Raw genomic sequence first — 55,626 nt, 5'->3', positions numbered from 1 at the left:
ACCTGAAAGTCCGACAGCACCTCCAGCAAGAACGCCTCGAACGCCTCGTCGGCCCGGTCGATCTCGTCGATCAGCAAGACCGGCGGCCGATCGCCGTCGGTCCGGAGCGCGCGCAACAGCGGCCGTTCGAGGAGATACTCCTCGCCGAACACCGACGAGCCTCGCGAGCCGTCGCTCGGCGAGCCCGAGCGGCCCGCGACCGACCCCTCCTCGCCCTGCACGGCGAGCAGTTGCTTGGTGTAGTTCCACTCGTAGAGGGCGTTCTCGGCGGTCAGTCCCTCGTAGCACTGCAGGCGGATCAGCTCGGTGTCGAACCCCGCCGCGAGAGTCTTGCCGAGTTCGGTCTTGCCGCTCCCTGGCGGTCCCTCGACCAACAGCGGTTGGCCGAGCTGGAGCGCGAGCGAGACGGTCGTCACGGTGCGGTCGTCAGCGACGTAGTCGGTCCGCTCGAACCGCTCGCGGAGGTCGGCCTCGGTCACCGAGTCGAAGGCTCGGGCGGCCGTCCGATCGCTCACGCGTTCACCTCCCGGTCGAGGTACGACGAGGGGTCGGACTCGAACGAGTCCGCACACCCCCGACAGCAGAAGTGGTACGTCCGCCCGTCGTGGTCGACCGACGCCGCGGTCGCCGCCGGATCGACCGTCATCCCGCAGACTGGGTCGACCGCGGTCTCCTCGGCCGACTCGGTCGGCGGGGCGTCGGCCTCGTCGTCACCGGCCGCCGGGTCGTCGGCCGCGTTCGACGGGGCGGCCTCTCCCTCGGCCGGGCTCGCCTGCGAACGCACGTCGACGATCTCCGCGAGCAGGCTCGCGGCGAGTTCGGCCGGCGTGCGGGCGCCGATGTCGACGCCCGCGGGGTTCGTGACCGCCTCGCGGACCGTCTCGGGGTCGCGGTCGAGCAGGCCGGCCGCCCGCTCGATCTCCTCGTCGGCGCGCTCGTCGCTCGCGATCAGCCCGACGTACGGCGCGTCGGCCGCGACGCCGGCCGCGATGGCCCGGGCGTCGTACTTGCCCATCGAGGCCGCGACGACGAGGGGCGCTCGCCCGGCGGCGTCGGCGATCTCGTCGGGCTCGACGGTCCCCAACACCTCGGTGCGATCTGGCACGTCGGCGACGTCCCCGTCCGCGGCGACGAGCGTCACGTCGACCGCGAGTTCGTCGGCGAGCCGCGCGAGCGATCGGGCGACCGGCGAGTCGCCGACCACTATCAGCTCGGTCCGGGGCGCCACGGGTTCGAGGTAGATTTCGAGCACGCCCTCGCTGTGACACCGCATCGGGAACGCCTCGAGGCCCGGACGGTCGATCGACTCCGGATCGGGGGCGATCCCGATCAGCCGCGGGGCGCCCGCCTCGATGGTCTCGCGGCCCTCCCGGGCCACCACCGACTGGGCGCAGGCCGCCCCGCCGACCCAGCCGTGGAGTTCGCCGTCGGGGGTCACCACCGCGCGGTCGCCGACGTTCGAGGACACCGGCGGCTCGCGCCGGACCACCGTGGCGCGGGCGTACGGCTCCCGGCGGCGCTGTAGTTCGTCTTCGAGCGTCGATACGTCGCCGTCGTCGATCACGCTCCGGTCGGTCGCGTCGGGCGCTCGGCCGTGTGGCGTCTCGTCGTGTGACATCGTGGTGTAGTTTCACAGGGGTTCGCGCGGGGCGTCGGTCGCCCCGCCGTCGGTGCGTCGGCGTCGTCGATCAGTCGTCGGCGTGCTCGCCGTCCTCGACGCTGAACTCGACGTTCCGGGCGGGCTGGTGGCTCAACCCGACCTCGTCGAGCTTCTCCCAGACCACGTCGGGTGTCATCGGCATCTCGACGTGGCTGACCCCGGCCTCGGACATCGCGTCGACGACCGCGTTGACGATGGCCGGCGGCGAGCCGACCGTCGGCGACTCGCCGACGCCCTTCGCCCCGATCGGGTGGTGGGGCGAGGGCGTGACGGTGTGGCCCGTCTCGAAGTTCGGGATCTCGTTTGCGGTCGGAAGCAGGTAGTTCATGAAGTCGCCGCCGGTGACGTTGCCGTTGTCGTCGTAGGTGACGTGCTCCATCATCGCGGTGCCGATCCCCTGTGCGAGTCCGCCGTGGATCTGGCCCTCGATGATCATGGGGTTGATGCGGTTGCCACAGTCGTCGACCGCGACGAACTTCTCGAAGTCGACCTCGCCGGTCTCCCGATCGATCTCGACGACGACGATGTACGACCCGAACGGGTAGGTCATCTCGGGCGGGTCGTAGTAGTTCGTCGCCTCCAGTCCGGGCTCCTCGCCGCCGGGGTGGTTCATGTAGGCGCCGGCCGCGATCTCCGTGATGGTGATCGAGCGGTCGGGCGCGCCGGCGACGTGGAACTCGCCGGACTCGCGGTCCCACTCGATGTCTTCTTCGGCGGCCTCCAGTTCGTTGGCCGCGATGGACTTGGCCTTGTCCCGGACTTTGCGGGCGGCGACGGCCGCCGCCGCGCCCGCGACCGGAGTCGACCGCGAGCCGTACGTGCCCAGCCCGTAGGGTTCGGTGTCTGTGTCGCCGTGCTCGACCGTGATGTCGTCGACGTCCATCCCGAGTTCCTCGGCGACGATCTGGGCGAACGTCGTCTCGTGGCCCTGTCCCTGCGTCTGGACGCCCACGCGGAGGACGGCGTTGCCGGTCGGGTTCACCCGGAGGTCCGCGGAGTCGAACATCTCGATGCCCGCGATGTCACACTGCTTGCCCGGTCCCGCGCCGACGACCTCGGTGAACGAGGAGATGCCGATTCCGATCAGTTTGTCGGCGTCCTCTTCGAGGCGGCGCTGTTGTTCCTCGCGGTAGTGCTCGTAGTCGGCCATCTCGAGGGCCTTGTCGAGGGCCTTCTCGTAGTCGCCCGAGTCGTAGTTCCACCCGGTCGCAGACTCGTAGGGGAACGCCTCGGACGGAATGAAGTTCTTCCGCCGGATCTCGGCCGGATCGACGTCGAGTTCGTCGGCGAGCACCTTCACCATGCGCTCGATGAGGTACACCGCCTCCGTGACCCGGAACGAACACCGATAGGCGACCCCGCCGGGCGCCGTGTTGGTGAACGCCGCCGTCAGCGATCCGTGGGCCGCCTCGATGTCGTACGAGCCGGTGAAGATGTTGAAGAACCCCGCGGGGAACTTCGAGGGCTGGGCCGCGGCGTTGTACGCGCCGTGGTTGGCGAGCACGTCGACTTTCACGCCCTTGATCTCGCCGTCCTCGGTGGCCGCGAGTTCGCCCGTCATGTCGTAGTCGCGGGCGAACCCGGTGGTCTGGATGTTCTCCGAGCGCTCCTCGACCCACTTGACGGGCTCTTCGAGCACGTACGACGCCGCGGCGGCGACGACGTACCCGGGGTAGATCGGCACCTTGTTGCCGAACCCGCCCCCGACGTCCGGGCTCACGATCCGGACCTTGTGCTCGGGGATGCCCGACACCTGCGAGAACAGGGTCCGGTGGGCGTGGGGCGCCTGGGAGGTCATGTGGACGGTCATCTTGTCCTTGCCGGGGTCCCAGTCGGCGACAGCCCCGCAGGTCTCGATCGGCGCGGGGTGGAGCCGCTGGTAGAGCATGTCCTCCTCGACGGTGACGTCGGCTTCCTCGAACACCCGGTCGGTCTCCTCCTTGTCGCCGGTCTCCCAGTCGAAGATGTGGTTGTCCTCCTGATCGTCCAGTTCGTCCCGGACGAGCGGGGCGTCGTCTTCGAGCGCCTCCTCGGCGTCGACGACGGGGTCTAGCACGTCGTACTCGACTTCGACCTTCTGGGCGCCGTCCTTCGCGGCGTAGCGGTCCTCGGCGATCACCGCCGCGACCTCCTGGGACTGGAACTTCACCTTCTCGTTGACCAGCACGTCCTGAGTGTCGTCCATCAGCGTCGGCATCGTCGCCAGGTCGTGGGCCAGCAGGTCCTCGGCGGTCAGTACCGCGACGACCTCGTCCATCGCCTCGGCCCGCGAGCCGTCGATCTCCTCGACTCTGGCGTGGGCGTGCGGGCTCCGGACGATCTCGCAGTGGAGCATGCCGGGCTTTTTGATGTCGTCGACGTAGTCGCCCCGGCCGGTGATGAACCGCTTGTCCTCCTTGCGGTTTACCTCCTCGCCCATGCCGCCGCGGCCGTGCCCGCAGTGTTTCTCGGGCTCGGGCCCGTCGTCTTCGGGGTGCTGGTACTCGGTGTCGGCGTCGGGCGCGCGTTCGCGATCGGAGCTCACGTCTCCTCACCTCCGAGGTACTCGCGCTCGAACTGATCGCCTGCGTGGTCCCCGCCGGACGCGTCGGGACCGCCACAGCAGTCTTCGAGCCCGCAGAACGTGTCGGCCTCGCCGCCGTCGGCGGCCGAACGCTCGCCGTCGGCGGCCGCGACCGCCCCGCCGTCGGTGGCGGCCCGGGCGTCGAGTTCGTCTGCGGCGTACTCGATCGAGCGCACGATGTTCTGATAGCCCGTACACCGACAGAGGTTGCCGCTGATCGCCTCCCGGATCTCGTCTTCTTCCGGCTCGGGGTTCTCGTCCAACAGCGCCTTGCCGGCCATCAGCATCCCCGGCGTACAGTACCCACACTGTAGGCCGTGTTCCTCCCTGAAGCCTTCCTGAAGCGGGTGGAGGTCGTCGTCGGCCGCGGGCAGGTCCTCCATCCCCTCGACGGTGAGGATCTCGGCGCCGTCGGCCTGCGTCGCGAACATGAGACAGGACTTGATCGGTTCGCCGTCTTTCAACACCGTACAGGCGCCGCAGTTACCGGTGTCGCAACCGATGTGGGTGCCCGTCAGGTCCAGGTCCTCGCGGATCGCGTGGACCAGCAGTCGTCGGGGCTCGACCTCGACGGTGTGTTCGGTACCGTTGACCGTCAGCGTGATCTCGGTTTCGTCAGTCATTGTGTCACCTTCCGTCTGACCGCGCCGGCTCGCTCCGCGGCGTCGCCGAGCGCGCGCTGTGCGAGCACGTCTACCATCCGTTCTTTGTAGTCGGCCCCGCCGTGCTCGTCGGACTCGGGATTCGACGCTTCTGCGGCGAGCTCGCCGGCGGTCTCGAACAGGTCGGCGCTCGGGCGCTCGCCTTCGAGGTGTTGCTCGGCGTCGGTCGCCCGCGCGTTCGTGATGTCGACCGCCGTCATGCCGATCCCGGCGGTCTCGATCCGACCGTCGTCGTCGAGCACGAGCCGGGCGCCGACCCCGGCCATCGCGTAGTCGCCGGTCTTTCGCTTGAGCTTGTGATACGCGCTCCCCTCGCGGGGCTCGGGCGTCGGGACCCGGACCTCGGTGATCAGTTCGTCCTCGCCGAGGGTCGTGTCGTACGGCAGGAGAAAGAACTCGTCGGCCGGGATGACGCGCTCGCCGTCCGGGCCCTCCGCGACGATCTCGCCCTCGTGGGCGAGCAGGACGCTTCCCCAGTCGCCTTTGGGGTCGGCTTGGGCGACCGACCCCGCCACCGTCCCGCGATTCCTGATCTGCGGGTCGGCGACGAGCGGCGCCGTGTCGGCGAAGCTCCCGTACCGCTCGTCGATCAGGTCCGAGTCCTCGACGTCGGCGTGACGAGCCAGCGCCCCGAGCTTCAGATAGCCGTCCTCCTCCCGGAGGTAGTCGAGCGAGTCGATGCCGTTGATGTCGACGACGACGTCGGGGTTCGCCAGCCGGAACCGGAGCATCGGCACGAGGCTCTGGCCGCCGGCGAGGATCGTCGGATCGTCGAGGCTCTCGAGCAGGCTCGTCGCCTCGTTGGTCGTCGTCGGCTCGTAGTGTTCGAACGGTGCGGATTTCATCAGAACATCCCCCGAATCCTGTCGGTGACGCCGGAGTCGGTCTCCTCGACGTCGGTCATCTCCGACTCGATGGCGCCGAAGAAGTTGTTCACGATCTTGTCGGCGACCGGATTGATGACCCGACCGCCGAGCTGGGCGATCCGCCCGGAGATGTCGGCCTCGGTCCACCACTCGATCCGGGAGCCGTCGCCGTCTTCGAGCTCGTGGATTCGCATCCCCGAGTCCATGCTGAAACCGCTGCTGCTGGCCGATCCCGAGCCCGTGGCGGTCATCTCGAACGTCTCGTCGTCGCGGTCTTCGATAGTGACCGTCGTCTCGAACTTCGGTTTCACGCTCCCGACGCCGACCTGCATCAGCGCCGCGTAGTCCCGGCCGGCCTCGAACGCCCGGTCGGCGACGGCGTCGGCGTCCGCCTCGGGGAGAGTCTCGACGCCCTCCTCGGCCTCGTAGCTGTCCCACTCGAAGTCGTCGTCCATCGGCGTGATGTACTGACACCCCTTCAGCGCGTCCCGGACCGCGATCGGGTCCGAGAGGACGACCCACGCCTTGTCCGGCGGTACGTCTTCGAGCTCGAACTCGCCCTCGAACTCCATCAGCGATCGCCTCCGTTCGGTCGCGTCGATCGGTCGCTCGACACCGTCATCTTTTATACCCCGCCACTATGAGCATACTATTACCACGCCATATGCTATGCCGTACCACCGTAATAAAGTTACTGAAAAACGAGGATAGATACCCGACGGGACCGCGACTGGAGGGGACGAAGCGTGACTGACGGCCACGATCACGGCGAGATGCGCACTTGGGAGGCGGGCGCGGCGGCGGTCGCCGATCTCCGGGAACGACGACTCGATCGCCGCGGGATCGAGACGGTCGGCCTCGCCGAGATCGCCGGACGGGACCTCGCCGAACCGATCGACGCGCCCGCGGACGTGCCGGCTCGGAGTCACGCGACGATGGACGGCTACGCGTTCGACGCCGCGGAGGAGTACCCGTACGACCTCGTCGACGAGCCGGTGTTCCCGGACGACGAACCGCCGTCGCTGGCCGCCGGCGAGGCGGTCCGGATCTTCACGGGGGCGCCGCTCCCGCCGTCGGCGAACGCGGTGCTGAAACAGGAGGAAGCGACCGTCGAGGACGGCCGGCTGTCGGGCTCGCCCACGACGCCCGGCACCTACGTCTACGAGCGGGCGAGCAACGTCACCGAAGGCGAGCGGCTGTTCGAGGCCGGCGAACGGCTCGGCCCGAAGGACGCGCTGTTGCTCGGGGACCTCGGCATCGACGAGGTGCCCGTCCGCGAGCCCCTCTCGGTCGGCCTGCTGGCGACCGGGACCGAGATCCACGAGGGCAAACACCGGGATCTGGACTCGCCGATGCTCGCCGGACTCGTCCGGGCGTGGGGCCACGAGGCGACCTACGAGGGGACGGTCCCCGACGACTTCGAGCGCGTTCGGGACCGAATCGCCGAGGTCGCGGCCGACCACGACGTGGTGATGACGACCGGCGGGACGAGCGTCGGCGAGGCCGACTACGTCGTCCGCGCGCTCGCGGACGTGGGCGAGGTGTGCTTTCACCGCGTCCGGCTCCGACCCGGCAAGCCGATCGCGGTCGCAAAACTCCCCGACGCCGTCGCGTTCGCCGTCCCGGGCAAGCCGGTGGGCGCCCACGCGGTCACGTCGCTGGTCGCCCGGCCGTACTTCACCGGGAGTACGAGCCTCCCAAGCGTCGGCGCGACGATGGCGGCCGACGTCGGCATCTCGGTTCCGGGGTTCGCGTACGCCGTGCCGGTCACTCTCGACGACGGGACGGCGACGCCGCTCGGACACGCCGACTCGTCGCTCGCCGTCTACGAGGACACGTTCGACCCGAGCGTCCTCTCGTCGAGCACGCGCGCGACCCGGGCCGACGGCTTCGTCCTCACCGAGGACGCGCTCGACGCGGGCGAACGGGTCGAGGTCGTCCCGTACCCGGTCGTCGAGCGATGACCGACGCGGGCTCGGGGGACCGTCGGCTCCCGCTGGTCGAACCCCCGTTCGAGGACCCGGCAGACGCCGACGCCCCCGACTCGCCCCGGGTCGGCGGCGTCGTCCTCGCAGGGGGGACGAGCAGTCGGTACGGCGACCGGAACAAACTGCTGGCGACCGTCGACGGCGACCCGATCGTCGCCCGCGCGGCGGCCACGCTCGTCGAGGCGGAGCTCGACCCGGTGGTTGTCGTCACCGGCCACGAACGAGACCGAGTCCGGGCCGCCGTCTCGGACGTCCCGGTCGAGACGGTTCACAACCCGGCCTACGAGGACGGGCAGGCGTCGTCGGTCCGGACCGGCGTGGCGGCGATCCGCGAGCGGGCCGACGTCGACGCCGCAGTCGTCGCGCTGGGCGACATGCCGTTCGTCGATCCGGCGACGGTCCGGACGCTCGCGGCCGCGTACGCCGCTGGCGCGGGCGATGCGCTCGCGGCCGCGTACCGCGGCGAACGCGGAAATCCGGTGCTGTTCGACCGACGGTTCTTCGATCCGCTGACCGACGTCACGGGCGATGTCGGGGGTCGAGAGATCATACTAGAGGGCGAGGCGAGCGCGCTCGTGGCCGTCGAGGACCCCGGCGTTCGCCGGGACGTCGACGAACCGACCGACCTCGCGGGCGACGACGTCGCATGAGCGACCGGTCGCTCACTCGTCGCGCTCGGCTTTCCGGACGACGATGTTCCCGCTCTCGACGTGCCACTCGACGCGGTCGCCGACGCCGACGTCGAGGAAGTTCCGGACCGGCTTCGGCACCGTCGTGAGGTTCTTCTCCGAGACCTTGGTGTCGGTGAGGTTACCCATCAGGGCCACGTTCGATCGTAGTGTACACATAGCTTTCGCTATGTCAGCTCCTAGTTTCGGGGACTCCGCTCCGGCGCCCGCCGGGACGGCTTCGGCGGGTGAACGTAACAAGCGGGCTCAGACCGCCGAGTTCCACCGGTGGGCGCCGCCGTCCGACGCCCGCTCGAAATCGAGGTCGAAGCGGTCGGATTCGAGCAACACCGGCCCCGGGACGTACGCGTCCTCGGCGCCGTCGACCGCCCGCAGGAGTCGGCGGTCGCACATCTTCGCCAGTACGTCCCGGACCGTCCGCTCGCGGCCCGCCACCAAATTGGCTTCCTCGACCACGCTCTCGACGTCGACGCGCCCTTCCAACATCGCGAGCCGGATCGCGGACACCCACGCCGGCTCGCGCTTCGTCTCCCGACACATCGGTATGTTACGTCACAGCGGTCGATCGTATAAGTGTTTACGGCGCCGGACCCCGAGCCGGTCGAACGGCGGGCGATCCGGAGGCCGTCGAGTCAGGCGGGACTTGGCCACCGTCGAGCGATTTCCGCACGCGGGCTCGGTCCCGCGCGGTCGGCCGGGAGGCGCCGTCGCGGCCGGAACCCTCAAGACCCAAATCCCTTTCAAGACCCGAACCAAAGACTCCCCCAATGGCGAAGTGTGACGCGTGCGGCGAGCACGAAAACATGCCGTACGAGTGTCGGCGCTGTGGCGGCACCTACTGTTCGGACCATCGCCTCCCCGAGAGCCACGACTGCCCCGGGCTCAACGAATGGAACGACCCGAAGGGCGTGTTCGACAGCGGGTTCGACGACAGCGTGAACGACCCCGGCGGGTCGGGCGGCGTCGCCGACCGCATCGGCATCGACACCGGTCCCGGCGGGCCGCTGGGCTACTTCCGCGGGAACATGACCTACGTGTTCCTCGCGGCGATGGTGCTGTGGTTCCCCGTCCAGTACGTGCTCCCGCCGCTGGTCGGGGTGGCGGTCGGCTCTCAGACGTGGTACGACGTCTTCACCCTCAACACCGAGAACGTGTTCTACGTCTGGACGTGGCTCACCTCGACGTTCTCCCACGGCGGCGTCGGCCACCTGTTCGTGAACGGGCTGGTGCTTTACTTCTTCGGCCCGGTCGTCGAGCGCCGACTCGGGAGCCGGAAGTTCGCCGCGCTGTTCCTGATCTCGGGCGCGGCGGCGGGGCTCGCACAGGTCGGGGTGTCGCTCGCGATGGGCGACACCGCGGCGGTGCTGGGCGCCAGCGGCGCGATCGCGGCCGTCATGGGCGTGCTCACCGTTCTGAACCCCAACCTCACGATATACCTCTACTTCGTCATCCCGATGCCGCTCTGGCTGGCGACCACGCTGTTCGTCGGCTACTCGGCGTTCGTGAGCGCGGCCGGCGGCATCGGCGCCGGCGGGGTCGCGCAGGTGGCCCACCTCGCGGGCGTCGCGATCGGGCTCGCCTACGGCGCGAAGCTCAAACGCGAGGGCGAGCGCGCCCCACAGGAGATCCAGCTCGGCGGTGGCGGCGGCCCCGGTCGCGGCCCCGGCGGTCCGGGCGGTCCCGGCGGTCGGTTCTAACTACTCTCGGCTCCTCGGCTCTCTCATGACGCCAGTCAACCCCGAGTTCGTCCCCGACGCGTCGCTCTCCCGGGAGGCGATGGAACGGCTCCAGCGCGAGATCGCCGACGCCGCGACGTTCGCCGACGACCTCGCGTTCGCCCCGGCGGCGATCGCGGCCGAGACCACCGCGCCCGACCAGACCGAACTCGCCGACGCGGGCGAGAACAGAAACGACGGCGCGGGCGAGTCCCGCGACGCCTCCCCGGATCCGCCCGTCGTCGCCGGCGTCGATCAGGCGTTCGTCGACGACCGGGCGGTGAGCGCGATCGTCGCCTCGAGGGGCGGGGAGGTGATCGAACGGGTCCACGCGGTCGCGCCAACCGAACTCCCCTACATCCCGGGACTGCTCTCGTTTCGGGAGGGCGGGGCGATCCTCGCGGCCTTCGAGGCGCTGTCGGTCGAACCGGACCTCGCGGTCGTCGACGGGAGCGGGCGCATCCACTTCCGGGAGGCCGGCATCGCCACCCACGTCGGCGTGACCCTCGATCTGCCCGCGGTCGGAGTCGCGAAGAGCCTGCTCTGTGGCCGACCGCGCGAACCCCTCGACGACCCTCTCCCGGAGGGCCGGCGAGTCCCGATCGAGGCCGACGACAGCGTCACCGCGCCCCGGGGAACGATCATCGGCCACGCCTACCAGTCCCGACAGTACCCGAACCCGGAGACGCGCCACGTCAACCCCCTGTACGTCAGCCCGGGCCACCGCGTCGGCGCCGAGACGGCGACCGACCTCGTCGCGGCGCTCTGTGCGGGCTACAAGCTCCCCGAGCCCACCCGCCGGGCCGACGCCTACGCCGACGAGGTGAAAGCGTCGGTCCGCGCGGAGATCGAAAGCGAGGAGAGTTAACTGTCCGCGCCTCGACAGTGGACCTGTGACCGAAACAGTTCTGATCACCGGCTGTTCGTCGGGTATCGGCCGCGAAACCGCACACGCGTTCCTCGAAGACGGCTGGGACGTGTACGCGACCGCGAGAAATCCGGCCGACATCGAAACGCTCGGCGAGGCGGGCTGTAACGTCGCCAGCCTCGACGTGACCGAGCCCGACGAGATCGAGCGGGTCGTCGACCGGATCGTCGACGAGGCGGGCCGCATCGACTGTCTGGTCAACAACGCCGGCTACGCCCAGCTCGGCCCGATCGAGGACGTCCCGACCGAGAGCGTCGAGCGCCAGTTCGACGTGAACGTGTTCGGCCCCCACCGGCTCGTTCGGGAAGTGTTGCCCCACATGCGCGAGCGACACGCCGGCCGCATCATCAACGTCTCCAGCGTCGCGGGGCGGCTCTCGGTGCCTGGCATGGGCGTCTACTCCGGGTCGAAGTTCGCGATGGAGGGGCTGACCGACGCGCTCCGGCCCGAGGTCGCCGAGTACGGCATCGACGCGGTGCTGGTCGAGCCCGGCCCGGTCGACACCGCCTTCGTCGAGCGCGCCGCCTCGGAGATCGAGGGGCTCGACCGGTCGGGCGCCTACGACTCCCTCTACGCGATCCTCGACGACTCGCAGGCGGTCGGCGGCGGCGGTCCCGGCGCCATCCACCCCCGGGAGGTCGCGAACACGATCCTCGACGCCGCGAACGTCACCGACCCCTCGGCCCGCTACCCCGTCGGGCGCGCCGCGAAGCTGTCGGTGCTGGCGCGGTTCGTCCCGGCGTCGCTCCGGGACAAACTCTACGGGCTGGCGACGTCGGTGATAGCGAAGAATCCGCTGGGCGACTGAGAGTCAGTCGAGACACGCCGCAACGAGCCCGAGCATTTCCTCGCCCCGGACCTCGTCGGCCAGCAGGGGCACGCGCTTGACGTCGTGGCCCCGGAACACCTCCTGGGCCGCCGCGAGCGCGTCCTGCTGGACCTCCCACCGGCGCTGGCAGAACTCGCAGGTGTCGAGGTTCGGCGAGACGAACGCCGCCGAGTCCAAGCCCGCCGAGGCGCCGTCGGACTCGGTCTGACTAGCGTTCGAGCGTGGCTCGACCACGTCGGTCAGGTCCTCCATCACCTTGTTGACCACCACGGTGCCGACCGGCACCCCGAACTCCCGGAGCTGGCCGAGCAGTCGCTCGGACTCGAGGACGCTCATCTCCTCGGGCACCATCACGACCCGGAAGTCGGTCTGGGCCGGGTCCCGCAGGGTCGATCGGAGGCGCTCGACGCGCTCGCTGAGCGCTTCGAGGTCGTCGAGACCCTGCTCGGGGTCGACCTCCTCGGCGCCGAACATCCCCTTCATCCCCTCGATCATCCCCTCGAAGCGCTGTTTGAGCTTCATGATGCGTCCGACCATCGTGTCCATCAGCTCCGGGAGTTCGAGCAGGCGGAGGGTGTGGCCGGTCGGCGCGGTGTCGACGATCACGCGCTCGAACCGGTCGTCGTCCATGAACTCCAGCAGTTTCTGCATCGCGGCGGCCTCGTCGGCGCCGGGCATCGGCCCGCCGAGCAGCGCGTCCAGCGGGTTCTCGTCGCCGAGCAGGCCGCCGAGCCCGCCCGCCGGGCCGCCGGCGTCGCCCCCGAAGTCGCCGGCCGACTCGTCGGTTCCCGGGCCGCCGGCGCCGCCCGGGGTCGGGCCGCCGGCGGTGCCCATCAGCCCCTTGCCCTCGGCCATCGCCTCGTCGGGGTCGATCTCGGCGGCGTACAGCGGCACGTCCTCCCGGATGCGCTCGGGGTCGGCCGGAATCGCGGTCTCGTAGGTGTCCGACAGCGAGTGGGCGGGGTCGGTCGAGACCACCAGCGTCGAGGTGCCGTCCCGGGCGCTCGCCAGCCCCGTCGCGGCCGCCATGGTGGTCTTGCCGACGCCGCCCTTCCCGCCGTAGAGGACGTACTCGGGGGCGTCGACGCCGGCGGGCACGCCGGCCTCGTCGATGCGGTCGACCGGCTCCACGTCGAGTTCGGTCATGTGTGGGGGTTGGCGCCGGGGCTTGTGTACCCGTCGGTCTCTCACTCCCGGACGTTCGCGAGGTCCGACCGGGAGGCCGCTATCACGTCCTCGGGGGCCAGATCGGCCTCGCGCCACCGGGGCAGGCGTCGGTCGGCGCCCGGCGGCCGGATCGCCTCTGCGTAGGTGTCGACCTGCTCGCGTTCGACCGCCGGGTCGTACTCGAGGCCGTTGAACCCGGCGTCGGCGGCGTACTGCTCGACGAGGTCCGCGCCGGCCTCGCGGTACCGATCGGGCAGGGTCTCGTAGTCGGGCGCCACGCCGTGGGCCTCGACCGCCCGCAGGAGCGCGGCCCCGACGCCCTCGCTCATGTCCGAGAGTCCGGTCGGCCCCGACACCGCCCGGTGGTCGTGCTCGTAGCGCCCGAGGTCCACCTGCGCGGTGCCCTCGAAGCCGGCCCGGGCGAACGCCTCGCCGAGGGTCCCCACTTCCAGCCCCCAGTGGCGCTCGACCCGGACCGCCCGGACGAACTCGCTCGTCGCCGCGAACTCCCCGGCCAGCGCGTACCGAAACGCTCCGAGATAGTCGAGGATCGGAGCTCCGGGGGTCTCGTCGGCCAGCGCCCGGATCAACGGCGCGTAGAACAGTCGACAGAGCCGGCCGTAGAGCCGGCCGTTCTCGACCCGCGCGTAGTAGCCCTTCGAGAAGTCGTAGCCCCTCCCGAGCGGGAAGAGGAGGCGGGCGACGTCCGCGCCCTCGTACGTCCGGGCGTCGGCGTCGTGGACCGCGACGTACTCGTGGGTGTCCGCGGCGGTGCCAAGCGCCAGCCACACGTCCCGGCCCTTCCCCGCCGCCCCGTCGAGCCCCCGGTCGGCGAGCAGTTCGGTCACGCCGGGGCCGTTACACCACACCACGTCGAGCGGGAGGTCGAACCCCCCGAGCCACTCGCAAAACGCCTCGACTTTCTCGGCGGGCGCGCGCAGGGCCACTACGACCCGTCCGGGCGCGACCGACTCCAGTTCCGAGAGGACGCGCTCGGCGGCCAGCCCCGCGTACTCGCGTTCGGTCATCGGGACGACCACCGCCGCGCGGTCGGTCGGCGCGTCGGGCACGCTCGCGGTCAGGTCGTGGAGGGTGGCGATCCGCTCCTGTCCGTACTCCATCGGCTCGGCGTTAGGACGGAGGGGTTGAAAAGCCGGGGGAATCGCCCCGGAATCGTCGCCTCGCGGTCGGGTCGATGTCGGCTCGCGGGGAGTTCCCGCGAGAGTATCAGGAACAGGTACACTGATACGGACCGAACGACACCTCTCGGCTATGGACGCGCTCGCTCCGACGGAACTCACCGAGGCGTTGCAGACCGACGTCGGCGACGGCCTCAGGACCGTCGCGGTCGGCGATCTGACAGATCGCGAGTACAGCATCGTCTACATCCGCGACAACATCGACGAGACCTACTCCGAGGACATGCGCGAGGAGATCTTCGAGGAGATGGTGTTCGAACACATCTCGGAGGCGCGCCAGACCGACCTGTTCCCGCCGCTGGGGTCCCTGGAGTTCACCACGCGCATCTTCGAGGACGGAATCAACGTCGTCGGCTGGGACGAGGAGGTCGCGGTGTTCGTCGGTCTCGATCCCGACCCGACGCTGATCCCGACGACGGTCGAGGCCTGTCGTCGCGCGTTCTAATCCCCCGAGGAAACCGTCGGGTCCCGACCGCCTTCCGGGAGCCAATCGAGCGCGTAGAGGGCCACCAGCACGGCGAGTATCGCGATCAGTCCCGCGCCGAACGTCCGGAAGACGGTGTCGTAGGCGAACCCCCGGTCGACGAGCGCGCCGATGACCACGCTTCCCATCGCCTGGACGATCATCACCAGACCGCTGTACAGCGAGTAGGCGCTGGCGCGGTTCTGGTCGGGCAACGAGTCGAGCAGGTAGGTGTCGAGCGCGGGAAAGAGGCTGTGGACGACGTAGCCGAGCACCGCGGTCACGGCCGCGATGGCGAGGACTCCCTGAGCCGCGGTGAGCGCGAGTAACGACGCGACGAACCCACCGAGGATCGCCAGAATGAGCGGGATGTGCGGGAGCCGGTCGGCGAGCCGCCCGGTCGCCCAGAACGCGGGCACGCCGGCCCCAAAGACCACCGTGAGCAGGGTGTTGGCGGTCCCGGGGGTGACGCCCTTCGTGGCGGTGACGTACTTGACGTAGAAGTTGAAAAAGCCGTTCCAGACGAACCCGCTCGCGCCGAACAGCGCGACGCCGGTCACGATGATGGGCCACTGCTTGCGGGCGGCCGCGAGGAAGTTGCGGTCGGCGCTCCCGGCGTCGGGCAGGTCCGTCCGTCGGGCCGTCCAGTAGAAGCCCGCGGTGGCGAGGGCCGCCACGGCGGCGACCACCGCGAACACCTCGCGCCACGAGGCGGTCAGCAGCACCGCGCCGACGAAAAGCGGCGCGACGACGGCCGCGACCTGACTCGCCATCCCGTGGATGCCGAGCGTCCGGCCGACTCTGCCGGGGTACAGCTCCGAGACGAGGGGGTTGGCCGCGATGAAGTACGCGCCGCTGGCGACTCCCATCAGGAACGCCCCGACCGCGAGCATCGGGACGGAGTTCGCGGCGTACATGAACAGGGCCGCGCCGGTCAGGACCGCGCCGGTCCCGAGCACGACCCGGTGGCGCTCGACGCGGGTGAGGAGGTAGCCGGTCGGAATGCGAGGCGTGGCGCTCCCCAGCCACGCGAGGGTGGCGATCAGCCCCGCCGTCGACTCGTCGAGGGCGAACGCCCCCGAAAGCGGCTCCAGCAGGGGCGCGAACACCACGCGGGCGAGGTTGACCAGGAACACCAGCGAACACATCGACGCGAAGACCCGGCCACGAGACACGCTCGGGCCTACTCGGAGCCGACAGTCAAAGCTTCCGAAAGCCGAACCCGCCGACCGGCCAGCTACTCGAACACCGCGTCGAAGGCGTCGGCGCCCAGCGGGTCGTGGCGGCCCGCCGCGGCGTTCTCCTCGACGTGCTCGGGGCGACTCGCGCCCACCAGCGACGAGGTCACCCCCGGCGCGCTCCGGGCGAAGTTGATCGCGCGCTGGACGGTCGTCTCCCCGGCCAGTCGGTCGGCGACGTCGTCGGGGAGCGTCTCGGCGAGGTCCCCCTGCGCGATGCTCGCGCTCGTGAACACGTTCAGCCCCGCCTCGTGGGCGAACCAGAGCGCGCTCTGGGGTCCCTCGGGGCCCTCGTGGGCCTCGACGGTGAACGCGTCGGCCATGACCACGTTGAACGGGAGCTGGATCGCCCGAAAGTGGGTCGCGGTGTTCTCGGCGGCCTTGGCGGCCGCCCGGGCCCGCGAGACGATTTCGGGTAGCGAGAGGTACTCGTCGTCGCCGCCGGGCACCCGGAAGGCGTTCCACGTCGCGACCCCGTAGTTGCTGATGTCGCCGGCCGCCGCGCGCTCCTCGAGGCGGGTGAAGGCCGCTTCGAGCTGATCGTACACCGCCTCGCGCGATCGGGCTTCGAGCTGGGTCTCGGGGTTGTGGACGTAGTAGAGGTCGATCTCCTCGACCCCGAGGTTCTCGAGCGATCGGTCGAGTTGCTCGTCGAGAAACGCCGGGGCGATGCAGTGGCTCCCGCGGGCGAGGTCCTCGCGGTCGACCAGCCCGGGTTCGACGAACTCCCGGCGGACGTACTCGCCGGGATCGTCGGGGCGCTCGCCGTCGAAGGGGACGAACCCGCCCTTCGTGGAGACGAACGCGGCCTCGCGGGCGACGTCGGCGTCGTCGATCGCCCGGCCGACCGCGCGCTCGCTCCGCTGACACCGGTAGTTGATCGCGGTGTCGATCACGTTGATCCCGGATTCGAGCGCGGTCTCGATCGCGTCGCGGTAGCGGGCGTCGACGGGGTCGGTGGGGTCGCCGAGGTAGGTGCCGACGCCGATCGAGGAGATCGCGAGGTCGTTGAACCGCCGGAAGTACGTTCGGCCGAAGTCGTCGCCGTGCTGGAGCTTGTACTCGTACGTGCCGTCGGCGGTGGCCATACCCGGAGGTAGCCCCGCTACCGGGATAAGACTGCGGTGTTCGTCCGAAACCCGACCCCGCTCGCCGGTATTTAGGTGGGCCTAAAACGGAACGCTTTTCAATATTTAGGTAAGCCTAAAACAGTATGGCGACGAACCGACGCGATCTGTTGAAAGCGGGATCGGCGGCGATCGCCGGCCTCCCGCTGGCCGGGTGTAGCGGCATGCTCGAAGAGGGCGAGCGCACTACCGCGACCGAGACCACGGACACCGACGCCTCGAGCGCGCCGGAACCGGCCGCGGTCGCGGTCGCGGCCGAGTGGAACGTCTACCGGGCGCTGGCCCGGGACGCGCTCGGAATCGGGCTCGCCGGGGCGTTCGATTCGAGCGCCCGGATCGCGGCCGACGCCTTCGAGAAGTTCGAGCGGGCCGGCGGCGAGTGGGGCGCCCACGAGGCGCTCGAAGCGACGGACGAGGACCGCTACGAGGGGTTCGAGGAGGCGCTTGGCCAACTCCGACAGCGCGCCCGAGAGGGCAACGTCGAGGAGATGCGAGTGGAGGCCGACCTCGTCGACGACCACCTCGGGGCCGCACAGGCCGACCGCGCCGGCGAAGCGAACGCCGCCGCGCTCGATCTGCTCGCGCTCGGGTCGCGGGCTTCGACGGCCGCCGCGCTCGCCGATGCGGGCGAGTTCGAGGCCGCCGCCGCGGTCGCTGGCGACGCCGCCGACGCCTTCGAGGAAGCCGATGCCCACGAGGCGCTCGAATCGGCCGACCGAGAGAGCTACGAGGCCTTCGAGACGGCGCTGGACGGCGCGAACGCCGCGGCGACCGACGAGCGAGTCGAAGACGTCCGCGCCCGTGCCGACGCGGCCCTCGACGCCGCGGCGACCGGCGCCTCCGCGGTCGCCGACAGCGAGGCCGCGGCCGGTGCCGGCTACCTCGCCGCGATGCAGACCCGGGCCTACGACGCCGGGGCGCTGGCCTCGCTGGGCGGGCCCTCCACCGACTTCGCGCACGCGGCGGCGCTGAACGTCTACCGGGCGCGGGCGTACGATTCCGCGTGGCTGACCGCCCGCGGGGAGTCCGACCGCGCGACGCAGGTCGCCCGAGACATCTTCGCGCACTTCGAGGGCGCGAAGGCCCACGAGGCGCTCGAATCCGCCGATCAGGAGGCCTACGAGGGCTTCGAGGGCGCATTAGAGGACCTCGCCGCGGCGGCCGAGAACGGCGACGCCGAGGCCGCCCGGGACGCCGCCGACGCGGTCGAGACCCACCTCCGGACCGGCGTCTCGTCGCTGGCGACCGAGACCGAGGCCGCCGTCCTCCAGGCCGCGTTCTTGCGGGCGCGGTTCGAGGACGCCCGCGAACTGTACGCGCTCGGCGACGGGGCGGCCGCCAAGAGCGTCGCTCAGGGCCTTTTCGAGCGCTTCGAGTCGGACCAACTGGGCGTCCACGAGGCGCTCGAAGGCGCGAGCGAGGACCTCTACGAGGCCTTCGAGCACGAGCATCTCCGGGAGGGCCTGATCCCGGCCTTCGGAGACGGCGACGACGAGGGCGTCGAGACGCACGCCGCGGGCGTCGAGGACGCGCTGTTCGAGTTCGAGACGATCGTCGCCGGGGAGCCGACGGTCAGCGCCGCCGAGAGCGGGCTGATGAGCGCTCGGGCGTTCGACGCCGCCGGCCTCTCGGCGCTCGGAGAGTCAGATCGCGCCCGGTCGGTCGTCGAGTCGACGTTCCAGCACTTCGAGCGAGGTGCCGGCGGTTTCCACGAGGCGCTCGAAGCCGCCGATCGGGACCTGTACGAGTCCTTCGAGCGCCGCCTGACCGCGGTCGGCGACGCGACCGAGAGCGGCGACGCCTACGCCGCGGCGACGGCGTTCGACGAGAAGGCCGTCGCCGCCATCTACGCGGTCGTGGCGAACGCCGGCGGCGACTTCGGCGGCGCGGCCGCGACCGTCGCGCGCGACGCGTTCGCCGGGTTCGAGCAAGCGGCGGTCCACGAGCGCCTCGAATCCGCCGATCGGGAGGCCTACGAGGCGTTCGAGGCCCGACTCGGCGATCTCGTCGACGCGCTGGAGGACGGGAGCGGCGTCTCGGACGCGCTCGCGGCGTTCGCGGACGCGGCGGTCCGCGCCGAGTTCGCGGTCGCCGGCGCACCCGACGCGGCCCCGGTCGGGGAGCGCGAGTCGGGCGGCACCGAGACGGAACTGACCGGCGGCCCGAACGTCGTCGACGGCGTCCCCGAGGACGCCGACCACGTCGTCGAGATGACGGCGGTCTCGTTCGACCCGGCCGAACTGACCGTCGAGCGAGGCGACACGGTGGCCTTCGCGTTCGCCGAGGGCGAACCCCACTCGATCACCGCGTACGAGGACGACCTCCCCGAGGGGGCCGACTACTGGGCGTCCGGCGGTTTCGACGATCAGGCGGCCGCGGAGGCTGGCTGGGAGAACGGGAAGGGCGCGGTCCAGTCGGGGCAGGCCTACGTCCGGACCTTCGAGGCGACGGGGACCCACGAGTACTTCTGCATCCCCCATGAGGCCGCCGGGATGGTCGGGAGCGTCGTCGTCGAGTAGCTACACGTCCCCGTTGAGTGCGGCGAAGATGTCGCCGGTGAGTTCGGTCTGGGACCACAGCGCCGCCTCCTCGCCGTGGGCGTAGGCCGCGCCGTCGACCGGGACCTGTCCGCCGCCCATCCGGGCGTGACCGCCCGCGCTCGCGCCGGGGATGTCGCCGACGGCGGCTTCGAGGGCCTTCCCCATGTGGACCCGATCGTCCCGGGAGCGCCCCGAGAGGTGGACCGTCTCCTCCCGCCGGCCACAGACCACCACCGCCGTGACACCCTCTAACTGGAGGAGTTCGTCGGCGGCCTGCGGGACGGCGTCGGCGTTGGAGACTCGCCCGACGTCGCTGACCGCGAACGACCCCCGGACGTCCCGGTCGGAGATCGCCCGGGCCTTGATTTCGAGCACCTCGGCGCTGACCTGCGGGTTCGCGATCCGATCGAGCAGGTCCTCGTCGACGCCCCGATAGAGGTACGCCGCGGCCGCGAACTCCGCGTCGGTACAGCCGTTGGTGAGGTGTTTGGTGTCGGCCTGAATTCCGTACAGGAGGCCGGTGGCGACGTCGGAGGGGACGACGAGTCCGTCGACGTCGCCCGGCGACTCGTCGGGATCGGCCGGCGTCGCGTCGACGTCTTCGAGGTACTCGGCGACGATGGTCGCACACGCCCCGTAGTCGGTTCGCTGGTCGGTGAACTCCTCGCCGGTGCCGTTCCCGGGGTGGTGGTCGACGACCGCGTACGGTTCGACGCCTTCGGCGCCCTCGAAGCCGCGGGGCGTGTTGTGGTCGACCAGCACCACGTCGTCGTCGGCGATCTCGCGCTCGTGGTCGATCCGCTCGAAGTCCAGATCGAGCACCGTCCGGAACGCTCGGTTCTGTTGGTGGCGGATCTGGCCGGCGTACTGGAGGGTGGCGTCGGTCCCGACCGTGGCCGCGAGGTGCGCGACTCCGATGGCACAGGCCATCGCGTCGGGGTCGGGGTTGGGGTGCATCAGGATCGCGACCGACTCGCGGTCGGCGAGCGCGCGTTTGAGCCGCACGCCCATCGGTCGTCGGATCCAGCGGACGACCAGCCACACCGACGCGACCACGGCGATCGCGCCGAGGGCCGCCGCCCCCGCGAGCTCGGGGGAGTCCAGCCCGTAGGACTCCGCGAGGCGCACGAGCTGTCGAACCCGCGGGTCCGGGAACACCGGCGATTGCATGTCCCTGACTGTCAACGCCGACCGACAAGAAATTTTCCCGATATGAACGCGCCGGATCTCAGGCCCGATCCGCCCGGAAGCGGTCGATTTCGTCGCGATACCCCTCCCGGTAGGTCGGATACGCGAACTGATAGGCCAGCCCGCGGAGCTTCTCGTTCGAGCACCGCTTGCTCGTCAGGAGCCGGCGCCGGGCCCGCTCGGAGAGGTCGGCGTCGTCGAGTCGCTCCTCGACGGTCCGCTTTTGCGGACGCTCGACGCCGCACTCGTCGGCGAGCCAGTCGGCGAACGTCCACCGCGAAACCGGCTCGTCGTCGACGACCAGCACCGTCTCGCCGCGTGCGAGGTCGGAGTCGAGCAGGAACGCCACCGCCCCGGCCGCGTCGTCGCGGTGGACCATGTTCAGATACCCCTCGGTGACCGGCCCGTCGAGGTACCGCTCCAGCCTCGTTCGGTCGGGGCCGTAGATGCCCGCCAGTCGGGCGACCGTGCCGTCGACGCCGTATTCGGGCGGGAGTTCGCGGGCGAGTCGCTCGGCCTCGACCAACACCTCGGTCTTCTCGGTGGTCGGATCGAGGGGCGTCTCCTCGTCGACCCAGTCGCCGCCGTGGTCGCCGTACACACCGGTGCTGGAGGTGTAGACGAACCGATCGGGCGGCGATTCGCGCGCGCCGAACGACTCGATCGCGGTCCGGAGCCCCTCGACGTACACCTCGCGGGCGGCCTCGGCGTCCCGGCCCCCGGAACTGGCCGCGAAGACGACCGCGTCGGCGTCCGGGACCGCCCCCAGCGACTCGGGGTCGGTCACGTCCGCCCGGACGCCCTCGAAGCCCGCCGACTCGATGGCGTCGAGCCCCGACTCCGAGCGCCTGACCCCGACGGCGCGGTGGCCCGCGTCGGTCAGTCGGCGGCCGAGTTCGAGCCCGACGTAGCCACAGCCCAGTATCGCAACGTCCATGTGCGAGCGTCGGCGCGAGCCGGCATAACTCCGGCGACTCGACCGCTTCGGCGCGCGCGAGGACGGCCGGAACCGACGGATGCGAGTCGGAGCCCGTGGATTCAAGGCCATCGCGTGAGATTCAGCCTGTATGCCCGAATCCGACCTCGCCGCGCAGGTCGACGACGTGCGATCGGTGGACCCCGAGACGTTTCAGGCTCGGGTCGAGGAGGACGCGGAGGTCATCGCGGCCGAGATCGACGAGGGGACGTTCGACAACCCGCAGGCGATCATCGGCTTCGAGTACGAGTTCTACGCGGTCGACGCCGAGACGGCCGCCTTACACCGGGTGCCTCGACGCCTCCTCGAACTCATCGGCTTCGAGAAGGAGCTTGGACTGCACAACGCCGAGATGTCGACCAGCCCCCAGCCGCTGAACGCCCACGGGCTCGCCTCCCAGGAGTCGGAGGTGAAAGCCCGGCTCTCGGCCGCCGAGGACCGCACCGCCGCCGAGGGGATGCGACTGGTCAGCGACGCGATGTGGACCATCCCGCCGGCGGGCGAGACCGCCCGAGAGTACCTCCTCGACAGCGTCACCGATCGCGGAGTCCGGATCGCCTCGAACATGAGCGACTCGGTGCGTTACCACGCGATGGCGAACACCGACGCCGACGTGGGGATGTGTCTGGACGCCCCGCACGTCGCCCTCGACGCCGACACCGTGATGCCAGAGAGCCTCATCACCTCGATCCAGCCCCACTATCAGGTGCCCCACGCCCGGGACCTGCCGACGTACTTCCAGTACGCGCTCCGGATCGCCGCGCCGCTGCTCGCGCTCGGGGTCAACTCTCCGTTCTTCCCGCCGAGCCTCTACGACGACGGCGCCGATCCGGCGGCGATCCTCGACGACGGCCACGACGAGCACCGGGTCGGCGTGTTCGAGTCGGTGCTGAACGCCCGCGACGACGCGCCCGGCAAGGTCCGGTTCCCCGAGGACCTCGAGAGCGTCGAGCAGGCGATCGAGCGCATCGCCGCCGACCGCACCGTCGTGCCGATGCCGGTCGAATCGAGCGATCGCTTCGACGACGAGTTCGCCCACTTCCGGCGCAAGCACGGCACCTACTGGCGGTGGGTCCGCCCCGTCTTCGGCGGGGCCACGCGGTCGGCCGCCAACGCCCGCATCGAGTTTCGCCCCATCGCGGCCCAGCCCACCGTCCGGGACTCGATCGCGTTTCAGGCGGCGTTCGCCGGCCTCCTCGAATCGACGTTCCGGCGCGAGCACCCGGTTCGGCACTTAGACTGGGTGGTCGCGAAGGATAACTTCTACGCCGCCATGGAGGATGGTCTGGACGCCGACATCTACTGGATCACGAACGCGGGCGAGGAGACGACCGACCGCGAGACGGTGTTCACCGACATCTTTGCCCACGCGAAAGACGGGCTTCAGGCCCGCGGACTCACCGACGAGCAGGCCGCCAAGTACCTCTGGCCGCTCCGCCAGCGCGCCCGCCACGGGGTCACGCCCGCGAGCTGGAAGCGGGCGCGCGTCCGCGAGCGCCTCGACGACGGCGAGGACTTCGAGTCGGCGGTCTGTGGGATGCAACGCGAGTACATCGACCGCCAGTCCGAGACCCTCATCGACGGGAGCTTCGCCGACTGGGTCGGCCGGGGCGACACGGCGATGGAGCGCGAGGAGTAGGGAGAGTTTATCACCACCTACTAGCGCGATGTCTTCGAACGCCTCCCGACACCGCGATACGCATCGAGGAACGACGTGTCCTGAAAACCGAGAACATCGCATATCTCTGGGATGAGGCGAGTCGAACGGAGGGACTGATTCACCAGGGCAGTACCGCTGGCGTCGAGTCACGCACATCACAAGTATTAGGTTGATGTTACTGGTACGGTCAGTATGAAACATCCAACAGTCCTCGTATTCGTCGAATTACCCGATCCAGAGTTTCCGACCGCTGGGTTCCTGAACAATCTCGCATACCCGGACGCGAGACTCGTCGGATTTTACCACCTCGACGAAGACGAGTCCGCCCAAGAGGCACGGGCCGAGTACGAGGACGCGTTCACGGCGGAACTGCAAAAGCAGGCCGAACGATTCGAACAACGAGGAGTACGGACGGAGTTCGACCTCGAATTCGACTCTGACCCGGTCGAGACACGCCAGAGAATCGCCGAAAGTGACGATGTCGATGCGGTTCTCACCCCGGGTGGCGTAAACACGCTGGGGAAAGTACTGATCGCGTCCCGGCACACGCGTAATGCCGAAGAGCGTATGGATAATCTCCTCAATATCATCGATCGTGATGCCCTTATTTCAGTTGGCCTCATCCACATAGCGGACCCGGATGATCCGGAGGGAGAAACCGAGGGTGAGAGAGTGTTAAACGAGATGGCTTCGATCCTTACAGAGAACGGGATTCCGTCCGTTCAGATCAATCGAGAAGTGCGAACAGAACGTGACGTTGCATTCGAACTGAGGCAAGCCGCTCGCAACCATGATCTCCTTGTGATGGGTGAAACCGAACAGGACGCCGGAGACGAAATCTTCGGCCCGGTCGGCGATTACATTGTCGATGAACTGGACATTCCGGTTTTGACTGTCCGGTGATTATCCGCCCGTCGAACGGTCGCTCCCGATAGCTGAGGGGACTCTCCACGGTAGATTCGCCTCCCGCAGTTACCGAGTTTGAACGCCCAGTGTGTGGCTACTTCTGGATAGAGACGCCGGATTCGGAACCATCGCCACGGGGCACTCTGAGTTCCCACTGTTGCTCACCGTGTGCGTCGGCTATCCGACCGCGAGAGACGACCGCAGGGACGAGCGCCGCGTCTGCGCGAACAAAACAAACGCAGGCCCGAGAGAGCCTCGCTCTCCCGGTGTCTTCGATCGAACGGTTGCAAGAGCGACGCGTTCGTGGGCCGACCGCCCAAACGACTCTGCCGTCTCGAACGACTTCGGTCGCTCCGCTCAGGAAGACGCAGGAAACGGTCGTCTTAGATCGCGTCGTCGTAGTCTTCGAACTCCGAGATCTCGACGCCCTCGCCGGTCATCTCGGCGAGCCACATGCCGTTGCCCGAGGCGGTGTCGCGCTCGACCGCGCTCTTGAGCGCGCGGACCGCGACCTCGCGGGCCTCGTCTTGGCCCATCTCCTCGTCGTACTCCTGTTCGAGGACGCCGAGCGCGAACTGCGACCCCGACCCGGAGACGCTGTAGGTCTCCTCGGTCACGCCGCCGAGCGCGTCGAAGGAGTAGACGTGTCCGCCCTCGTCGTCGACGCCGCCGAGGATGGGGACGACGATGAAGAACGCGCCCGACCGGAGGAGGTTGCTGGTGAGCGTCGAGAGGGCGTCCATGCTCATGTCCTTGCCACGCCGGGTCTCGTAGAGGTTGTTCTCGACTTCGAGGGTGCGGATCAGCGACTGGGCCGCCGAGACGCCGCCCGAGATGGTGAGCGCGCCGTTCGGGTGGATCTGCTCGACCTTCTGGGCGGTCTTCGAAGAGACCATGTTACCGAGGCTGGCGCGCTGGTCGGTGACCATCACGACGCCCTCGCTGGTGGTGAGGCCGACCGTGGTGGTCCCGGTCTTGAGCTCCTCGATCTCGGAGGTGTCGACGGACCGCTCGGGGAGCGAGCCGAGCTCGGGCTCGTAGGGGTTCGTCGCGGTACCGTCGAAGCGTGCGGCGTTCCGGGAGAACTCGGAACCGTGCATTGGGCTACGCATTGGGAGCCCCTAGTCCGTCTGCACTGATAAAACCAACCCTTCGGGCGGATTGGCCCGGCTTCGCCGCCGGATCGGCCCGGGTGGCGCGACCGCTATCGAGGCAGGGGTGACGAAAATCGACCGCCGGACCGCCTCAGGCGGCCGCGTCGTAGGCGCGCTCTAAGCGCTCGACGAGCCGGTGGGCGGGAAGGGTCACTCCCGCCTGCTTGGCGAGCAGCGCCATGGGCATGAGACAGATGCTGATTGCGACGCTCAACTGGTACAGGGCGAACACGGCCGCGCGGTGAATCCGAGTGGGCATTGGACTGCGTCCTCGTGCGAGGCTCGACCGACCCTACATAAAAGCATTTCTATGCCTCAGTTATATAATGGTCGTTATCGGCGTTTTAGCCCGGCGCATTCTTGCGGTTCAACGCCAGTTGCACTCCGCCCAACGAGGATGGATGTTCGGGACGCCCAGTCGTAGGCACGGACTTGGCGACCGGCGGCGTACGCATAACTTATGAGAATTATCGAACTCACGTCCGCACCGCGCGCGCCGCGACCGACGGCTCGCGGCCAAACCATAAAGCACGACATGGCGCGCCACCACTGATACGTATGAGCAATTACCTCGTTGCGATGGAGGCGGCATGGTTGGTTCGAGACGTCGAGGACGTGGACGACGCCATCGGCGTGGCGGTCAGCGAAGCCGGCAAGCGGCTCAACGACCAGAGCATGGACTACGTCGAGGTCGAGGTGGGCGCCACGGGCTGTCCCGCGTGTGGCGAACCGTTCGACTCGGCGTTCATCGCGGCGGGAACCTCGCTCGTCGGCCTGCTGTTGGAGATGAAGGTGTTCAACGCCGAGGGCGAGGAACACGCCCAGCGCATCGCCAAGAGCGAGGTCGGCGGCGCGCTCCGGGACGTCCCGCTCGAAGTCGTCGAGACGATCGAGTACGAGGAAGACGAGGAGATCGAACTGGGCGGCGACGAGTAAGCGTCCGGTCGCCCGCGGCGGCTCGGAGAGCAGACCGAAGCTTTATCTATAACCCGTGGTTATCCGATCGTATGGAACTACCGACGCCTCAGGACGTCCGAGACCGTCGGACGGAGCTCGGACTCACCCAGAGCGAACTCGCCGACCGCGCGGGCGTCTCCCAGCCGCTGATCGCCCGCATCGAGGGCGGTGACGTCGACCCGCGCCTCTCGACGCTCCGGCGCATCGTCGGCGCGCTCGACGAATCTGAGGGCGACATCGTGCGCGCCGACGACCTGATGCACGAGGAGGTCGTCAGCGTCGCGCCCACCGACTCGGTCAGTTCGGCCGTGAGCGAGATGCAAGACGCCGGCTACTCCCAGCTTCCGGTCATCGAGGACGGCGTCCCGGTCGGCTCCATCAGCTTCGAGGACCTGATGAGCGTCGACGAGGACGCCCGCGACCGACCGGTCAGCGAGTACATGGGCGAGGGCTTTCCCACCAAGTCCCGGAACGCCACTCTCGACGAGATCAGCACCGACCTCGGCCACAACAAGGCGGTCATCGTCACCGAGCGGGGCAACACCGTCGGCATCATCACCGAGGCCGACATCGCGGCGCGGCTCTCCTAGCGACCTTTTGTTGCGGGCGGCGCCCGAACGCGCCGCCCTTGCAAACGCTCGATCAAAAACTCGTCGTCACCACCTCCCTCGCGTCCTCGCGTCGCTCGGACGCTCAGTCGATGGTTCCTCGGTCCGCTCGCTCACTGTGTTCGCTCACGGCGCGACCGCTATAACGACGACTGCCGGCGAACCCGGCCGAGCGCGCGCCGGGCATCCCCGAGAACCACCAACAATTATCGTGCGTGCCGACACACGTCGTGACATGACGGACTTCTCCGACAGGGTCGAACAGGTCTCGATCAGCGGCATCCGCGAAGTGTTCGAGGCGGCGGGCGAGGACGCTATCAACCTCGGGCTCGGCCAGCCCGACTTCCCGACGCCCGACCACGCCCGGCGAGCCGCGATCGAGGCGATCGAGGCCGGCGACACCGACGCCTACACCTCCAACAAGGGGACCCGCGAGCTCCGGGAGGCGATCAGCGCGAAGCACGACCGCGACAACCACTTCTCGGTCCCGCCCGAGAACCTGATCGCGACCGCGGGGGGGAGCGAGGCGCTCCACATCGCGCTCGAAGCTCACGTCGACGCCGCCGACGAAGTGATCTTCCCCGATCCGGGCTTCGTCTCCTACGACGCGCTCACCCGGCTCGCGGGCGGCGAACCAGTGCCGGTCGGGCTCCGCGAGGACCTCACGCTCGACCCGGCGGCGGTCGAGGACGCGCTCACCGACGACACCGCGGCGTTCGTGGTCAACAGCCCGGCGAACCCGACCGGGGCGGTCCAGACCGAGACCGACATGCGGGAGTTCGCCCGGATCGCCGACGAGCACGACGTGCTGTGTATCTCCGACGAGGTGTACGAACACATAGTCTTCGACGGCGAGCACCGCTCGCCGATGGCGTACGCCGACTCGGACAACGTGGTCGTCGTCAACGCCTGCTCGAAGAGCTACTCGATGACCGGCTGGCGGCTCGGGTGGGTCGCCGCCAGCGAGCGCCGGATCGAGCGCATGCTCCGGGTCCACCAGTACGCCCAGGCGTGTGCGAGCGCCCCGGCCCAGTTCGCCGCCGAGGCCGCCCTCTCGGGGCCGCAGGACTGCGTCGACGAGATGGTCGCCGCCTTCGAGGAGCGCCGCGACGTGTTGCTCGACGGCCTCGCCGACATGGGCCTCGAAACCCCGACGCCCTCCGGCGCCTTCTACGCGATGCCGAAGGTCCCGGACGGCTGGGTCGACGAGGTCATCGACCGCGGGGTCGTGGTGGTGCCCGGCGAGGCGTTCGGCGACCGCGGGGAGGGGTACGCCCGCATCTCGTACGCAACCGACATGGCCCAGATCCGCGAGGCGCTCGACGTGATGGCGGAGGCGACCCGAGCCGTCCGGTGAGCGCCGACTCGCCCTGAGATTTTATCCCGCTCGCTTCCGTCTAGGCGCCCATGCCCATCTCGCGCCGGGAGTCCGGCGTCGCTCCCGCGACACGCGCGCTCGCCTCCCAGGTCCACCCCGTGTTCATGCTCCCGCCGGTCTCGTGTTCGCTGTTCGGCGGGGTGCTCGCCGGGACGTTCGCGCCCGTCCCGGGCGTCCTCCACGCGACGGCCATCTTCGCCGCCGTCTACACCGCCCACGTCAAGGACGGCTACGTCGACTTCTACGTCCGGGGCGAGGACGACGACCACCCGCTGAGCGAGCGGGGGTGTCGGCTCGCGCTCGCCGGCGCCAGCGGGCTCTTTTTCGCCTGCACGGCCGGCCTGTGGCTGATCGTCGGGCCGATCGCGGCCCTGCTCACGCTCCCGACGTGGCTGGTTGGCTACCACCACGCTCCCCAGTTGGACACCAACCCCGTGACCGCCACCACCGGCTATCCGCTGGGGATCGCGCTGGCGATCCTCGGGGGGTTCTACGCGCAGGCCGGCGCGCTCGGGGCGGTCCCGATCGCGTTCGCCGCCGTCTTCCTCGTGTTGCTCTCGGGCGTGAAGGTCATCGACGACGCGCAGGATTTCGACTACGACCGCTCGATCGACAAGACGACCGTGGCGGTCGCGCTCGGGCCCCAGCGGGCCCGGACCGCGGCGTTCGGCCTGATGATCGGGGCGCTCGCGCTCGTGGTCGGGTTCGCCGCGCTCGCGGTGTTCCCGCCGAGTAGCGTCGCCGCGGTCGCCGGGTTCGGCGCCGTGGCCGCGATCGCCCGCCGGGCAGACCCGACGGTGGCGACGATGCTTCTCGTCCGCGGGTCGTACGTCTTCCTCGCGCTCCTGCTGGTGGCGGTGTGGTTCCGACCCCTCGGCGGGTGACCGGTCGGGCGCTCTCGGCCCCGCATAGCCGCCCGACAGATCCGATCGGTCCGTCGGGGCCGAACGACCCTAATCTCGGCGTATACGGCCGTATCAATCGTTACGGCTCCGAAAAGGATCGTTTCTCGGCGGTACGCCCGCATTCACGTTCTGAACTCTGCGGTACGTCAGCGTTCACGTTCTGAACGGTGGGTCCGTTTCTTCTCCGCACGCGGCGTGGCCCGTCGTGCAATGATTCGTAAGACAGCACTCGTCGCGCTCGTCGCGCTCCTCGCGGTCGGTATGTCGATGGGAGCGATGGGTGCGGCGCCGATGGCACAAGACACGACCGAGGAAGGCCAAGAGACGACGACCGAAGGCGAGGAGATGGACGGTGAGGAGACCACGGCCGCGGGCGAGGAGATGGCCGAGAACGCCACGGTCACGTTGACGAACCAGACCACCGACGGCTCCGAACTCGTCGTCAACGAGACGATGCTCCCCGAGGGCGGATTCATCGCCATCCACCTCGCGGACAACGTCACGGCGTCGTCGTACGAGGACCCCGAGAACGTCTCGGTCGGTCCGGTCGTCGGCAACTCGACCTACCTCGAGGCCGGCACCCACGAGAACGTCACCGTCGAGCTGAACCGGTCGATCAACGAGAGCCAGCCGCTGGTGGCGATGCCCCATCAGGACACGAACGACGACGAGCGCTACACCTTCCCCGAAGCTGACGACCCCTACACGGTCGAGATGCTCCCGGTCATCGACGTCGGCTTCCTGACCGTCGAGGACGGCGGGATGGCCGAGGACGGCGAGGAGATGACGACCGAAGAAGGCGAGGAGATGACGACCGAAGAAGGCGACGCGATGGGCGACGGCGAGACCACGACCGAAGCGTAGACCGCGGCGCGGATACCCGACCGAGAGGCTCAATCTTTTTTCGGCTGCGGGACCTCTGTCCGGTATGACCATTCGAGGCCCCTGGACTCACGAGCAGGCTCTCGCAAACGACGTGCGCCTCCACTACGTCGCGGCGGGCGACCCCGACGACCCCCTCGTCGTCCTGTTGCACGGCTTCCCGGAGTTCTGGTACTCGTGGCACGATCAGATCCCGGCGCTCGCCGACGCCGGCTATCGAGTCGTCGCGCCGGACATGCGCGGGTACAACCGCTCGGAGAAGCCCCGCGGAGTGAGCGAGTACCGCATCGAGAAACTGGTCGACGACGTGGCCGGGCTGATCGACCACTGCGAGGCGGCGTCGGCCCGGGTCGTGGGCCACGACTGGGGCGGCGTGGTGGCGTGGGAGACCGCGATCCGTCGACCCGAGGTCGTCGACCGACTGGCGGTCCTGAACGCGCCCCACCCCGGACGCTACCGGGAGGCGCTTGCCCGCGATCCCGACCAGTGGCGCCGGTCGTGGTACGCCCTCTCGTTTCAGCTCCCGGGAGTGCCCGAGTTCGCGCTCGGCGCGCGCGACGGAGCCGGCGTCGCGAGGCTCCTCCGAGACACCGCCGGCTCGGACACCTTCGACGAGACCGATCTCCGACGCTACCGCGGGGCGGCGAGTCGCCCCGGCGCGCTGACCGCCGCGATCAACTACTACCGGGCGGCGTTCCGCGAGGGCCTCGGCGAGGAGGCGCGGACGCTGATCGGCGGCGGCCGGCCCGACCGCACGGTTCGGGTCCCGACGCTCCTGCTGTGGGGCGACGACGATCCGGCGCTCGGGACGGCGCTGTCGAGGGGCCTAGAGCGGTGGGTGCCCGACCTCCGGGTCGAACACTTCCCCGACGCGACCCACTGGCTCCAGAACGACCGCCCCGAGGCGGTGAGCGACCGGCTCGCGTCGTTCTTCGAGGGGTGAGTCACTCCTCGGGGAGACGGACGATCTCCTCGGGGTTCTGGAAGGCGTACAGGACGAGCGACCCGTCGAGGCGCTGTTCGCGGAGCAGTCTGGAGGCGACGCTCCTCTCGAGCCCCGCGATGATCTCGACCGCGGTCAGGAGTTCGTCCTGAGCGATGCCGAGCCGGTCGCGGTCGATCTCGACGCCCTCGGGGGCGCGAACGCTTTCTAACATCACGTCGACGAACGCCGCGAGGTCGGTGGTGTCGGCGAGTCGCTCGTGCCACGACGCCGGGTAGATGCTGACGGCCCCGTCGACGTCGTAGAGGCGTTCGCCGGGCCGCCAGCTCCGCGAGTCGGTCAGTCGATCCTCGAGCGACGTCTCGAATCGCTCGCGGTCGTAGTCGAGCGCCTCGGCGTACGCCTCGACGAGCTCTCGCGGGAGGCCCGATCCCTCGACCGGGTGGTGGCGTTCGAGAAACCGGATCAGCTCCTTGGCCGAGAAGTAATCGTCGTGGCCGGCGATGCGTTCGACGAGGTCTGGGTCGACGGACGTCATGTCACGCACCGACGCCGCCGAGTCGCAAAAACGCCCGCGTAAGGATTCCGAGAGATCGGTGGGTCGCTTGGTCCCCGCGACCGCATACCCGCCGGTCGGTGGCGAACGCGAGCGCTCAGCTCGCGGTGCTGACGATCTTGATCACGTCGCCCTCTTCGAGCTCGTAGCTCTCGCTCACCTCGCGGTTCGTCTTCGCGTTCACCGCGTGGAGGTAGCCGTCGCCGATGTCCGAGTGGACGGCGTACGCGAGGTCCGTCGGGGTCGACCCCCGCGGGAGGAGGAACGCGTCGGGCAGGACGTTGCCCTTCGCGTCGGTCCACCGGGTCTCGTTCTGGACGGGGTAGGCGGTGATCCGGTCGAGCAGTTCGTACACCGCGTGGTCGAGCGCGGTCTGGATGCCGGTGCCGCCCCGCTCGGCCATCACTTCTCGGATCTTTTCGAGGCCGGCCGACTGCTCGTCGGAGAGGTCCCCGACGATCTCGAAGTCGTCGTCGCCGGGGTCGTAGTCGACGACGCCGGCCTCGGCGGCCTGTCGGAGCGCGAGTTCGCCCTCGGCGGTGGCGGGGATGACGGGCTTGCCGGTCTCGTTCAGGCGCTCGATGTTCTCGGGCGGCGCGACGTCGGCCTTGTTCGCCACGAGGATGATGGGCTTCGTCCGGGCGCGCACGTCGCGAGCAAGCGCCTCGCGGTGGTCGTCGGTCCACTGGATCGGGTCCTCGGGGTAGTCGAGGTCCCGGAGGCTGGCGGCCACGTCGGCCTCGGTCGCGCCGAACCCGGTCAGCATCTCCGCGAGCGCGTCGTCGACGTCGAAGTCGGGCGATCGGGACTGGCGCTCGACGGTCTCCCAGTTGCGGTCGATGATGCCGGCGAGCCACTGGTCCATCTCCTCCTCGATGAAGTCGACCTCCTCGACCGGGTCGTAGGTCCCGACCTCGACGGGCTCGCCCTCCTCGTTGGTCCCGCCCGAGGCGTCGACGACGTTGACGATGGCGTCGGCGTTGGTGAGTTCGTCGAGGAACTGGTTGCCGAGCCCGCGGCCCTCGTGGGCGCCGGGGACCAGCCCCGCCACGTCGAGCAACTCGATCGGGACGTAGCGCTTGCCGGCCCGGCAGTGCTCGTCGCCACACCGCTCGTCGCGTTCGAGACAGGGGCAGTCGGTGCGGACCGAACTCACCCCGCGGTTGGCGTCGATGGTCGTGAACGGGTAGTTGGCCACGTCCACGTCGGCCATCGTGGCGGCCTTGTAGAAGGTGGACTTGCCCGCGTTGGGCTTGCCCGCCAGCGCGATGGAAATCATGCGGGAAGCTACCGGCGTGTCCGGGAATTGCCTTTCGGTTCCGCGGATCGACCTCGAGCCGAGCGACCCCCGCGCCGGCTCGACGCGGCCGTCCGGCCACATCCCTTTTCGACGGCGTCGCTGTTAGGACACCCGTGGGGAGACAAAATGAGTAGATTCACGACACGAGATCGGACGGAAACGACGGCCGAATCGGTAAAGGGAGCCGTCTCGGCGGTGGCCGACCGGAGCGAGATGGAGACGACCGCGGACGGAGAGTCGAGGGGGCCGTACCTCGTCGTCGACCTCGGGCCGGTCGTCGAGCGGTTCTTCGGCGACGCGAGCGTCGGCGCGGTCGAATCGCGCGCCGAATCCGCGCTCGATGCGGCCGAGACGCGCGCGGAGTCGGCGATCGACGCCGCGGACTCGGAGACCGGAACTCCCGAACGCGACGGCGGCGGCCCGAGCACGCTCTCGCGGGTGTTCCTCCTCGGGCTCGTGGCCGGCATCGGCTACGCGCTCCGACGGCGGTCGGTGTCGACGGGCGACGCGCTCGACCGGGTCACCGGCGGCGTCCAGTCGGCCGCCGACGAGACGACCGATCGTTCGGGCGAGGCCGCGGATCGGACCGAAAGCGTCGCGGGCGAGACCGCAGACCGCGTCCGCGAGACGGGCGAGATGGCGGCCGACCGGGTCGAAGAGGGGAGCGAGGCGGTCGCCGAGTCGATAGAATCCGGCGGCGAGGCGGCGTCCGAGCAGGTCGAGGAGGGCGGAGAGGCCGCGGCCGACCGGATGGAGGAGACCGCAGACACCGCCGAGTCCGAACAGGAGTCGGACGACGGCGAGGACACCGACTCGTAAGCGACTCTCGGGAACGCTTTAGCCGTCGGTCGGCCGACGCGGCCACAAGAAGCTACACCCCCTCGTCGTACCACCGGTGGCCACGACGGCAGTCACGATCATCAAGGTGCTCGGCACCTCCGAGGAATCGTGGCAGGACGCCGCCGAGGAAGCGTTCCGGCAGGCGAGCCAGACGGTCGACGACATCAGCGGCGTCGAGATAGAAGACTGGACCGCGAACGTCGAGGACGGCGAGATTCAAGAGTACCACGCGACCGCCGGGATCGCGTTCCCGGTCCGCGACGAGCAGTAGCCCTCGCGACCGCCGGCCGGTCGGCGCGGCCGGCGTGGGATTCAGGCCGACGCCGGCGCCTCCTCGACCGACGCGACCCGCGATCGGGGCGCCGTCAGCAGGAAGCCAAAGAGGACCGCCGGACCGAGGATCGGGGCGCCGACGATGCCCGCGGCGATCGGGTTCGCGCCGCCGGCGAACGCCGCCAGCGACGCGACGACCCCGAGTCCGACGGTCGCTCCGAGCGCTCGCCAGTCGTCGCGCCGGAGCGCGGCCCCGGCCGCGACCCCGAACAGCGCGATCGGTCCGAACGCCTCGGCCGGCAGGAGATACGCCGCCGACGCGCCCGAGAGCGCCACGTCGTAGACGTTCGTCGCCGCGACCGCGACCGCCGCCACGACCGGGACCGCGAGCGCGCGTCGCGGGGAAAGCGGGACGAGGCGGCCGGTCCGAGCGACCGACGCGCCCGCGACGAGCGCGAGCGATCCGACCCCAGTCAGGAACACGCGGGCCGCGGTTTCGATCCCGGTCAGGAGTCCGCCGTGATACGCGAGGTAGTACCGGTAGTAGGTGCCCTCGCGCTCGACGTACTCGGCGTCCCGGAGCGCCTCGATGGCGGCGTCGTGGTCGCCCCGCCAGAGGGTCGAGGACTCGCCGTTCAGCGCGGCGTCGATCGAGCGCCGGGCCCGTGGCGGGAGGTCGGCGTACGCGACCGCGTCGTCGGTGATCGGCTCGCCCTGCACCTCGTCGATTTGGTGGACGAACGCTGACGCCTGACCGTGGTTGGCGAACAGGTACACCGGGTGGGCGAGCACTGCGAGTCCGACCACTACGAGGAGGGCGGCCACTCGGCGGGTCTCCATACTGGCGATTATCTCACCGAGAATAAGTATGTTCGCCTACAGCTCGACCGCCATCATCACCTCGTCGACGTAGTCGCCGTCGATCTTGTAGTGGTCTTCCCGGACGGCTTCGGTCTCCCAGTCGTGGCCTTCGAGGAACGCGATCGCGTCCTCGTTGGTCGAAGGGACGCTCTGATAGACCTTCTCGTAGCCGTTCGCGCCCGCCCACTCCAGCCCGCGGGCGAGCAGGTGGCTCCCGACCCCGTGGCCCTGATACTCGTCGAGGACGCCGACGGTGAGCTCGGCGGTGTGGGCCAGCTTGTCGAGCTCCGGGGCGTGAAGGTGGACCCACCCGACGACGTCGTCTCCTGGTCCCCCGACCGGCCGGTCCGAGCCGGCCTGCGTCTCGCCGTCGCCGACGGTGGCGACGAAGAACATCCGCGACTCGAGTTCGTTGTGTCTGAGCAACGCCTCGTCGTGGTCGATCTCGTCGGCGACGCTCTCGGCGACGATGTAGGTCCGCTCCTCGGCGACCCGCCGGATCGCGCCGACGATGCCCGAGAGGTCCTCCTGTCGGGCGGGCCGGATCACGAACTCGAAGCCCTCGACCTCGTACTCCTCGGTGGCCCCGGCGTCGAACGCCGCCCGGAGGCGGCCGTCGCGCTCCTCGAGGTAGCCGTCGCGCTTGAGGATCGCGACGTGGTGGCGGAACCCGCCGGGATCGACCCGGAGCCGCTCGCGGGCCTCCTCGGCGCCGACCTCGCCGTGGCGCTCGACGTACTCGTAGATGCGTTTCCTGTCGTCGTGGTCGAAATCGAGGCTCTCCGAAAACTGCATGGTTAATGATAACAGTTCGCACTCACTTAACTGTTTCTCGGGGCGGAACCCCGGTCAGCAGTTGGGCGGCGTCGACGAGATCGCGGGTGTCGACGACGAGGTCCGCGATCTCTCTGGCGGTGAACTCGGCGTCGATTCGCCGGCCGTGACACCGGGCGTACAGCTCCAGCCAGTCGTTGAGCGCCCGCTCCAACAGCGCCATCTCCTCGCGGTCGAGACCGACGAGGTCGCCGGTCCGAGCGTCGACATAGCAGGCGACGACGTCGCCGACGCCGTCTCGGAGATAGCCGAGCGCCCGCTCCTCGTCGGGCGGGTCGGCCGGCGGGTCGAACGCCGCTCTGTCGGCCGCCGCCCGGTCTGCGAGCGCGCCGATCCGGTCGCGGAACTGGCTCATCCCTGCCTGAACTCGACGCCCTTCCCGCCGCGGGGGTGCTCCCACTCGGTGTCGGCGACCACCGCGCAGGTGCCACACTCGACGCAGGGCTGGGTGTCGAGGCTCACGACCGTCTCCTCGTGGCCGTTGGTCTTTCGGGTCTCCTCGCGGTAGCACCCGCCCCCGAAGTCCCGGGCGCTGACCGGACACGCCGCGACCGCCGCGCCGCTGGCGGCCGCGGAGGTGTCCCGGAGCTCGATGTGGGGGTCGCCCACGTCGGTGTCGTAGGTCAGGTCGCCGATGCGGTCGAGCAGGCTCTTTGGCTCGTAGTCGGGATCGGCGTCGACGCGCTCGCCGAGCTCTTCGGCGATGACGGTCGGCATCGTGACGTACGGCGTCCGGGTGTCGGGCACGATCTGTGAGAGGATCGGCGACGAGTAGAGGCCCTCCAGTCGATCGCCGAGCAGTCGGACCGCCCGGCGGCCGACACCCGAGGTCAGCACCGCGTCCGCGAGGTCGGTCACCGACTCGCGCTCGCCGAGCGCGCTGGTCAGGCGATACCCCTGCGGGCGGAGCTTCGTCATCACGCCCTCCTCGCGGAGTTTGCGCTCGTAGAGGTCGCCGGCGCTCGCGGGATCGTTGCGCAGTTTCGCCTCGGCGAACGCCTCGCCGGCGAGCGCGCCCGCGGTCACGGCGTGGTTCATCCCCTTGATGATCGGCCCCTGTGCCTGCATCTGGCCGGCGGCGTCGCCGACCGCGAGCAGGCGCCCGCGGTGGGGCGCGGGGTGGGCGACCTTCTTCGAATCGGGAACGAGCTTCGCGCTGTACTCGACCTCGTCGTAGTGGCCGTCGAGCCACTCTGCGAGCAGGGGATGGGTGAGCAGTTCGTCGAGCAGTTCGTGGGGTTCGGCGTCCTCGGCGACGAGGCTGTCTAAGTGAAAGACGGTGCCGATCGACAGCGAGTCGCGATTTGTGTAGACGAACCCGCCGCCCCGGACGCCCTCGAACAGGTCGCCCGAGAACAGGTGGGCCTCGCCCTCGTCGTCGCCGATCCCGAACCGCTCGGCGATGACGTCCTCGGGGACGTCGACCACGGCCTTGACCCCCTGGAACCACTCTTCTGGCTCCTCCCAGTCCATCAGCCCGGCGTCGCGGGCGAGCTCGGAGTTGACGCCGTCGGCCGCGACCACGAGGTCGGCCCTGATGGGGTCGAGTTCCTCGCAGGTCACGCCGGTGATCTCGCCGCCCTCCCGGAGGAGACCCTCGACCCGAACGTCGGTCAGCAGGCCGCCGCCGGTCTCGCGGGTCAGCTCGTGGACCCGGTCGGCGAGCCACGAGTCCATCGTCCGGCGCAAGACCGCCTCGGACCACTCGGTGTCGTGGTCGTGGAGGTCGGTGATGTCGAATGTCTTGACCCGGTCGCCCGCCACGTTGTGGAGGTAGTAGTCGGTGACCGGTCGCTCGGCCGCCGCCTCCCGGAACCCGGGGAACAGGTCCGAGAGCGTGTACGGCGCCGACTCCTCGGCGTAGACGAGCCCGCCGCTCACGTTCTTCGACCCGGCCTCGACGCCGCGTTCGAGGACCAGCGTTTCCACGTCGTTGCGCGCCAGCGTCGCCGCCGCCGCGGCCCCGCCGGGACCCGCCCCGACGACGACCGCCTCGTAGTGTTCGTAGTCGTCAGTCATCGTCTGCCTCCGCCTGAATCGTCAGTTCGCCCGCCTCGATCGACTCGGTGAGGCGGGGGAGCACCTCGAAGAGGTCGCCCTCGATGAAGTAGTCGCTGAAGTCCCGGATCCGGGCGTCGGGGTCGGTGTTGATCGCGACGATGGTGTCCGAGTCGTCCATCCCGACCTTGTGCTGGACCGCCCCGGAGATGCCGGCCGCGACGTACAGCTCGGGTTCGACCGCCTGGCCGGTCTCGCCGATCTGGCGCTCCTCGGCCACGTACTCCTCGACGTGCCCGTCGACGCCGTACGAGGCGGTCACGACGCCCCGCGAGAGGCCGAGGGCGGCGTCGTCGAACGCGTCGACCAGATCGAGGCCGAGTTCGATCCCCTCGGTGGGGTCGTCGCCGATCCCCCGCCCGAGCGCGACCACCACGTCGTGGCCGGTGAGGTCGACGCCGGAGTCGAGGCGATCGAACTCCGTCACCTCGACCCGGAACCACTCCTCGCGGAGCCCGACCGCGTGCTCGATCACCTCGCCCTCGCGGTCGTCGTCGGGGTCGGGCACGTCGAAGCTCCCCGGGATCACCGAACACCCCTGCGGGTGGAACTCCCGGCCGGGGTTGTCGAGACAGAGGATGGTCGAGTACTCGAACCCGGAGAAATCGGGGCGTTTCATGTGGAGCACGCGCTCGAACTCCACCTTCTCGCCGGGCTCGCCGGTCTTGACCGGGTTCGAAATCAGCTCCTCTTCGATGAACAGCCCCGAGCAGTCGCTCGCCAGCCCGGAGTCGAGTTCGGCCTGGACCTGCGCCGAGAGGTCCCGGCCGTTGTTGGTCGCCGGAAACAGGAAGTACCGGGGCTTGTCGTACTCGCGCCAGTCGGCGCCGGGCGCGGTTCCGGGGTCGCCGGTCGCCCAGTTCGGGGGCTCGGCGCCGCCGCGGGCCATGTCGGCGACGATCTCGGCGTAGGGCTTGTGCCGGAAGCGTTCGAGCCGGTCGTCCTCGCGGTAGATCGCCACGTCCGCGCCGTACGCGATCACGTCGTCGGTGAGGTCGGTGACCGACCCGTCGCCGACCAGCACGCCGACGACTCGCTCGTCGGCGTCGTAGTCGGCGTTGTACGCGTCCATCAGCTCGCGGGCCTTCCCGAGCATCTCCTTGGAGACGTCCCGGAGCTCGCCGCCCTGCGTCTCGCAGTACACCCACATGTCGCGGTACTGTCCGCCCTTCAGCGCCCGGACGTGCTTTTTGTCCTTGGTCTGGTTCTCGGTGGCGTAGTCGCGTTCGTCGGGCGCGTCCTCGTCCCGGTCCGGGTCGTCGGTCGCCTCGGGGGCGCCCTCCTCGTCCTCTCTGGAGGCGGTGTCGGCGGGCTCGTCGTCGGCCGCCAGCTCGTCGATCCGCTTTTCGATGGCCTCGCGGGCGGTCTTGCGGTCTTTGCCCTCGCGCTCGGCCGCCAGCGCGGCGTCGAGTTCCGCGGGGCTCTCGACGTCGGTCAGCGCCTCTCGGAGCTCGTCGACCGTGTGGTCGCCGGGGTCGAGCGAGGCGTCGTCGGTCACGGTCAGTCACCTCCCGCGAGCGGTCGCATCGTCTCGAGCACCGCGTGTAGCTCCTCGGGGTCGTCGGGGTCGACCGCCGTCGCCTCGCGCTCGGAGGGCGCCTTCGGGATCGGATCGACGCCCGAGACGATGGTGGGCGAGCCGTCGAGCCCGATGAAGTCGGGGTCGAGGTCGAGCTCCTCGGCGCTCCACGTCGTGAGGTGGTCCTCGTAGTTCTCGACGCGGTCTGCGGTCTCGGCTCTGAGCTCCTTGTGCCGGAGTCGGTGTTCGGCCCGCCGGTAGGACGCCTCGAACTCGGGATCGGTCACAACGAACGCGGGGAGCGAAGTCTCGACCGTCTCGATCTCGTCGGGGTCGCCCTCGACCAGCCGCTTGGCTCGGAGTCGGCCCTCGTCCTCCTCGACGTCGAGGGCGACGACGTGGGTCACGATCGAGCGGTCGAGACACCACGCCGTCTGCGGCCCGGTCTGGCCCGTCTCGCCGTCGGCGGTCTTGAACCCCGCGAACACCAGATCCGGCTCCTCCGACTCCTCCGCGGGGCTCGACGAGCCCTGCTCGTCGGCGGCGCCGATCTTCTCGATGCCGGCCGAGAGCGTGATCGCGGTCGACCACGTATCCGCGGCCGCCATCTCGCGGTCCGACAGCAGGTAGAGGTCGTCGGCGTACACGCTCATCGCTTCTTCGAGGACGCTCTCGTAGCCCGGCGGCCCCATGCTCATCACGCTGACTCGGCCGCCGCGCTTGACCTTCGTCTGGAGCGCGGCCTCCAGCGCGAACTCGTCGTTCGGGTTCATCACCGTGGGGGTCGCGCCGCGTTCGAGGTGGCCGTCCTCGTCGAACGACACCTGTCCCTCCCGGAAGTCGGGGACGCCCTTCGTCAACACTACGGAGTGCATCGACACACCTCCGCCTGAGTGAGTCTCTCTCCCATACCGTCGCAGTATTTGATTTCAAAGTTTATTACATTAACCCCGTCGCGCCGTCGGCGATGCTGTGGGGCTGAGATTCCGATTATCGGTCGGTAGCGCGGCTCGATAGCGACGAACGAACCAGAAGTGCGACCCGTCGGTCGGCCGGCGCCCGTCGTCGCGGGAACGCGGATTCACTCGTCGTCGGCGTCGCGTTCGGTCTCGGCGGCGTCGCCCTCGACCTCGTCAGCGTCGATGTCGTCTTCGACCCCGTCGTCGTCGAGACGCTCGCGCTCGGCGCCGTTGCCCCCGGACTCGCGTCCCACGCCGTCGGCCGCGATCCGGGTGGTCGTCCCGGCCTGCACCATCCGCATCTCGCCGCTCGTGCGCATCGTGCCGTCGACGACCGCGCCCTCGTGGAACCGGAGGTCCTCGCAGGAGACGTCGCCCCGGATCTCACAGCCGTCGGCGAGTTCGACCGTCCCGCTCCGGGTGGTCACGTCGCCGTGGATCACGGTGTCGGCCCCGACCGACACGTCGCCGCGCGCCCGGAGGCTCCCGAACACCTCGTTGCGCTCGCCGACGTCGATCGACTCGGCCCGGAAGTTGCCGTGGAGCCGGCAGTCGTCGCCGACGCTCGCCGGGGTCGACACCCGCCACGAGTCGTCGCTGACGTGGCCGTTCCGGGGGATCACGACCGGCTCGGCGTCGATCTCCTCGTTTTCGAGCAGGTCCGAGACGAGGTCCTCGGCGGCCTCGTCCTCGCCGATCCGCAACAGCTGTTGGAGGTAGACGAACACGAACACGACGGTCGGCATCGGGTTCCGGATCACGATCCAGCCGTTGGCCTCGAACCCCTCCTCGATGTCGACGTCGTCGCCGATGTCGAGGTCGCCGCTGACCATCAGCCGGCCCGCGACGTGGACGCGCTCGCCGAGGTAGGCGTCCCGGCCCACGAGGACGTTGCCGTCGACGTCCGACCACATGTCGAGCCGGCAGTCGGCCTCCGCCTCGATGTGGCCGCCGAACGTTGCTCGCTCGCCCGCGATGACGTTGTGGCCCCGAACGCCGAACTCCACGGTGCTCTGGCCGCCGACGACGACGTCGCCGTCGGTCACCAGGTCGTGTTCCTCGACGGTCGTCCCGTCGGGGATCGCGAGTTCGTCGAGCGGGTTCGAGCGGAGCGACACACCGACAACTGTCGGTTCACCCCTAATAAAGCTCCGTCAGACATTCGGGGTCGCGCCGGCGGTTCTGTGGGTTTTTACCTGCCGGGGGCAAACGCCGGGGTATGACTACGCTCGCATTCGACGAGAAGGGCGTCGACGTCGTGTACGAGGGCACCGAGTTCCGGCTCTCGAAAGACCTCATCGAAGGGGCGACCGGCAAGTCCTACTTCGAAGTGACCGACCACGAGGTGCTCCAGATCGTCGAGGCGGACCCGAGCCTCTCGGGACAGGCCCGTCAGATCCGCGACATCGTCAGGTAGGATTTAAGGCCCGGCGGCGCCTCGCCCCGTACATGACCGCGCTCGCCGACTTCGACCACCCCTCGTGGAAGACCGCGCTCGGGACGCTCGCCGGCTACGGGCTGATCCTGCTCGTGATGACCGCCGTGCTGTTTCTCGTGCCGTACGCGATCTTTCTGAACGTCTGAGCTCGGAACGCCGGCCGATCGGGTCGGGTCGGCGCGAACTGTTCGACCGGTAGACATAAATCTCGTAGCTGACAGCCCCGAACGAATGCTACGACTACACGCGCCGAACCGGAGGGCCGTCGCGTGAGCGCCCTCGACACCGTCCGTCGCGCCAGCGATCTCGCGAACAAGTACTTCGTCGTCTGGGTGCTCGCCGCCTCCGGGGCGGCGCTCGCGGTCCCGTCCGGCTTTACGTGGATCGGACCGTACATCACGCCGCTACTCGGCGTCATCATGCTGGGAATGGGGCTGACGCTCCGACCCGAGGACTTCCGGCGACTCGCCGCCCGCCCGCGCGACGTCGCCATCGGGACGCTCACCCAGTGGCTGGTCATGCCCGCGGCGGCCTACGGGCTGACCGTCGCGCTGTCGCTCCCGACCGAACTCGCCGTCGGCGTGATCCTCGTCGGGGCCGCGCCCGGCGGCACCGCCTCGAACGTGATGACGTTCCTCGGGAAGGGCGACGTGGCGCTCTCGGTGGCCATCACGACCGTCACGACGCTCGCGGCGCCCGTGGTCATGCCCGCGTGGGTGGTCTTCCTCGCGGGCGAACAGTTGAGCGTCACGTTCGCCGAGATGTTCACCAGCATCGTTCAGATCGTCATCGTTCCGGTCGGTGCCGGGTTCGCGCTCCGGTACGTCCTCGACCGCAAGGCTCCGAACGTCGCGGAAGCCGGACTGGACGTGTTCCCGGCGGTGAGCGTCGTCGCCATCGTCGCCATCGTCGCGGCCGTCGTGGGCCTGAGCAAGAGCACCATCCTGACCGCCGGGGCGGCGGCGGTGGTGGCGGTCGTCGCGCACAACGGTATCGGCCTCGGCGCCGGCTACGGCGTGGGTCGGCTCACCGGGATGTCGGAGGACCGCGCCCGGACCTGCGCGTTCGAGGTGGGCCTCCAGAACAGCGGGCTCGCGGTGGCGCTCGCCACCGCCTTCTTCTCGCCCGCCGCGGCGCTTCCGCCGGCGCTGTTCAGCGTCTGGCACAACGTGAGCGGCCCGGCGCTCGCCTCGTACTTCGCGCGCAACGAATCGACCGCCGCGCCCGAATCGGTCGGGGCGCGAGCGAGCGACGACTGACCGAGCCTCGGCCTCGCGGCGCGGTCGCTCGGGTTCGACGGCGTCGAGACTGCGAACCGTCGTGAAAAACCGCAGATACGACGAGGAGCCGCCCGCAGAACCGAGCTTACGCGAACGTCTTCGAGATCTCTTCGTCCTCGTCCTCGGCGTCGATCTTGGACTTGGCGCTCTCGAAGTCTTCCATCGTGATCTCGGTGCGGTCGTCCCGGATGGCGAACATGCCGGCCTCGGTGCAGACCGCCTTGATGTCCGCGCCAGATGCGTCCTCGGCGTCCTTCGCGAGCTTCTCGAAGTCGACGTCGTCGGCGACGTTCATGTCGCGAGTGTGGATCCGGAAGATCTTCTCGCGGCCCTCGAGGTTCGGCTTGGGAACCTCGATGAGCCGATCGAACCGACCGGGCCGGAGGATGGCCCGATCGAGCATGTCGAAGCGGTTGGTGGCGGCGATGATCCGGACCTCGCCGCGGTCCTCGAAGCCGTCCATCTCAGAGAGGAGTTGCATCATCGTCCGCTGGACCTCCGCGTCGCCCGAGGTCTTCGAGTCGGTCCGCTTGGCGGCGATGGCGTCGATCTCGTCGATGAAGAGGACGGCGGGCTCGTGCTGGCGGGCGACCTCGAAGAGGTCCCGGACGAGCTTTGCGCCCTCGCCGATGAACTTGTGGACCAGCTCGGAGCCGGCCATCTTGATGAACGTGGCGTCGGTCTGGTTCGCGACCGCCTTCGCCAGCATCGTCTTGCCCGTGCCCGGCGGGCCGTAGAGCAGGACGCCGCTCGGGGGTTCGATCCCGACTTCGCCGAACATGTCGGGGTTCTTGAGGGGCATCTCGACCGTCTCGCGGACCTCCTGCATCTGCTCTTCGAGCCCGCCGATGTCCTCGTAGGTGACCTCGGGGCTCTCTTCGACCTGCATGACGCGGGCCCGCACGTCGGTCTCGTTGTCGAGGGTCTTGACGATAGAGAGGGAGTTGTTGACCGCGACCCGGCTGTCGGGTTCGAGCTCCGCGCGCATCTCGTCGGTGACCTCGGTGACCGCCTCCTGATTGTTGCCGTGCTGTTTGATGATGACGCCCTCGTCGGTCATCTCTTGGACGGTGGCGACGAACAGCGGCGACTGCTTGAGCTTCTTGTTCTCGTGGGTCAGCCGTTCGAGCTTCTGCTGGTACTTGTTGTTCTCCGCGTTCGCGTCGAGGAGCTTGTCCCGCATCTCCTCGTTCTGCGACTCGAGGACCTCGAGGCGTTCCTGTAACGCCTCGATCTTGTCCTTCTGTGACGCGCTCTCCTCGTCGTAGGGGAGATCGACGTCTTCGACGGTGTCGGTCATCACGCCGGTCTAGGTGCCTGTCTCATAAGAGGCTTCGGGTGGGTGTGACGCACGTCGGACCCGCCGCAGGCGGCGCGGTCGGCCGACCGGTAGAATACCCTATAGTAATACGAATGAAGGAGAAATATTATTATGCTGTATGCAAAAGGTGGTGGTACATGAGTACCTCAGAGACCGCGGGAACCGAGAAGAGTCAGCTCACCGGGGAGGACGCCTCCGAGTCGATACGCGACCTGCCGCCCAGCGCCAAGCTGGTCGCCAAGGTACTGGAGTACAACGACACCCTGACCCAGAGCCAGATCGCCGAGGAGTCGCTCCTTCCCGACCGAACCGTCCGGTACGCGCTGAACCGACTCGACGAGCAGGGACTCGTCGACTCGCGGTTCTCGTTCTCGGACGCTCGCAAGCGCCTCTACACGCTCGATCTGGAGTAGCGGGGTCTCGGGGCCGCCCTCGTCTTCTCTCGCTGGGCAGGCGGGCCCGAACCGGGGCTGGGGCCGCGCCCGCCCCGTCGCACAACGCCTTTAGCCCCCCGACGCAAACCCCGAACCGATGACACGGGTGATACACACGGGGGACACCCACCTCGGCTACCGCCAGTACCACTCGCCCGAGCGACGCCAGGACTTCCTCGACGCGTTCGAGCAGGTGGTCGACGACGCGGTCGCCGAGGACGTGGACGCGGTGGTCCACGCCGGCGACCTGTTCCACGACCGTCGGCCCGACCTCTCGGCGCTCCACGGCACCATCTCGATTCTCCGGAAGCTCCGGGCGGCCGACATCCCGTTTCTCGCCATCGTCGGCAACCACGAGGGCACCCGCGGGCGCCAGTGGCTCGACCTCTTCGAGATGCTCGGGCTGGCGACCCGGCTCGGCGACGAGCCCGAGGTCGTCGGCGAGACCGCCTTCTACGGCCTCGATCACGTCCCGAAGGCCAAGCGCGAGGACCTCGACTACGCGTTCGCCGACCACGACCAGCCCCACGCCGCGCTGGTGAGCCACGGCCTGTTCGAGCCGTTCGACGTCGGCGACTGGGACGCCCGGGAGGTGTTGGCCGAGTCGAACGTCGCGTTCGACGCGATGTTGCTGGGCGACAACCACGACCCCGGTGTCAAGGAGGTGGCCGAGACGTGGGTCACCTACTGCGGGTCGACCGAGCGCTGTAGCACCGCCGAGCGCGAGGACCGGGGGTACAACATCGTCGAGTTCGACGGCGAGGTGACGATCGCCCGCCGGGGGCTCGACGTCACCCGGGACTTCGCGTACGTCTCGGTCGACCTCGGCGAGAGCGAGGGGATCGAGCGGGTCCGCGAGGCGATCCGCGAGCGCGACCTCGACGGCGCGGTCGCCGTCGTCGAGATCGACGGCGAGGGCGAGGACGTGACTCCTGCCCGGGTCGAGGAGTTCGCGCTCGAGGCGGGCGCGCTGGTCGTCCGCGTCAAAGACCGGCGCGAGACCGGCGAGGACGGCGAGTCCCTCGACGTCTCGTTCGCGGACCCCGACGACGCGGTCCGCGAGCGCGTGCGCGATCTGGGTCTGAGCGAGGCGGCTCGCGGGATCGACGAGACCGTGCGAGCGAGCACGGTCGCGGACGCGAACGTCCGCGAGTCGGTACAGAACCGGGTGACGGCGCTGATCGAGGACGGCGAACGCTCGGCGTTCGAGGCCGCACCCGAGGAGCCGCCCGACGACGAGGACGCGGCCGACGGCGACGCCGAACCGTCCGAGTCCGAGCGCGTCGGTCCCGCCCCGGACGGCGGGTCGTCCGCGGCCGCCGACGGCGGCCCCGCAGACGCCCCGGACGGAGATGGGGCCGACCGAGACGCGACCCGAGATAGCGAGCCGACCGACGCCGGCGACGACCAGCGCTCGATGGAGGAGTACCTGTGAAGTTCGACCGCGTCCGCCTCCGGAACTTCAAGTGCTACGCCGACGCCGACCTCCGGCTCGACGCCGGCGTGACGGTCGTCCACGGGCTCAACGGCAGTGGAAAGTCCTCGCTACTCGAAGCCTGCTTTTTCGCGCTGTACGGCGCGAAGGCGCTCGACCGGACGCTCGAGGACGTGGTGACGCTCGGCGAGGACGAGGCCGAGATCGAACTGTGGTTCTCCCACGAGGGCGGCGGCTACCACGTCCGCCGCCGGATCCGCGCGACCGGCGAGCGCGCCAAGACCGCCGAGTGCGTGCTCGAAACGCCCGACGACACGATCGAGGGCGCGACCGACGTTCGGGAGACCATCGCGGAGCTGTTCCGGATGGACTCCGAGGCGTTCGTCAACTGCGCGTACGTCCGGCAGGGCGAGGTCAACAAGCTCATCAACGCGACCCCCGCCCAGCGCCAGGACATGATCGACGACCTCCTCCAGCTCGGGAAACTCGAGGAGTACCGCGAGCGCGCCAGCGACGCCCGGCTCGGGGTAAAGAGCGTGCTCGACGGCAAGCGCGAGCGCCTCTCGGGTATCGACGACCAGATCGCCGAGAAAGAAGACAAGAACCTCCACGGCCGGCTCAACGAACTCGAGTCCGACCTGAACTCGGTCGAAGCCGACATCGAGGAGTACGAGGACAACCGCGAGACCGCTCGCGAGACCCGCGATCGGGCGACCGAGGTGCTCGACTCCTACGAGGAGAAACGCGAGGAGCTCGAATCGCTGGAGGCCGACGTCGAGGAGCTGGAGGACGAGATTTCAGCGACCGAGAAAGAGCGGACCGACCACGCCGACCGCGTGCGCGAGCTCCGGGAGACCGTCGAGGACCTCGAAGCCGAGATCGAGTCGCTGTCGGCCGAAACCGAGGTCGAGGCGACCGACGAGACGGCGATCGAGGCCCGCCTCGAAGCCCTCGACGCGCGCGACGAGGAGCTCACCTCGGAGCTCGGCGACGCGGAGACCCAGGCCCAGATGTTCGCCAATCAGGCCGACAACCTCGCCGACCGGGCCGCGGAGTTCGAGTCGCGGGCCGAGAGCAAGCGCGCGGACGCCGACGAACTCGAAGCGGAGGCCGACGAGGCCGAGCGAGACCTCGCGGAGTCCCGCGAGAAGCTCGACGGGCTCGGCGACGACATCGACGCCGAGAAGGCGACGTTCGACGACGCGCCGGTCGAGTTCGGCGCCGCCGCCGACCGACTCGAACGTCTAAGAGACGAACGCGAGGAACTCCGCGAGCGCGAGCAGGAGCTGACCGCGGCGCTCGCGAGCGCCCGCGACAGCGTCGCCGAGGCCGAGGAGCTCCTCGAAGCGGGCAAGTGTCCCGAATGTGGCCAGCCGGTCGACGGCTCCCCGCACGTCGACTCGTTGGACGAGGAGCGCGAGCGCGTCGAATCGCTCGAAGCCGAGCTCGAATCGGTCCGCGAGGACCGCGAGGAGATCGAGGCCGACGTCGAGGCGGCCGAGCGGCTCAGAGAGGCCGAACAGACCGTCGACTCGTTGCGGACCAACCGCGAGAACGTCGAACAGCTCGTCGAGACGAAGGCCGAGGCCGTCGAGGCAAAGCGCGCGGACGCCGACCAGCTCCGCGAGGAAGCTGAGGAACTGGCGGCCGAAGCCGACGAGAAGCGCACGGACGCCGACCAGCTCCGCGAGAAGGCCGAGGCCCACCGCGAGACGGTCGAAGATCTCGAAGCCGAGCGCGAGGAGCTCGCCGACAAGCGCGAGCGCCTCGAGGAGATTCGATCGCTCGGCGAGCGGGTCGCCGACGCCGAGGCCGACATCGAGCGCCACCGCGAGAAGCGCGCCAGCCTCGAAGCGGTGAACGACCAGCGCCGCGAGCGCCTCGCCGACAAGCGCGAGCGACGGGCGGGGCTCCGCGAGGAGTACGACGAGCAGAAGGTCGCCTCGGCCCGCGAGGACAAGGAGCGCGCCGAGACGTACTTAGAGCAGGTCGAGGCGAAGCTCGACGAGCTTCGGGATCGGCGAAACGACCTCCAGAGCCGGATCGGCGGCGTGAAAAGCGAGATCGGCGAGCTCGAAAGCCTCCGCGAGCGCCGCGAGGAGGTGGCCGAGCGGGTCGCGTCGCTGGAGTCGCTCCGCGAGGAGACCGTCGACCTCCAGGAGATGTACGGCGACCTGCGGGCCGAGTTGCGCCAGCGCAACGTCGACCACCTCGAAGAGATGCTCAACGAGGTGTTCGAGCTGATCTACCAGAACGACTCGTACGCCCGCATCGAGCTCGACGGGGAGTACGAGCTCACCGTCTACCAGAAGGACGGCGAGCCACTCGACCCCGAGCAGTTGTCGGGCGGCGAGCGCGCGCTGTTCAACCTCAGCCTCCGGTGTGCGATCTACCGCCTGCTCGCGGAGGGGATCGAGGGCGGCGCGCCGATGCCGCCGCTCATCCTCGACGAGCCGACCGTCTTCCTCGACTCGGGCCACGTCTCCCAGCTCGTCGAGCTGGTCGAGTCGATGCGGGATCTGGGCGTCGAGCAGATCGTGGTCGTGAGCCACGACGACGAACTGGTCGCGGCCGCCGACGACCTGGTGCGGGTCGAGAAAGACTCCGTGTCGAACCGCTCGACCGTCGAGCGTCGCGAGGCGGCCTTGGAAGCCGCCGATTAGTTTCGGAGTGCGGCCAGCCCCTCGTCGCCGCGGTCGGTCGTGGCGTACCCCCGCTCGCCGCCGACCCGTCGCTCCTCGACCAGTCCGGCCGCCCGAAACTCCGTCAGGATACCGAGCAGATCGCTCTCACAGAGGTCCGCGGCGTCGAGCAGGTGCCGGACCGGGAGCGGCCCGCGCTCGCCGAGTTCCACCAGCAGGCCGAGCGCCCGCTCGTCGGGGACCGCGGTCAGAATCCGGCGGGCCGGGGCCGGGATCGCCCGCGAGGCGGTCGCCAGCGGCGACTCGCCGTCGACGGGTTCGAGTTCGTCGGCTGGTCGGTGGCTCTCGGCGCCCGTCTCCGGATCCCGTAGCTTGCAGGCGTCGCCGGACTCTTTGACGAGCAGGTAGGTGTCGCCCGACTCGTCCCGGACCGTTCGCATGGCCGGTGGTAGGGGGCTGTCGGGGTTAGTCTTTCCGGACCGAGCGGTAGCGGTACCACCCGCGGACGAACGCGAAGACGCCGACCGCGAGCAGGCCGCCCCCGACGGTCCACCGGCGCTCGAACCCGATCAACAGCAGGCCGAGACTCGCCGCGAGGAGCGCGAGGTTGAAAAGTAGCGCCAGCGACCAGAACCGGGTCGCGAGCTCCGAGTCGACCGACGGCTCCGACTCCGTCGACGCCTCCGCCCCGCCGAAGCCGAGCTCCTCGGCGAGGCCGGGCTCGTCGTCGGTGAGGTCGGGCGCTTGCGGGATCTCGGGTGCGACGTCCGCGGCCGGGTCGTCCGGGCGCAGGTCGGCGTCCGGGGTCGGCTCGCCGTCGGCGTCCGGCTGGGTCGTCGAGTCGTCGCTCGGCACGGCTAGGGGTTCGGCAAGCGGCGGGGAAAAGCGTTCGGAGTCGGCTACGCCTGCTCGGTCAGGGTGAGCGGCTCGCCCGCTTTCAACCACGCCAGCGGATTTCGGGAGTCGTAGAATACGACGCCCTCGTCCGTCTCGTACGCCTCGATCGTCGCCTCCGCCTGCGCGTCGGCTTCGGGAAGCGCGGCTTCCGCACGGTCCAGCTCGTCGCCGGGGTTGGCGTGGTCGGACATTGGCGTCACCACAAGCGTGGTATGTGGTAACATGGTATATGTCTTTCCCTCAGACATCTCCGGAGGGGCTCGGAAAGAGAGGGTTTTTACCCGAAAGCGCCAAACCCGGGATACATGAGCAATCCGGGGTCTGACGCGAAATTAAGCGACTTCTCCGCGGGCGCCGAGCCCGACCGCGACGCCGAGGCCGAGGCCCGGGCGGTCGCCGGCGGCGACCGGCAGGACGCCGACGCCGTCGTCGACGCCGACGACTGGCTACCCGAGGCGACCGGCCGCGTCGAACTCTCGGTGACGCAGGTCGACTACACTATCGAGGGGTCGGGCGACGACGAGACGGTCGTCGTCCACGTCTTCGGCCGGACCGAAGACGACGACCTCGAACACCTCCACGTCCACGGGTTCGAGCCGTACTTCTACGCGCCGACCGACTCGCTCGACGCTCCGCCCGAAGAGGAGTTCGACCGGCTACTCGACAGCCAAGAGACCGACGAGAACGGCGAGCCCTACGAGAGCATCCGGGGCGAACGGCTCACCAAGATCGTCGGCCAGACGCCCCGCGACGTGGGGAACGTCCGGGACCACTTCGACCACTACGAGGCCGACATCCTGTTCCCGAACCGGTTTCTCATCGACAAGGGAGTGAAAAGCGGCATCCGGGTCCCGGAGCGTCGCGACGAGGACGGCGATCTGCACTTCCACGACGACGTCGACGCGGTCGACCCCGTCGAGGTACAGGCAAGCCCCCGGGTCAGCTACTTCGACATCGAGGTCGACGACCGGTCTGGGTTCCCCGAGGACGGCGAGGAGCCGATCGTCTGTCTCACCAGCTTCGACTCCTACCGCGACGAGTACGTGGCGTGGCTCTACGACGCCCCGGAAGGCGACGCCGAAGCCCCCGAGACGCTCGACGGTTACGACCCGATCGAGGCCGTCGACGTCGAGGTGCGGACGTTCGGCGACGAGCGCGCGATGCTCGCGGCGTTCCTCGACTACATCGAGGAGACCGACCCGGACGTCCTGACCGGCTGGAACTTCGAGGACTTCGACGCTCCGTACCTCGTCGACCGACTCGACGTTCTCGCCGGCCCCCACGAGTACGACCTCGACTCGGATCGGCTCTCGCGGGTGAACGAGGTGTGGGACTCCGACTGGGGCGGCCCCACCGTGAAGGGCCGGATCGTCTTCGACCTGCTGTACGCGTACAAGCGGACCCAGCGCTCGGAACTCGACTCCTACCGGCTCGACGCCGTCGGCGAGGTCGAACTCGGCGTCGGCAAGGAGCGGTACCCCGGCGACATCGGCGACCTCTGGGAGGACGACCCCGAACGCCTGCTGGAGTACAACCTCCGGGACGTCGAGCTGTGCGTCGAACTCGACCGCAAGCAGGACATCGTCTCGTTCTGGGAGGAGGTCGCGTCGTTCGTGGGCTGTAAGCTCGAAGACGCCACCACGCCCGGCGACGCGGTCGACGTGTACGTCCTCCAGAAGGCCCACGGGGAGTTCGCGCTCCCCTCGAAGGGCAAACAGGAGAGCGAGGACTTCGAGGGCGGGGCGGTGTTCGAGCCGATCACCGGGGTCAAAGAGAACGTGACGGTGCTCGACCTCAAGAGCCTCTACCCGATGTCGATGACCACGATCAACGCCTCCCCGGAGACCAAAGTCGACCCCGAGGAGTACGACGGCGAGACCTACCGGGCGCCGACGGGGACCCACTTCCGGAAGGACCCCGACGGCATCATCCGGGAGATCATCGACGAGACGCTCGACGAGCGCGAGGAAAAGAAGGCCCTGCGCGACGAGCACGACCCCGACACGCCGGAGTACGAGCGGTACAACCGCCAGCAGGCGGCGGTGAAGGTGATCATGAACTCGCTCTACGGCGTTTCGGGGTGGGATCGGTTCCGCCTCTACGACAAGGAGGCGGCCGCCGCCATCACGGCGACCGGTCGCGACGTGATCGAGTACACGCAGGAGACCGCGACCGAGATGGGGTACGAGGTGGCGTATGGGGACAGCGTCACAGGCGAGCGCCCCGTAGTCGTTCGGGACCCCGGTGGAAACCTACGTATCCTGCCTATCGAAGACCTGTTCGAACGCGCCACTCCGACAGCGGCCGACGAGATTCTCATCACCGCCGACGGCGGTCCGGTTGCCAGCGTCGCGTCTCCGAAGGATGTCGGAACGCTCGACGGATGGGACGCGTTGTCCGTCAACGAGGTCGGGGAGACCGAGTGGAAACCGATCCAGCAGGCTATCCGCCATGAGACGGACAAACCCGTCGTCAAGCTACAGCACAAGTTCGGCGAATCGGTCACGACGCGCGATCACTCGTACGTCATGGAAGACGACGGCGAACTCGTCGAAGCGACGCCCGAAGCCGTTGAGGAGCCGCTGCGCGTACCGGACGTACCGAACGTCGAAGCCTGCGAAGAGATCGACGTGTACGAGGTTCTCAAAGGGTACGAACGGGAGTACGAAGACGGTCGAGGAACGGGCGGAACGACGACGAAGACGAAGCGAGTTCACGCGGACGACGAGCGGGTGTGGTTCGGGCACGGCCATCACAGCGGCCTCGACAAGACGATTACCGTCCAGCGCTACATCGACCTCGATAGCGAGGACGGCGAGGCGCTACTCCGACTGCTCGGCGCGTACGTTCCCGAGGGGAGCGCATCGACGGCCGAGACCACGTCCGACAAGTTCGGCGCGAGCATCGCGGAGTCGGACCCGGAGTGGCTCGAACAGCTACGGAACGACTACCAGCGGTTGTTCGACGGGGCGACTGCGAGTGTCGTGGCGAGCGACACCCGGGACGAGCGGACGGTCGAGTACGTGACGGACGACGCCAATGATTCGGTCACGTACGACGATAGTACCCGGAAGCTACAGATGATGAACGAACTTTCGGCGGTATTCTTCCGCGAATTCGCGGGACAGACGTCTCGCGGAAAGCGTGTCCCGTCGTTCGTGTTCCACCTCTCCGAGTCGAAACAGGACGTGTTCCTCGAAACGGTCGTCGAAGGCGACGGCTCCCGGGAGTTCCCCCGTTACTCCGAGGACTACTGTGACCGGAATTTCGACTTCGAGACGGTGAGTCGTGAACTGGCTGCCGGTCTCTCGATGTTGCTCACCCAGCGCGGCGAGAAGCACTCTCTCAAGTATCGCGACGCGAAGGGCTCGTACACTATTCGAACCTGCGACTACTACCGATCTGGACGCGATCCCGTTTTGACCGAAGCGGAGCACGACGGGTACGTCTATGACCTCAGCGTCGCGGACAACGAGAATTTTGTCGACGCGCTCGGCGGTATCGTCCTCCACAACACCGACAGCGTCATGTTAGAGCTTGGCGACGTCGACAGGGAGGAGGCCCTCGACCAGTCGTTCGAGATCGAGGACCACATCAACGAGGCCTACGACGACTTCGCGCTCGGGGAACTCAACGCCGAGGAACACCGCTTCCAGATCGAGTTCGAGAAGCTCTACCGACGGTTCTTCCAGGCGGGCAAGAAGAAACGCTACGCCGGCCACATCGTCTGGAAGGAGGGCAAGGACGTCGACGACATCGACATCACCGGCTTCGAGTACAAGCGCTCGGACATCGCGCCCATCACCAAGGAGGTCCAGAAAGACGTCATCGACATGATCGTCCACGGCGAGGACGTCGAAGACGTCAAAGAGTACGTCCACGACGTGATCGCCGACTATCAGGCCGGGAACGTCGACCTCGACGACGTCGGCATCCCCGGCGGCATCGGCAAGCGCCTCGACAACTACGACACCGACACCGCCCAAGTCCGGGGGGCGAAGTACGCAAACCGACTGCTCGGGACCAACTTCCAGCGCGGGAGCAAGCCAAAGCGCCTCTACCTCGAGAAGGTCCACCCCTCGTTCTTCGAGCGACTGGAGGCCGAGGAGGGGTTCGACGCCCGGACGGACCCGCTGTACGGCGAGTTCAAGCGCGATCCCGACGTGATCTGTTTCGAGTACGCCGACCAGATCCCCGAGGAGTTCGAGATCGACTGGGACAAGATGCTCGACAAGACCCTGAAGGGGCCGATCGAGCGCATCCTCGAAGCCCTCGACATCTCGTGGAACGAGGTCAAGACCGGCCAGGAACAGACCGGGCTGGGGAGTTTCGTCTGAGCCCGGTCACGCTCGCCGACCGCGGATCGGCTCCCCGCGGGCGTTTCCGTTTTCGAGAAATTTATTTTCACTCGAAGGAAACCATTTACGTGGGAATGCGAAAGTATTATGCGTCGCCTGACCCATTCTCCGAACGTCTTAGGTGAACCTAACATGGCAACGCTACAACTCAAAAATCTACACGCTGAGGTCGTCGAGGCCGACGAGAAGATTCTCAACGGCGTCGACCTCGAAGTCGAATCGGGCGAGATCCACGCTCTCATGGGACCGAACGGCAGCGGGAAGTCCACGACCGCGAAAGTCATCGCCGGCCACCCCGCCTACGAGGTAACCGAGGGCGAGGTGCTCATCCACCTCGACGACGCCGACGTCGACGGAGAGATCCCCGACGACAAGCGGACGTGGAACCTCCTCGAGATGGAGCCCAACGAGCGAGCCGCGCTCGGCGTCTTCCTCGGCTTCCAGTACCCCGCCGAGATCGAGGGCGTCACGATGGTCAACTTCCTCCGGCAGGCGCTGAACGCCAAGCTCGAAGAGCGCGAGGAGCTCTTCGAGGACGAGGAGGGTGCCGACGAGGACGAGGACGAAGACGAGGCGGGCTACGACACCAGCCCGATGGAAGGCCCCGCCGACGAGGGCGAGGTCGGCGTCGCGGAGTTCCAGCAGCTCCTTTCGGAGAAGATGGAACTGCTCGACATGGACGAGAAATTCGCCCAGCGGTACCTCAACGCGGGGTTCTCCGGCGGCGAAAAGAAGCAAAACGAAGTGCTTCAGGCCGCGATCCTCGAGCCGTCTGTCGCCGTGCTCGATGAGATCGACTCCGGGCTCGACATCGACCGCCTTCAGGACGTCTCGAAGGGCATCAACGCCCTGCGCGACGAGCAGGGCACCGGCATCCTCCAGATCACCCACTACCAGCGCATCCTCGACTACGTCGAGCCCGACCACGTTCACGTCATGCTCGACGGCGAGATCGCGAAAAGCGGCGGCGCGGAGCTCGCCGAGAAACTCGAAGACGAGGGGTACGACTGGGTTCGCGAAGAAGCCTACGAGACCGCCTAAATCATCATGAGCTCAGACCAAGACCACCTACAAGAGACCAACACCGAGGAGCGCTTCGAGTTCAAAAAAGAGGAGAGCTCCGCGCTCAAGTCCGGCAAGGGCCTTACCGAAGAGGTCGTGCGGCTGATCAGCGAGGACAAAGACGAGCCCGACTGGATGCTCGACCGGCGCCTGCGTGCGCTCGAGCACTACCAGAACATGCCGTTGCCCACCGACTGGCCCGGCCAGCCCGACCTCACCCAACTCGACATCGAAGAGATCGTCCCCTACATCCGCCCCGACGTCGACAAGCGCGAGGGCGCCGACAGCTGGGACGACCTCCCCGAGGACATCCAGGACACCTTCGAAAAACTCGGCATTCCCGAGGCCGAGCGCAAGGCCCTCTCCGG

General features: G+C 68.9%; 54 protein-coding genes and 1 pseudogene (1 of these 55 only partly in view). 26 read left to right on the top strand and 29 right to left on the bottom strand.

The genetic code is table 11. The annotated features are described in order from the left end of the window. The 6 genes from EPL04_RS07600 to EPL04_RS07575 form a co-directional block, all read right to left on the bottom strand. A protein-coding gene (locus EPL04_RS07600; protein WP_134670732.1) for an AAA family ATPase crosses the window boundary here: on the bottom strand, window positions 1-515 show its 5' portion. It extends 448 nt beyond the left edge of the window; 515 of the gene's 963 nt are visible here — the first part of the coding sequence; the start codon lies at window positions 513-515; its stop codon lies off the left edge, out of view. Beyond that, a complete protein-coding gene (locus EPL04_RS07595) occupies window positions 512-1,618 on the bottom strand; it encodes an XdhC family protein (RefSeq protein ID WP_134670731.1) in 1,107 nt (368 codons plus the stop codon). Before EPL04_RS07595 ends, EPL04_RS07600 begins: the two co-directional genes overlap by 4 nt. 70 nt (window positions 1,619-1,688) lie before the next feature. Then, a complete protein-coding gene (locus EPL04_RS07590) occupies window positions 1,689-4,184 on the bottom strand; it encodes an aerobic carbon-monoxide dehydrogenase large subunit (protein WP_209019594.1) in 2,496 nt (831 codons plus the stop codon). Continuing rightward, complete coding sequence (locus EPL04_RS07585) at window positions 4,181-4,846, bottom strand: (2Fe-2S)-binding protein (RefSeq protein WP_134670730.1); 666 nt, start codon at window positions 4,844-4,846, stop codon at window positions 4,181-4,183. The genes EPL04_RS07590 and EPL04_RS07585 overlap by 4 nt, the downstream gene beginning before the upstream one ends. Beyond that, window positions 4,843-5,730, bottom strand: coding sequence for an FAD binding domain-containing protein (locus EPL04_RS07580; RefSeq protein ID WP_134670729.1), 888 nt, complete (start codon window positions 5,728-5,730; stop codon window positions 4,843-4,845). Before EPL04_RS07580 ends, EPL04_RS07585 begins: the two co-directional genes overlap by 4 nt. After that, window positions 5,730-6,323, bottom strand: coding sequence for a CoxG family protein (locus EPL04_RS07575; protein ID WP_209019593.1), 594 nt, complete (start codon window positions 6,321-6,323; stop codon window positions 5,730-5,732). Before EPL04_RS07575 ends, EPL04_RS07580 begins: the two co-directional genes overlap by 1 nt. Window positions 6,324-6,524: 201 nt before the next feature. Here EPL04_RS07575 and EPL04_RS07570 point away from each other — a divergent pair, with 201 nt between their 5' ends. Both EPL04_RS07570 and EPL04_RS07565 read left to right on the top strand, forming a co-directional pair. Then, complete coding sequence (locus EPL04_RS07570; protein ID WP_134670956.1) at window positions 6,525-7,715, top strand: molybdopterin molybdotransferase MoeA; 1,191 nt, start codon at window positions 6,525-6,527, stop codon at window positions 7,713-7,715. Continuing rightward, the gene (locus EPL04_RS07565) at window positions 7,712-8,389 is read left to right on the top strand and encodes a nucleotidyltransferase family protein (protein ID WP_134670727.1); all 678 of its coding nucleotides are present in this window, start codon (window positions 7,712-7,714) and stop codon (window positions 8,387-8,389) included. The genes EPL04_RS07570 and EPL04_RS07565 overlap by 4 nt, the downstream gene beginning before the upstream one ends. A gap of 12 nt (window positions 8,390-8,401) precedes the next feature. On the opposite strand, the gene EPL04_RS07560 is transcribed toward EPL04_RS07565, so the two are convergent. Further along, window positions 8,402-8,557 (bottom strand): AbrB/MazE/SpoVT family DNA-binding domain-containing protein, encoded by a 156-nt coding sequence (locus EPL04_RS07560; RefSeq protein ID WP_209019592.1) that lies wholly within the window; start codon window positions 8,555-8,557, stop codon window positions 8,402-8,404. A gap of 117 nt (window positions 8,558-8,674) precedes the next feature. Then, window positions 8,675-8,968 carry a hypothetical protein gene (locus EPL04_RS07555; RefSeq protein WP_134670725.1) on the bottom strand — a complete coding sequence of 98 codons (294 nt, stop codon included), beginning with the start codon at window positions 8,966-8,968 and terminating at the stop codon, window positions 8,675-8,677. Between the two features lie 227 nt (window positions 8,969-9,195). Between EPL04_RS07555 and EPL04_RS07550 the strand changes: the two genes are divergently transcribed. The 3 genes from EPL04_RS07550 to EPL04_RS07540 are packed head-to-tail and all read left to right on the top strand — an operon-like array spanning window position 9,196 to window position 11,879. Continuing rightward, on the top strand, window positions 9,196-10,125 hold the full coding sequence (locus tag EPL04_RS07550) for a rhomboid family intramembrane serine protease (RefSeq protein ID WP_134670724.1): 930 nt from the start codon (window positions 9,196-9,198) through the stop codon (window positions 10,123-10,125). Between the two features lie 25 nt (window positions 10,126-10,150). Further along, window positions 10,151-11,011 (top strand): endonuclease V, encoded by an 861-nt coding sequence (locus tag EPL04_RS07545; RefSeq protein WP_134670723.1) that lies wholly within the window; start codon window positions 10,151-10,153, stop codon window positions 11,009-11,011. Between the two features lie 25 nt (window positions 11,012-11,036). Further along, the gene (locus tag EPL04_RS07540; RefSeq protein WP_134670722.1) at window positions 11,037-11,879 is read left to right on the top strand and encodes an SDR family oxidoreductase; all 843 of its coding nucleotides are present in this window, start codon (window positions 11,037-11,039) and stop codon (window positions 11,877-11,879) included. 3 nt (window positions 11,880-11,882) lie between these two features. Here EPL04_RS07540 and EPL04_RS07535 read toward each other — a convergent pair whose 3' ends face one another. Both EPL04_RS07535 and EPL04_RS07530 read right to left on the bottom strand, forming a co-directional pair. After that, on the bottom strand, window positions 11,883-13,046 hold the full coding sequence (locus EPL04_RS07535; RefSeq protein ID WP_134670721.1) for an ArsA family ATPase: 1,164 nt from the start codon (window positions 13,044-13,046) through the stop codon (window positions 11,883-11,885). 41 nt (window positions 13,047-13,087) lie between these two features. Then, the gene (locus tag EPL04_RS07530; protein ID WP_134670720.1) at window positions 13,088-14,188 is read right to left on the bottom strand and encodes a glycosyl transferase family 2; all 1,101 of its coding nucleotides are present in this window, start codon (window positions 14,186-14,188) and stop codon (window positions 13,088-13,090) included. A gap of 151 nt (window positions 14,189-14,339) precedes the next feature. Here EPL04_RS07530 and EPL04_RS07525 point away from each other — a divergent pair, with 151 nt between their 5' ends. Then, window positions 14,340-14,711 (top strand): DUF7522 family protein, encoded by a 372-nt coding sequence (locus tag EPL04_RS07525; RefSeq protein WP_134670719.1) that lies wholly within the window; start codon window positions 14,340-14,342, stop codon window positions 14,709-14,711. On the opposite strand, the gene EPL04_RS07520 is transcribed toward EPL04_RS07525, so the two are convergent. Next, window positions 14,708-15,904 carry an MFS transporter gene (locus EPL04_RS07520; RefSeq protein WP_394345873.1) on the bottom strand — a complete coding sequence of 399 codons (1,197 nt, stop codon included), beginning with the start codon at window positions 15,902-15,904 and terminating at the stop codon, window positions 14,708-14,710. The genes EPL04_RS07525 and EPL04_RS07520 overlap by 4 nt on opposite strands. 62 nt (window positions 15,905-15,966) lie before the next feature. Next, a complete protein-coding gene (locus EPL04_RS07515) occupies window positions 15,967-17,055 on the bottom strand; it encodes an aldo/keto reductase (RefSeq protein WP_134670718.1) in 1,089 nt (362 codons plus the stop codon). Between the two features lie 125 nt (window positions 17,056-17,180). On the opposite strand from EPL04_RS07515, the gene EPL04_RS07510 reads away from it, so the two are divergent. Then, window positions 17,181-19,613, top strand: a complete 2,433-nt coding sequence (locus tag EPL04_RS07510; protein WP_134670717.1) for a DUF5059 domain-containing protein — start codon at window positions 17,181-17,183, stop codon at window positions 19,611-19,613. Here EPL04_RS07510 and EPL04_RS07505 read toward each other — a convergent pair whose 3' ends face one another. Continuing rightward, the gene (locus EPL04_RS07505; RefSeq protein ID WP_134670716.1) at window positions 19,614-20,804 is read right to left on the bottom strand and encodes a DHH family phosphoesterase; all 1,191 of its coding nucleotides are present in this window, start codon (window positions 20,802-20,804) and stop codon (window positions 19,614-19,616) included. It abuts the gene before it with no gap. A 58-nt stretch (window positions 20,805-20,862) separates the two neighbouring features. After that, window positions 20,863-21,759 (bottom strand): SDR family oxidoreductase, encoded by an 897-nt coding sequence (locus EPL04_RS07500; RefSeq protein ID WP_134670715.1) that lies wholly within the window; start codon window positions 21,757-21,759, stop codon window positions 20,863-20,865. Between the two features lie 130 nt (window positions 21,760-21,889). On the opposite strand from EPL04_RS07500, the gene EPL04_RS07495 reads away from it, so the two are divergent. Together EPL04_RS07495 and EPL04_RS07490 are read left to right on the top strand one after the other, a co-directional pair. Next, entirely contained in the window at window positions 21,890-23,437 is a 1,548-nt protein-coding gene (locus EPL04_RS07495) for a hypothetical protein (RefSeq protein WP_134670714.1), read from the top strand. A 213-nt stretch (window positions 23,438-23,650) separates the two neighbouring features. After that, complete coding sequence (locus tag EPL04_RS07490; RefSeq protein ID WP_134670713.1) at window positions 23,651-24,361, top strand: universal stress protein; 711 nt, start codon at window positions 23,651-23,653, stop codon at window positions 24,359-24,361. 386 nt (window positions 24,362-24,747) lie between these two features. On the opposite strand, the gene psmB is transcribed toward EPL04_RS07490, so the two are convergent. Further along, on the bottom strand, window positions 24,748-25,476 hold the full coding sequence (gene psmB, locus EPL04_RS07485; RefSeq protein WP_134670712.1) for an archaeal proteasome endopeptidase complex subunit beta: 729 nt from the start codon (window positions 25,474-25,476) through the stop codon (window positions 24,748-24,750). Between the two features lie 133 nt (window positions 25,477-25,609). Beyond that, a complete protein-coding gene (locus EPL04_RS18700) occupies window positions 25,610-25,777 on the bottom strand; it encodes a hypothetical protein (RefSeq protein WP_167599436.1) in 168 nt (55 codons plus the stop codon). 299 nt (window positions 25,778-26,076) lie between these two features. Between EPL04_RS18700 and EPL04_RS07480 the strand changes: the two genes are divergently transcribed. From EPL04_RS07480 to EPL04_RS07455, 6 genes are all read left to right on the top strand, one after another. Continuing rightward, a complete protein-coding gene (locus EPL04_RS07480) occupies window positions 26,077-26,454 on the top strand; it encodes a DUF555 domain-containing protein (protein WP_134670711.1) in 378 nt (125 codons plus the stop codon). A gap of 71 nt (window positions 26,455-26,525) precedes the next feature. Further along, window positions 26,526-27,065 carry a CBS domain-containing protein gene (locus EPL04_RS07475; protein ID WP_134670710.1) on the top strand — a complete coding sequence of 180 codons (540 nt, stop codon included), beginning with the start codon at window positions 26,526-26,528 and terminating at the stop codon, window positions 27,063-27,065. Between the two features lie 253 nt (window positions 27,066-27,318). Further along, window positions 27,319-28,440 carry a pyridoxal phosphate-dependent aminotransferase gene (locus EPL04_RS07470; RefSeq protein ID WP_134670709.1) on the top strand — a complete coding sequence of 374 codons (1,122 nt, stop codon included), beginning with the start codon at window positions 27,319-27,321 and terminating at the stop codon, window positions 28,438-28,440. A 50-nt stretch (window positions 28,441-28,490) separates the two neighbouring features. After that, a complete protein-coding gene (locus EPL04_RS07465) occupies window positions 28,491-29,345 on the top strand; it encodes a UbiA family prenyltransferase (RefSeq protein WP_134670708.1) in 855 nt (284 codons plus the stop codon). 231 nt (window positions 29,346-29,576) lie between these two features. Next, complete coding sequence (locus EPL04_RS07460; protein WP_134670707.1) at window positions 29,577-30,230, top strand: DUF7282 domain-containing protein; 654 nt, start codon at window positions 29,577-29,579, stop codon at window positions 30,228-30,230. Window positions 30,231-30,294: 64 nt separating this feature from the next. Beyond that, on the top strand, window positions 30,295-31,191 hold the full coding sequence (locus EPL04_RS07455; RefSeq protein WP_134670706.1) for an alpha/beta fold hydrolase: 897 nt from the start codon (window positions 30,295-30,297) through the stop codon (window positions 31,189-31,191). A gap of 1 nt (window position 31,192) precedes the next feature. On the opposite strand, the gene EPL04_RS07450 is transcribed toward EPL04_RS07455, so the two are convergent. Next, window positions 31,193-31,729, bottom strand: coding sequence for a hypothetical protein (locus tag EPL04_RS07450; protein WP_134670705.1), 537 nt, complete (start codon window positions 31,727-31,729; stop codon window positions 31,193-31,195). A gap of 115 nt (window positions 31,730-31,844) precedes the next feature. Beyond that, window positions 31,845-33,026 carry a redox-regulated ATPase YchF gene (locus EPL04_RS07445; RefSeq protein WP_134670704.1) on the bottom strand — a complete coding sequence of 394 codons (1,182 nt, stop codon included), beginning with the start codon at window positions 33,024-33,026 and terminating at the stop codon, window positions 31,845-31,847. A 147-nt stretch (window positions 33,027-33,173) separates the two neighbouring features. Here EPL04_RS07445 and EPL04_RS07440 point away from each other — a divergent pair, with 147 nt between their 5' ends. Both EPL04_RS07440 and EPL04_RS07435 read left to right on the top strand, forming a co-directional pair. Continuing rightward, window positions 33,174-33,866 (top strand): hypothetical protein, encoded by a 693-nt coding sequence (locus EPL04_RS07440; protein ID WP_134670703.1) that lies wholly within the window; start codon window positions 33,174-33,176, stop codon window positions 33,864-33,866. A gap of 76 nt (window positions 33,867-33,942) precedes the next feature. Further along, the gene (locus tag EPL04_RS07435) at window positions 33,943-34,158 is read left to right on the top strand and encodes a dodecin family protein (RefSeq protein ID WP_134670702.1); all 216 of its coding nucleotides are present in this window, start codon (window positions 33,943-33,945) and stop codon (window positions 34,156-34,158) included. A gap of 41 nt (window positions 34,159-34,199) precedes the next feature. Here the strand turns inward: EPL04_RS07435 and EPL04_RS07430 are convergent, their stop codons facing one another. The 7 genes from EPL04_RS07430 to EPL04_RS07400 form a co-directional block, all read right to left on the bottom strand. Next, window positions 34,200-35,000 carry a hypothetical protein gene (locus EPL04_RS07430; RefSeq protein WP_134670701.1) on the bottom strand — a complete coding sequence of 267 codons (801 nt, stop codon included), beginning with the start codon at window positions 34,998-35,000 and terminating at the stop codon, window positions 34,200-34,202. 36 nt (window positions 35,001-35,036) lie between these two features. Continuing rightward, window positions 35,037-35,816: a GNAT family N-acetyltransferase gene (locus EPL04_RS07425; protein WP_134670700.1), complete on the bottom strand. Its 780-nt coding sequence runs from the start codon at window positions 35,814-35,816 to the stop codon at window positions 35,037-35,039. Between the two features lie 22 nt (window positions 35,817-35,838). Beyond that, complete coding sequence (locus EPL04_RS07420) at window positions 35,839-36,210, bottom strand: hypothetical protein (protein ID WP_134670699.1); 372 nt, start codon at window positions 36,208-36,210, stop codon at window positions 35,839-35,841. Beyond that, entirely contained in the window at window positions 36,207-37,874 is a 1,668-nt protein-coding gene (locus EPL04_RS07415) for an FAD-dependent oxidoreductase (RefSeq protein WP_134670698.1), read from the bottom strand. The genes EPL04_RS07420 and EPL04_RS07415 overlap by 4 nt, the downstream gene beginning before the upstream one ends. Then, window positions 37,867-39,411, bottom strand: a complete 1,545-nt coding sequence (locus EPL04_RS07410; RefSeq protein ID WP_134670697.1) for an electron transfer flavoprotein subunit alpha/FixB family protein — start codon at window positions 39,409-39,411, stop codon at window positions 37,867-37,869. Before EPL04_RS07410 ends, EPL04_RS07415 begins: the two co-directional genes overlap by 8 nt. Window positions 39,412-39,413: 2 nt before the next feature. Beyond that, complete coding sequence (locus EPL04_RS07405) at window positions 39,414-40,307, bottom strand: electron transfer flavoprotein subunit beta/FixA family protein (protein WP_134670696.1); 894 nt, start codon at window positions 40,305-40,307, stop codon at window positions 39,414-39,416. A 206-nt stretch (window positions 40,308-40,513) separates the two neighbouring features. Further along, window positions 40,514-41,509 (bottom strand): polymer-forming cytoskeletal protein, encoded by a 996-nt coding sequence (locus EPL04_RS07400; protein WP_134670695.1) that lies wholly within the window; start codon window positions 41,507-41,509, stop codon window positions 40,514-40,516. 101 nt (window positions 41,510-41,610) lie between these two features. Between EPL04_RS07400 and EPL04_RS07395 the strand changes: the two genes are divergently transcribed. The 3 genes from EPL04_RS07395 to EPL04_RS07390 all read left to right on the top strand — a co-directional run bounded on the left by EPL04_RS07395 (window position 41,611) and on the right by EPL04_RS07390 (window position 43,088). Continuing rightward, the gene (locus EPL04_RS07395; protein WP_134670694.1) at window positions 41,611-41,808 is read left to right on the top strand and encodes a DUF5800 family protein; all 198 of its coding nucleotides are present in this window, start codon (window positions 41,611-41,613) and stop codon (window positions 41,806-41,808) included. A gap of 32 nt (window positions 41,809-41,840) precedes the next feature. After that, window positions 41,841-41,975 carry a hypothetical protein gene (locus EPL04_RS19325; RefSeq protein ID WP_280177945.1) on the top strand — a complete coding sequence of 45 codons (135 nt, stop codon included), beginning with the start codon at window positions 41,841-41,843 and terminating at the stop codon, window positions 41,973-41,975. A 123-nt stretch (window positions 41,976-42,098) separates the two neighbouring features. Beyond that, window positions 42,099-43,088 (top strand): bile acid:sodium symporter family protein, encoded by a 990-nt coding sequence (locus EPL04_RS07390; protein WP_134670693.1) that lies wholly within the window; start codon window positions 42,099-42,101, stop codon window positions 43,086-43,088. 106 nt (window positions 43,089-43,194) lie between these two features. On the opposite strand, the gene pan1 is transcribed toward EPL04_RS07390, so the two are convergent. Further along, on the bottom strand, window positions 43,195-44,409 hold the full coding sequence (gene pan1 / locus EPL04_RS07385; RefSeq protein ID WP_134670692.1) for a proteasome-activating nucleotidase Pan1: 1,215 nt from the start codon (window positions 44,407-44,409) through the stop codon (window positions 43,195-43,197). A 158-nt stretch (window positions 44,410-44,567) separates the two neighbouring features. On the opposite strand from pan1, the gene EPL04_RS07380 reads away from it, so the two are divergent. The 3 genes from EPL04_RS07380 to rad50 all read left to right on the top strand — a co-directional run bounded on the left by EPL04_RS07380 (window position 44,568) and on the right by rad50 (window position 48,962). Then, window positions 44,568-44,843 (top strand): MarR family transcriptional regulator, encoded by a 276-nt coding sequence (locus EPL04_RS07380; RefSeq protein WP_134670691.1) that lies wholly within the window; start codon window positions 44,568-44,570, stop codon window positions 44,841-44,843. 118 nt (window positions 44,844-44,961) lie between these two features. Then, window positions 44,962-46,299 carry a DNA double-strand break repair protein Mre11 gene (mre11, locus tag EPL04_RS07375; RefSeq protein ID WP_134670690.1) on the top strand — a complete coding sequence of 446 codons (1,338 nt, stop codon included), beginning with the start codon at window positions 44,962-44,964 and terminating at the stop codon, window positions 46,297-46,299. Then, on the top strand, window positions 46,296-48,962 hold the full coding sequence (gene rad50, locus EPL04_RS07370; protein ID WP_134670689.1) for a DNA double-strand break repair ATPase Rad50: 2,667 nt from the start codon (window positions 46,296-46,298) through the stop codon (window positions 48,960-48,962). Before mre11 ends, rad50 begins: the two co-directional genes overlap by 4 nt. Here rad50 and EPL04_RS07365 read toward each other — a convergent pair. The 3 genes from EPL04_RS07365 to EPL04_RS07355 are packed head-to-tail and all read right to left on the bottom strand — an operon-like array spanning window position 48,959 to window position 50,029. Further along, window positions 48,959-49,381: a DUF7346 family protein gene (locus EPL04_RS07365; RefSeq protein WP_134670688.1), complete on the bottom strand. Its 423-nt coding sequence runs from the start codon at window positions 49,379-49,381 to the stop codon at window positions 48,959-48,961. The genes rad50 and EPL04_RS07365 overlap by 4 nt on opposite strands. Window positions 49,382-49,406: 25 nt before the next feature. After that, on the bottom strand, window positions 49,407-49,796 hold the full coding sequence (locus EPL04_RS07360) for a DUF7322 domain-containing protein (protein WP_134670687.1): 390 nt from the start codon (window positions 49,794-49,796) through the stop codon (window positions 49,407-49,409). A 44-nt stretch (window positions 49,797-49,840) separates the two neighbouring features. Next, the gene (locus EPL04_RS07355) at window positions 49,841-50,029 is read right to left on the bottom strand and encodes a DUF7331 family protein (protein WP_134670954.1); all 189 of its coding nucleotides are present in this window, start codon (window positions 50,027-50,029) and stop codon (window positions 49,841-49,843) included. A gap of 114 nt (window positions 50,030-50,143) precedes the next feature. Here EPL04_RS07355 and EPL04_RS07350 point away from each other — a divergent pair, with 114 nt between their 5' ends. The 3 genes and pseudogenes from EPL04_RS07350 to EPL04_RS07340 all read left to right on the top strand — a co-directional run. Then, window positions 50,144-54,175 (top strand): DNA polymerase domain-containing protein, encoded by a 4,032-nt coding sequence (locus EPL04_RS07350; RefSeq protein WP_134670686.1) that lies wholly within the window; start codon window positions 50,144-50,146, stop codon window positions 54,173-54,175. A 153-nt stretch (window positions 54,176-54,328) separates the two neighbouring features. Continuing rightward, window positions 54,329-55,237 carry an ABC transporter ATP-binding protein gene (locus EPL04_RS07345; protein WP_134670685.1) on the top strand — a complete coding sequence of 303 codons (909 nt, stop codon included), beginning with the start codon at window positions 54,329-54,331 and terminating at the stop codon, window positions 55,235-55,237. Between the two features lie 6 nt (window positions 55,238-55,243). Further along, a pseudogene (locus tag EPL04_RS07340) lies at window positions 55,244-55,626 on the top strand (Fe-S cluster assembly protein SufB); the annotation flags it as partial.

This window comes from Halorussus marinus (assembly GCF_004521895.1).
GTDB classification, from domain to species: Archaea; Halobacteriota; Halobacteria; order Halobacteriales; family Haladaptataceae; genus Halorussus; species Halorussus marinus.
This window is presented reverse-complemented; position numbering and strand designations above follow the sequence as displayed.

Excerpts from the sequence above, each read along its gene's own strand:
- EPL04_RS07480 (WP_134670711.1), top strand. The coding sequence starts at position 26,077 with ATGAGCAATTACCTCGTTGCGATGGAGGCGGCATGGTTGGTTCGAGAC.
- EPL04_RS07475 (WP_134670710.1), top strand. The coding sequence starts at position 26,526 with ATGGAACTACCGACGCCTCAGGACGTCCGAGACCGTCGGACGGAGCTC.
- EPL04_RS19325 (WP_280177945.1), top strand. The coding sequence starts at position 41,841 with ATGACCGCGCTCGCCGACTTCGACCACCCCTCGTGGAAGACCGCGCTC.
- EPL04_RS07505 (WP_134670716.1), bottom strand. The coding sequence starts at position 20,804 with ATGCAATCGCCGGTGTTCCCGGACCCGCGGGTTCGACAGCTCGTGCGC.
- EPL04_RS07425 (WP_134670700.1), bottom strand. The coding sequence starts at position 35,816 with ATGCAGTTTTCGGAGAGCCTCGATTTCGACCACGACGACAGGAAACGC.
- EPL04_RS07450 (WP_134670705.1), bottom strand. The coding sequence starts at position 31,729 with ATGACGTCCGTCGACCCAGACCTCGTCGAACGCATCGCCGGCCACGAC.
- EPL04_RS07595 (WP_134670731.1), bottom strand. The coding sequence starts at position 1,618 with ATGTCACACGACGAGACGCCACACGGCCGAGCGCCCGACGCGACCGAC.
- psmB (WP_134670712.1), bottom strand. The coding sequence starts at position 25,476 with ATGCGTAGCCCAATGCACGGTTCCGAGTTCTCCCGGAACGCCGCACGC.
- EPL04_RS07345 (WP_134670685.1), top strand. The coding sequence starts at position 54,329 with ATGGCAACGCTACAACTCAAAAATCTACACGCTGAGGTCGTCGAGGCC.
- EPL04_RS07550 (WP_134670724.1), top strand. The coding sequence starts at position 9,196 with ATGGCGAAGTGTGACGCGTGCGGCGAGCACGAAAACATGCCGTACGAG.
- EPL04_RS07405 (WP_134670696.1), bottom strand. The coding sequence starts at position 40,307 with ATGCACTCCGTAGTGTTGACGAAGGGCGTCCCCGACTTCCGGGAGGGA.
- EPL04_RS07500 (WP_134670715.1), bottom strand. The coding sequence starts at position 21,759 with ATGGACGTTGCGATACTGGGCTGTGGCTACGTCGGGCTCGAACTCGGC.
- EPL04_RS07515 (WP_134670718.1), bottom strand. The coding sequence starts at position 17,055 with ATGGCCACCGCCGACGGCACGTACGAGTACAAGCTCCAGCACGGCGAC.
- EPL04_RS07575 (WP_209019593.1), bottom strand. The coding sequence starts at position 6,323 with ATGGAGTTCGAGGGCGAGTTCGAGCTCGAAGACGTACCGCCGGACAAG.
- EPL04_RS07455 (WP_134670706.1), top strand. The coding sequence starts at position 30,295 with ATGACCATTCGAGGCCCCTGGACTCACGAGCAGGCTCTCGCAAACGAC.
- EPL04_RS07365 (WP_134670688.1), bottom strand. The coding sequence starts at position 49,381 with ATGCGAACGGTCCGGGACGAGTCGGGCGACACCTACCTGCTCGTCAAA.
- EPL04_RS07460 (WP_134670707.1), top strand. The coding sequence starts at position 29,577 with ATGATTCGTAAGACAGCACTCGTCGCGCTCGTCGCGCTCCTCGCGGTC.
- EPL04_RS07465 (WP_134670708.1), top strand. The coding sequence starts at position 28,491 with ATGCCCATCTCGCGCCGGGAGTCCGGCGTCGCTCCCGCGACACGCGCG.
- EPL04_RS07555 (WP_134670725.1), bottom strand. The coding sequence starts at position 8,968 with ATGTGTCGGGAGACGAAGCGCGAGCCGGCGTGGGTGTCCGCGATCCGG.
- EPL04_RS07535 (WP_134670721.1), bottom strand. The coding sequence starts at position 13,046 with ATGACCGAACTCGACGTGGAGCCGGTCGACCGCATCGACGAGGCCGGC.
- pan1 (WP_134670692.1), bottom strand. The coding sequence starts at position 44,409 with ATGACCGACACCGTCGAAGACGTCGATCTCCCCTACGACGAGGAGAGC.
- EPL04_RS07420 (WP_134670699.1), bottom strand. The coding sequence starts at position 36,210 with ATGAGCCAGTTCCGCGACCGGATCGGCGCGCTCGCAGACCGGGCGGCG.
- EPL04_RS07530 (WP_134670720.1), bottom strand. The coding sequence starts at position 14,188 with ATGGAGTACGGACAGGAGCGGATCGCCACCCTCCACGACCTGACCGCG.
- EPL04_RS07570 (WP_134670956.1), top strand. The coding sequence starts at position 6,525 with ATGCGCACTTGGGAGGCGGGCGCGGCGGCGGTCGCCGATCTCCGGGAA.
- EPL04_RS07525 (WP_134670719.1), top strand. The coding sequence starts at position 14,340 with ATGGACGCGCTCGCTCCGACGGAACTCACCGAGGCGTTGCAGACCGAC.
- EPL04_RS07585 (WP_134670730.1), bottom strand. The coding sequence starts at position 4,846 with ATGACTGACGAAACCGAGATCACGCTGACGGTCAACGGTACCGAACAC.
- EPL04_RS07560 (WP_209019592.1), bottom strand. The coding sequence starts at position 8,557 with ATGGGTAACCTCACCGACACCAAGGTCTCGGAGAAGAACCTCACGACG.
- EPL04_RS07440 (WP_134670703.1), top strand. The coding sequence starts at position 33,174 with ATGAGTAGATTCACGACACGAGATCGGACGGAAACGACGGCCGAATCG.
- EPL04_RS07545 (WP_134670723.1), top strand. The coding sequence starts at position 10,151 with ATGACGCCAGTCAACCCCGAGTTCGTCCCCGACGCGTCGCTCTCCCGG.
- EPL04_RS07490 (WP_134670713.1), top strand. The coding sequence starts at position 23,651 with ATGAAACATCCAACAGTCCTCGTATTCGTCGAATTACCCGATCCAGAG.
- EPL04_RS07355 (WP_134670954.1), bottom strand. The coding sequence starts at position 50,029 with ATGTCCGACCACGCCAACCCCGGCGACGAGCTGGACCGTGCGGAAGCC.
- EPL04_RS07470 (WP_134670709.1), top strand. The coding sequence starts at position 27,319 with ATGACGGACTTCTCCGACAGGGTCGAACAGGTCTCGATCAGCGGCATC.
- EPL04_RS07395 (WP_134670694.1), top strand. The coding sequence starts at position 41,611 with ATGACTACGCTCGCATTCGACGAGAAGGGCGTCGACGTCGTGTACGAG.
- EPL04_RS07380 (WP_134670691.1), top strand. The coding sequence starts at position 44,568 with ATGAGTACCTCAGAGACCGCGGGAACCGAGAAGAGTCAGCTCACCGGG.
- EPL04_RS18700 (WP_167599436.1), bottom strand. The coding sequence starts at position 25,777 with ATGCCCACTCGGATTCACCGCGCGGCCGTGTTCGCCCTGTACCAGTTG.
- EPL04_RS07580 (WP_134670729.1), bottom strand. The coding sequence starts at position 5,730 with ATGAAATCCGCACCGTTCGAACACTACGAGCCGACGACGACCAACGAG.
- EPL04_RS07445 (WP_134670704.1), bottom strand. The coding sequence starts at position 33,026 with ATGATTTCCATCGCGCTGGCGGGCAAGCCCAACGCGGGCAAGTCCACC.
- EPL04_RS07430 (WP_134670701.1), bottom strand. The coding sequence starts at position 35,000 with ATGGAGACCCGCCGAGTGGCCGCCCTCCTCGTAGTGGTCGGACTCGCA.
- EPL04_RS07415 (WP_134670698.1), bottom strand. The coding sequence starts at position 37,874 with ATGACTGACGACTACGAACACTACGAGGCGGTCGTCGTCGGGGCGGGT.
- mre11 (WP_134670690.1), top strand. The coding sequence starts at position 44,962 with ATGACACGGGTGATACACACGGGGGACACCCACCTCGGCTACCGCCAG.
- EPL04_RS07510 (WP_134670717.1), top strand. The coding sequence starts at position 17,181 with ATGGCGACGAACCGACGCGATCTGTTGAAAGCGGGATCGGCGGCGATC.
- EPL04_RS07495 (WP_134670714.1), top strand. The coding sequence starts at position 21,890 with ATGCCCGAATCCGACCTCGCCGCGCAGGTCGACGACGTGCGATCGGTG.
- EPL04_RS07565 (WP_134670727.1), top strand. The coding sequence starts at position 7,712 with ATGACCGACGCGGGCTCGGGGGACCGTCGGCTCCCGCTGGTCGAACCC.
- EPL04_RS07350 (WP_134670686.1), top strand. The coding sequence starts at position 50,144 with ATGAGCAATCCGGGGTCTGACGCGAAATTAAGCGACTTCTCCGCGGGC.